The following is a 54,996-nucleotide window of genomic DNA, read 5'->3' as shown; positions in this document are numbered from 1 at the left end:
ACTCATCTCTGTGGCCTTGGCCATCAGCCACCCCAATCCCACCGGAGATTGGCCGCTGGGCCTGCTGTTCTTCGGCTTGTTCCTCGCGGCACACGCGGCAATCCTGCTGTTCGAGGTGCGCCGGCAGTCGTTCACCCTGAACATCGGCGAGATCCCGTTTCTGCTGGGTCTGTTCTTTCTGCCACCACTCACTCTGATCATCGGCCGGGTGCTGGCCGCCGTGGTCGGTCACCTGAGCCGGCGGCAGCCGCCCGTCAAGTTGTGGTTCAACGTCGCGAACGTGGCGGCCGGCACGTCCATCGCCACCGCGATCGTCGTCAACGCCGACGTGCTCGACGCGGCCGAGCCGCGTACCTGGTTGACACTGGTCGGGGCGATGATCGCCTGCCAGATCATCACCTTGGTCGCCGTGCTCGTGGTGATCACCCTGGCCCAGGGCCGGTTGTCCACCAAGGAGCTCACCACCACGACGGTCCCCGCCCTGGTCGTCGCCTCCATCAACATCACCTTCGGCCTGGTCGTGCTGATCCTGCTGGCGCAGAGCGACTGGGCACTGATCCTGCTGGTCGCGCTGGTCATCTTCTTCGTGCTGGCCTACCGGTCGTATGCGAAATCACTGCGGCAGAACCGCACGCTCTCCGAGATCTACGCGTTGACCCGGGCGATCGCCGACACGCCGCACGACGGGACGATCGTCGACGTACTGCTCAAGCGGGTTCGCGAGGTGCTGCAGTCCGAGTACGCCACACTCTGGCTGCCGAAACAGGGGCGCTATCCCGAGGTGCTGCTGTCCGCGACCGCCGACGGGCAAGGGCTGGTCGACACGGTCGGCGCCCCGGAATCGATCCGCGAACACGTCTTCGAGACCGGGAGTTCGCTGGCCGTCGGGGCGAAATTCGGCGACAGCCCGTTCGACACGGCACTTCGTGAATGGGGCACGAAAGACGCCGTCGTGGTGCCACTACGAGCCGGTTCCCTGGTGATCGGCTGCCTGGAGGTGTCCGGCCGGCTCGGGGACATCTCCCACTTCGGGCCCGGTGACCTGCGGCTACTGGAAGCGATCGCCGTGCACGCCGCGGTCGCCGTGGAGAACTCGCGCCTGGTCGACCGGCTGCGCTACGACGCGGCCCACGACGGGTTGACCCGGCTGGCCAACCGTCGCCGGCTGACCGCCGCGCTCGACGAGTCGGTGGCCATCCGGACCCCGGGTGAGGTAGTCGCGGTCCTGCTCTTCGACGTCGCCGGGCTGCGGCAGGTCAACGAGTCGCTCGGTCACGCGGCCGGGGACAAGGTCCTGGCCGAGGTCGCTCGGCGGCTGCGGGAAAGCGCCCCGTCTGCCGCGCTGGTCGGCCGCAGCGGCGGGGACGAGTTCGTGGTCACCCTGCGGATGGAGGCCGCGGAGTACGCCGTACAGCTTGCGGTCGAGCTCCGTGACCAGATCCGCGACCAGATGGTTTTCGGCGCGTTGACCCTGGACGTCGACACCGTGGCCGGTGTCGCGGTGCATCCCGACCACGGCAGCGACGCCGCGACGCTGCTGCAGCGGGCGGACCTGGCGGCTACGGCGGCGAAGTCGGTGTCCGGCGGCGTCCAGTTGTTCAACCCGGCGTTGGAGTCCCGTTCGGTACGTCGACTCGGTCTCGCCGGCGACCTGCGGGTCGCGCTGGACGAGACGCAGCTGGAGGTCTACTACCAGCCGAAGGTGACGCTGCACGGCCGCCGGCTGGTCGGGGTCGAGTGCCTGACCCGGTGGGAGCATCCGACCCACGGTTCGGTCTCGCCGGAGGACTTCGTCGCGGTCGCCGAACACACCGGGCAGCTCGGTCGGCTGACCGAGTTCGTGCTGCGCGAAGGGTTGCGCCGCAGCCGGGAGTGGAACGTCGGTCAACAGCCGTTGCCGGTGGCCGTCAACCTGTCCGCCCGTACCCTGACCGATCCGGAGTTTCCCGAGCTGGTCCGGACCCTGCTGGACGAGGCGCAGATCGCTCCGGAGCTGCTCACCCTGGAGATCGCCGAGGCCGGTGTGCTGGACGGCACGGACCGGCCGATGCCGACCTTGCGGCGGCTGCGCGACCTCGGGGTACGGCTGTCCGTCGACGACTTCGGCACCGGATACACCTCGCTGGCCCACCTGCGCCGGCTGCCGGTGCACGAGGTGAAGGTCGACCGGTCGTTCGTGCAGGGGATGGCGACCGACCCGGGGGACCTGGCGATCGTCAACGCGGTCGTGACGCTGTCCCAGCAGTTCGGCCTGACCGTGGTGGCCGAAGGGGTGGAGAGCGAGTTGACCCTGGAGCTGCTGCAGGACATCGGCTGTCAGATCGGGCAGGGCTTCCTATTCAGCCGTCCGTTGCCGTATGAGCGGCTGGCCGCCTGGTACGAGGCCCAGGCCGACCCGGAGAGCCTGCAGTCCAGCGAGGTGCGCCGGCTGCGGGCAGTGCCCTGAACCCGACAGGTAGGGCCTTTGACCTGCGGCGGCGTGGACGGGCCAAGCTGATTTCACCTCGCGGGCGGGGACGTGTACTCTTACCCGTGCGCATCCGCCCAGGCGGGTGGGTGTTCGGCCCCCTTAGCTCAGTCGGCAGAGCGTCTCCATGGTAAGGAGAAGGTCTACGGTTCGATTCCGTAAGGGGGCTCAGAGGGTTCCACTGGACCCGTCACGGCGGTGTAGCTCAGGTGGTAGAGCAAACGGCTCATAATCGTTGTGTCGCCGGTTCAAGTCCGGCCACCGCTACGGTCGGCTTCGCGGGTGAGGCCGGTGGTACGAAGTACGGGTGGGCGCCGCAGGCGCCCGCTTTGCATGTCCGCGCTGCCGCAGGCTACGCTGGCACGCTGTAGTTGTTCCGATAGCGAGGAAGGCACCCCGCCGTGGCCAAGGCGACCGACGTCCGTCCAAAGATCACTTTGGCGTGTGTGGAGTGCAAGGAGCGCAACTACATCACGCGGAAGAACCGCCGGAACGACCCGGACCGCATCGAGCTGAAGAAGTTCTGCCCCCGGGACGGCAAGCACACGCTGCACCGCGAGACCCGCTGACCATCGCCGTTCCGGGCGGCCCGCACGTCGTCCGGGTACCGGCCAGCGGGTAGGTTGCTGCGCATGCCCATGGATCCGTCCTTAGTCGGTCGCAGTTACCCGCCCGGCGCTACGTACCTGGTGGGGCGGGAGAAGATCCGCGAGTTCGCCGCCGCCATCGGGGCCAGCGATGCCGTCCACCACGACCCGGATGCCGCCCGCAAAGCGGGCTATTCGGACGTGGTCGCGCCACCGACCTTTCCGGTGGCGGTCACCATGTCCTCGTCCGAGCGGGTGATCTCCGACCCCGATCTCGCGATCGACTACAGCCGGGTCGTGCACGGTGACCAGCGGTTCCGGTACGTCCGCCCGGTGGTCGCCGGCGACGAACTGGTGTGCACCGACACCATCGAGGAAATCATGTCCCGTGGCGGGCATGACTTTCTGACCGTCCGTACCGAGGTCGCCACCGCGGCCAGCGGTGAACCTGTGGTCACCGTCTGGATGAAGCTGGTCGTCCGGGGGGAGGACTGAGATGGAGCTGACTCCGCAACGGTTCCGGGTCACCCGGGCCGACCTCGTCCGCTACGCCGGAGCCTCCGGCGACTTCAACCCCATCCACTGGAGCGACCGGTTCGCCACCGGGGTCGGCCTGCCCGGTGTCATCGCCCACGGCATGCTCACCATGGCGTTGGCCGGGCGCGCGGTGACGCAGTGGGTTGGATCGGCGGACGCGGTGGTCGAGTACTCGGTCCGGTTCACCCGCCCGGTGGTGGTCCCGGACGACGACGAGGGGACCGAGGTCGAGGTGACCGGCGTGGTCAAGGGCAGCACCGAGGACGGGTTGACCCGGATCGACGTCACGGCCGTCTGCGCCGGCGAGAAGGTGCTCAGCCAGGCCCGGGCACTGGTTCGTCCCCCGCGCTGACGGCCGGTGGTACCGGCCCGGGTACGCGCGGTGCCGGTACCGGTTGGGAAAGTGGTGGCTCTACCCGTACACTGGTCCGCCGTGGGGCCTGTGACCCCTGTTCAGTCCTGCGTGGCCCTGCGCCTCGCCGGGTTGGGTGGGGTTGCCGACCCGCACAGGGGTGTAGCTCAATTGGCAGAGCAGCGGTCTCCAAAACCGCAGGCTGCAGGTTCAAGTCCTGTCACCCCTGCGCCCAAGGCCTGACCGACCCGGTGGGTCGGCTGCCGTCCCCGTTGGCGGCCGTCCCGCAAGGGGAATGGCCGATGTGCACGACGCAGCGCGTCTGACCTGGCGCGCGAACCGATCACCCCGACGGAGGGCGAGATGGCCGAGAGGAACCGGCGTGGCGATGACGCCGCGGACGACCGCCCCGAGGACGAGTCGATCGACGAGACGTCGGTCGAGGACGAGGTCGACGACGACGAGCCGGCGGCACGGGGTGGCACGGCCACCCGGAGCAAGGCCAAGGCGGAGTCGTCGGAGGGACGACCGAAGGCGAAGTCCGAGGCCGGGGTGGGGTTTTTCGGGCGGATCATCCGGTTCGTCCGCGAAGTGGTCGCCGAGCTGCGTAAGGTCATCTGGCCGACTCGTAAGGAGTTGCTGACCTACACCGCCGTGGTGGTCGTGTTCATCGCGGTCATGCTGACCATCGTGGCCGGGCTGGACTTCGTGTTCGCCAAGGGTGTGCTGTGGGTATTCGGCAACCCCAGCTGATTTTGTGACGGAAGTGAGCAAGCGTGCCTGAGTACGACGAGACCGCCGGCGTCACCGACGACCAGTCGACGGTGGCCACGGCGGCGGCTGATGAGTCGGTTGAGGCCGCCAGCGCACCACCGGTCCCCGCTGCCGGGGCGGACGAGTCCCCGGCCGACGCCAACGGCTCTGCCGCTGGGCCGGACAGTCCGGACAGTTCAGCGACCGACGTCGCCGAACCCGCCGCCGCAGCTGACGACGAGGAGTTCGACCCGGTCGCCGAGCTACGGCAGAAGCTGCGCTACGCGCCAGGCGACTGGTACGTGGTGCACTCGTACGCCGGCTACGAGAACAAGGTCAAGACCAACCTCGAGACCCGGATCAGCAGCCTCGACATGGAGGAGTACATCTTCCAGGTCGAGGTGCCGACCCGGGAGGAGGTCGAGGTCAAGAACGGCAAGCGGCTCCAGGTGCAGAACAAGGTCTTCCCCGGCTACATCCTGGTCCGGATGGACCTCACCCCGGAGTCGTACTCCTGCGTGCGTAACACCCCGGGCGTCACCGGCTTCGTCGGGGCGACCGACCGGGCCGACCGGCCGGCGCCGTTGTCGCTCAACGAGGTGCTCAAGTGGCTCGTCCCGGCGGTGGTGGCCGAGCCCAAGAAGGCCAAGCCCGAGGTCAAGGTGCTGGACTTCGAGGTCGGCGACTCGGTCACCGTGACCGACGGTGCGTTCGCCTCGTTGCCGGCCACGATCAGCGAGATCAACGCCGACCAGCAGAAGCTGAAGGTGCTGGTGTCGATCTTCGGCCGGGAGACCCCGGTGGAGCTGAACTTCAACCAGGTCGCCAAGATCTGACTCCGGCGCGGCCGGGCCGGCGGTTCTCCGGTGCCTGCGTCACCACTGCTGCACACCGACGGAGGCAACCCCAGCTGGGGTTGCCTCCGTCAGCTGCGCTAACCTAGAACGTCGGCCCTGGGCCGCGCCTGACCGTGCGCGCGTGTCGAGGGCTCGCCAGCCCGTGCCGGACGACGGCCAGTCGCCGGTGACGTCCCGCAGATCCGGTGCGGAACACCAGATCAAGCCCCAGGAAGTGACATGCCTCCGAAGAAGAAGCTCGTCAAGACGTTCACGCTGCAGTTGCCGGCGGGTCAGGCCACCCCGGCGCCGCCGGTCGGTCCGGCGCTGGGTCAGCACGGCGTGAACATCATGGAGTTCTGCAAGTCGTACAACGCGCAGACCGAATCCCAGCGGGGCGACATCGTGCCCGCTGAGATCAGCGTGTACGAGGACCGGTCCTTCACCTTCGTGCTGAAGACCCCGCCCGCTGCCCGGCTGCTGCTCAAGGCCGCCGGGATCCAGAAGGGCTCGGGCGTGCCGCACACCACCAAGGTCGGCCAGGTGACCACCGCCCAGCTGCGGGAGATCGCCGAGAAGAAGATGGCCGACCTCAACGCGAACAGCATCGAGCAGGCGGAGAAGATCATTACCGGGACCGCCCGGTCGATGGGCATCACCGTCAAGGAGTGACCCGTCCCGACCCGCGACTGCGGGTCGGAGCCGACCGACGTGGGAGGGCGCGCGTACGGCGTCGCCCGCCAGTGACCACAGGAGCCAGAGACAATGCAGCGCAGCAAGAACTACCGCAAGGCCACCGAGCAGATCGACCGGACGAAGCTGTACGCCCCGGCCGAGGCGGTGAAGTTGGCCAAGGAGACCAGCTCGGCGAAGTTCGACGCCACGGTCGAGGTCGCGATGCGCCTCGGTATCGACCCGCGTAAGGCGGACCAGATGGTCCGGGGCACGGTCAACCTGCCGCACGGTACGGGCAAGACGGCCCGGGTGATCGTCTTCGCCGCTGGGGCGAAGGCGGAGGAGGCCGTCGCCGCCGGCGCGGACGAGGTCGGCACCGACGAGTTGGTCGCCCGGATCCAGGGCGGCTGGCTGGACTTCGACGCGGCGATCGCCACCCCGGACCAGATGGCGAAGATCGGCCGGATCGCGCGGATCCTGGGCCCGCGCGGTCTGATGCCGAACCCGAAGACCGGCACGGTCACCATGGACGTGACCAAGGCCGTCTCGGACATCAAGGGTGGCAAGATCGCTTTCCGGGTGGACAAGCACTCCAACTTGCACCTGATCATCGGGAAGGCCTCGTTCGGCGAGGCCCAGTTGATCGACAACTACGCGGCCGTACTCGACGAGGTGCTGCGGGCCAAACCGTCCGCGGCCAAGGGCAAGTACCTCAAGAAGGTCGTGCTGACCACCACCATGGGGCCGGGCGTGCCGGTGGACCCGAACGTGGTCAAGGACCTGCACGAGGCGACCAACGAAGGCTGAGCGGTCCAGATCGACAGACGGTGGGGGTGGGGTCCGGCGGACCCCACCCCCACCGCCGACGGACGGATTTGGCGCCCGCCCGTGCGGTGCCGTACGCTTGCCGTATCCACACCCAAAGACCGCTGGTCACCGTGCCTCGGCACGGTTGAAGGTCCCGTTCCCACGGGCGGCCCGCGCAGGGGCGGAACGGACGATGAGTCTTCGCCGTCGGTTGACGGCTGCCTCGCCCCGTGCGCCCTGCGCCCGGGGCGTTTTTCGTGGGCGCGGGATCTTCACGGCCGGCCGGCCACCCGCCGGTCGGCCCCCAGCCTGGAGCACCAGAGAGGAGGGACATGGCGGACAAGCCGGTTCGTACCGACAAGGCGACCGCGGTCGCCGACCTGACCGAACGGTTCCGTGAATCGGGTGCCACGGTGCTCACCGAGTACCGGGGTCTCACCGTCGCCCAGCTGACCCAGCTGCGCCGTTCGCTGGGGCAGAGCGCGACCTACTCGGTGGCGAAGAACACCCTGGCCAAGCGGGCCGCGTCGGACGCGGGCATCGACGGACTCGACGAGCTGTTCACCGGTCCTACCGCGCTCACCTTCGTCTCCGGCGACGTGGTCGAGGCCGCGAAGGGCCTGCGCGACTTCGCCAAGGCCAACCCGATGCTGGTCATCAAGGGCGGGGTCTTCGAGGGGCGCGCGATCACCGCGACCGAGGTCAACAAGTTGGCCGACCTCGAGTCCCGCGAGGTGCTGCTGGCCAAGCTGGCCGGTGGTATGAAGGCGAACCTGAGCAAGGCTGCGGCCGTGCTGCAGGCCCCGCTGTCGAAGACCGCCCGCCTGGCGGCAGCGCTGCAGGACAAGCGCGAATCCGAGGGTACGCAGGCCTGACCCGCCAGCGCCCCGTTAACGTCATCAATTGGAAAGGAAGCCGACCATGGCGAAGCTCAGCACCGACGAGCTGCTCGACGCGTTCAAGGAGATGACGCTGATCGAGCTCTCGGAGTTCGTGAAGCAGTTCGAGGAGACCTTCGACGTGACCGCCGCCGCGCCGGTGGCCGTCGCGGCCGCCGGTGGCCCGGCCGCCGCCCCGGCCGAGGCCGAGCCGGAGAAGGACGAGTTCGACGTCATCCTCGACGCGGACGGTGGCAAGAAGATCCAGGTCATCAAGGTGGTCCGGGAGCTGACCGGCCTCGGCCTCAAGGAGGCCAAGGACCTGGTCGAGGCCGCGCCGAAGGCGGTCCTGGAGAAGGCCAACAAGGAGACCGCCGACAAGGCCAAGGCCAAGCTGGAGGCGGAGGGCGCGAAGGTCACCCTCAAGTGACCTGACCCACACCGAGGTTGGTTGCGGGCGGCGATCCCCGACGGGGGTTGCCGCCCGTTTCCGTTCGCACACCCGGTGCGACTGCCCGATGATCAGGGCATTTCGCCCTTGGCCGGGGTTGACGGGCTGCCCGGCCGGCTGGCAACCGGCTGAATCAGTGGCGATCTCCCCGTACGACAGGCCTTGACGCGGCACGGACAGGCAGGCACGCTGACTACAGCAAGCTGTTTCACGGGCTTGCGACGGCCAAAGCTGGGTAATGGCACCAGCAGCGGGTCACCGGATCGGGAGACCGGTCAGGGGTCCCGTTGTTCGCCAGCCCCCACCAGGCTCCGTGGGAACGCCGCGTTCCGAGCGGTACGGAGGCACCGGTCCCGGTCGCCCCGACCAGCTCCGCGACGTCCTTCGGCGTCGGGCTGGACAGCGGTTAGCCGCTCGGCTACACTGCTAGTTTGCGCTGCCTTCCGACTTGCCTCGCGCCCGGAATGTCCGATCCTGGATATTTTGACCGAGGTTTTTTGGAGTGCGCGCGAAACAGCCGTCTGCAGCACCGGTCCTCGGAAGGACGCATCTTGGCAGCTTCCCGCCCTGCGAAGACCAGTCGTACGTCGAGCGCTTTCGCTCCTCGCCGAATCTCATTCGGCCGGATCACCGAACACCTCGAGGTCCCCAACCTACTCTCCATCCAGACCGAGTCGTTCGACTGGCTGGTGGGCAACGAGGCTTGGCAGGGCCGGTCGGCTGACGACCCGCACGCACGATCCGGCCTCGCGGAGATCCTCGACGAGATCAGTCCCATTGAGGACTTTTCCGGCACCATGTCGCTCTCCTTCTCCAGCCCGCGCTTCGACGAGGTCAAGGCCTCGATCGAGGAGTGCAAGGAGAAGGACCTGACCTACTGCGCACCGCTCTTCGTCACCGCGGAGTTCACCAACAACACCACCGGCGAGATCAAGAGCCAGACGGTGTTCATGGGTGACTTCCCGATGATGACGCCGAAGGGCACCTTCATCATCAACGGCACTGAGCGCGTGGTGGTCAGCCAGCTCGTCCGGTCCCCGGGCGTGTACTTCGACAAGCAGCCGGACAAGACCTCCGACCGCGACCTGTCCAGCGTCAAGGTGATCCCTAGCCGGGGTGCCTGGCTGGAGTTCGACATCGACAAGCGCGACACCGTCGGTGTCCGCATCGACCGTAAGCGGCGTCAGGCCGTCACCGTCCTGCTCAAGGCCATCGGTTGGTCCGCCGACCGGATCCGGGAGCGGTTCGGCTGGTCCGAGCTGATGATGACCACCCTGGAGAAGGACCACATCGCCGGGGTGGACGAGGCGCTGCTCGACATCTACCGCAAGCTCCGTCCCGGTGAGCCGCCGACCCGCGAGAACGCGCAGACGCTGCTCGACAACCTGTTCTTCAACCCCAAGCGGTACGACGTCGCCAAGGTCGGCCGGTACAAGTTCAACAAGAAGCTCAACCTCGACGTCCCGATCAACTCCGGGACGCTCACCGAGGACGACATCGTCGCCACCGTCGAGTACCTCTGCCGGCTGCACGCCGGTGAGGAGGGCTACGAGGCCGACGACATCGACCACTTCGGTAACCGGCGGCTGCGTACCGTCGGCGAGCTGATCCAGAACCAGGTGCGGGTCGGCCTGTCTCGGATGGAGCGGGTTGTCCGCGAGCGGATGACCACGCAGGACGTCGAGGCCATCACGCCGCAGACCCTGATCAACATCCGCCCGGTGGTGGCGGCGATCAAGGAGTTCTTCGGCACCTCGCAGCTGTCCCAGTTCATGGACCAGACCAACCCGCTGGCCGGGTTGACCCACCGCCGGCGACTCAGCGCGCTCGGCCCGGGTGGTCTGTCCCGGGAGCGGGCCGGCTTCGAGGTCCGTGACGTGCACCCGTCGCACTACGGCCGGATGTGCCCGATCGAGACCCCGGAAGGCCCGAACATCGGTCTGATCGGGGCGTTGTCCACCTTCGGGCGGGTCAACCCGTTCGGCTTCATCGAGACCCCGTACCGCAAGGTCATCGACGGCCGGGTCACCGACCAGATCGACTACCTGACCGCGGACGAGGAGGACCGGTTCGTCAAGGCGCAGGCCAACGCGCCGCTGATGGCCGACGGCACCTTCGCCGAGGACCGGGTCCTGGTCCGACGCAAGGGCGGTGAGGTCGACTTCGTCCCGCCGGCGGCCGTCGACTACATGGACGTCTCACCGCGGCAGATGGTCTCCGTCGCCACCGCGATGATCCCGTTCCTGGAACACGACGACGCCAACCGGGCGCTGATGGGCGCGAACATGCAGCGCCAGGCGGTGCCGCTGGTCAAGGCGGAGTCCCCGCTGGTCGGCACCGGCATGGAGTACCGCGCCGCGGTCGACGCCGGTGACGTGGTGATCGCCGAGTCCGGTGGTGTGGTCGAGGATCTGTGCGCCGACTACGTCACCGTGCACCAGGACGACGGCCACCGCCGGACCTACCTGCTGCACAAGTTCCGTCGCTCGAACGCCGGCTCCTGCGTCAACCAGAAGCCGACCGTCTTCGAGGGTGACCGGGTCGAGGCCGGCCAGGTCATCGCGGACGGCCCGTGCACCGACGACGGCGAGATGGCCCTCGGCCGCAACCTGCTCGTGGCGTTCATGCCGTGGGAGGGTTACAACTACGAGGACGCCATCATCCTGTCCCAGCGGCTGGTGCAGCAGGATGTGCTCACCTCGATCCACATCGAGGAGCACGAGGTCGACGCCCGGGACACCAAGCTCGGCCCCGAGGAGATCACCCGCGACATCCCGAACGTCAGCGAGGAAATGCTCGCCGACCTCGACGAGCGCGGCATCATCCGGATCGGTGCCGAGGTGGTCCCCGGTGACATCCTGGTCGGCAAGGTCACCCCGAAGGGCGAGACCGAGCTGACCCCGGAGGAGCGGCTGCTGCGGGCGATCTTCGGCGAGAAGGCCCGGGAGGTCCGGGACACCTCACTGAAGGTGCCGCACGGCGAGACCGGCACGGTGATCGGCGTACGGACCTTCTCCCGTGACGACGGCGACGAGTTGCCGCCCGGCGTCAACGAGCTGGTCCGGGTCTACGTCGCGCAGAAGCGGAAGATCCAGGACGGCGACAAGCTCGCCGGCCGGCACGGCAACAAGGGCGTCATCTCCAAGATCCTGCCGGTCGAGGACATGCCGTTCCTCTCCGACGGCACGCCGGTCGACATCGTGCTCAACCCGCTCGGTGTGCCGGGCCGGATGAACATCGGCCAGATCCTGGAGACCCACCTCGGGTGGGTAGCCAAGACCGGGTGGAAGGTCGAGGGCGACGACGCCGAGTGGAAGGCCGCGCTGCGCGCCATCGGCTCGGACGACGCCGAGCCGGACACCAACGTCGCGACCCCGGTCTTCGACGGTGTCCGCGAGGAGGAGATCACCGGCCTGCTGGGCAGCACCCTGCCCAATCGGGACGGCGTGCAGCTGATCGGCAGCTCGGGCAAGGCCCAGCTGTTCGACGGCCGGTCCGGTGAGCCGCTGCCGGACGCGATCGCGGTCGGCTACATCTACATCCTCAAGCTCAACCACCTGGTGGACGACAAGATCCACGCGCGGTCGACCGGCCCGTACTCCATGATCACCCAGCAGCCGCTCGGCGGTAAGGCTCAGTTCGGCGGCCAGCGCTTCGGTGAGATGGAGTGCTGGGCGATGCAGGCCTACGGCGCCGCCTACGCGCTGCAGGAGCTGCTCACCATCAAGTCGGACGACGTCCTGGGCCGGGTCAAGGTCTACGAGGCGATCGTCAAGGGCGAGAACATCCCCGAGCCGGGTATCCCGGAGTCGTTCAAGGTGCTGCTCAAGGAGCTGCAGTCGCTGTGCCTCAACGTCGAGGTGCTGTCCAGCGACGGCGTGGCCCTGGAGATGCGCGAGACCGACGACGAGGTGTTCCGGGCCGCGGAGGAACTCGGTATCGACCTGTCCCGGCGGGAGCCGAGCTCGGTCGAGGAAGTGTGAGGCGCGGTCGGCGGCCCTGACCCCAGGGCCGCCGACCGGGGCCCGTGAACCAGCAGTAGCGACGACGACATAGGGGACACGAAACGTGCTCGACGTCAACTTCTTCGACGAGTTGCGCATCGGTCTCGCCACCGCCGACGACATTCGTCAGTGGTCCCACGGCGAGGTCAAGAAGCCCGAGACGATCAACTACCGCACCCTCAAGCCGGAGAAGGACGGGCTCTTCTGCGAGAAGATCTTCGGCCCGCAGCGGGACTGGGAGTGCTACTGCGGCAAGTACAAGCGCGTCCGCTTCAAGGGCATCATCTGTGAGCGGTGCGGCGTCGAGGTGACCCGATCCAAGGTCCGTCGGGAGCGGATGGGGCACATCGAGCTCGCCGCTCCGGTTACTCACATCTGGTACTTCAAGGGCGTCCCGAGCCGGCTCGGCTACCTGCTCGACCTGGCGCCGAAGGACCTGGAAAAGATCATCTACTTCGCGTCGTACGTGGTGACCGGGGTGGACGCCGAGGCGCGCCACCGCGACATGTCGACGATCGAAAACGAGATCTTCGCGGAGAAGCGCCAGTCGGAGAACAGCCGCGACTCGGAGATCGAGAAGCGGGCCGCCAAGCTGGAGGCCGACCTGGCCGAACTGGAGGCCGAGGGCGCCAAGGCCGACGTACGCCGCAAGGTCAAGGAGTCCGGCGAGCGGGAGATGCGCCAGATCCGCGACCGGGCGCAGCGGGAGATCGACCGGCTCGACGAGGTGCTCGACACCTTCCGCAAGCTGGAGCCGAAGCAGCTGGTCACCGACGAGCTGCTGTACCGGGAGCTGCGCGACCGGTTCGGTGAGTACTTCACCGGCGGGATGGGCGCCGAGGCGATCAAGACCCTGCTGCAGCACATGGACCTGGACGCCGAGGCGGACAACCTGCGGGAGATCATCCGGAGCGGCAAGGGCCAGCGCAAGATCCGGGCCTTGAAGCGGCTCAAGGTGGTCGCCGCGTTCCTCAGCACCCGCAACTCGCCCGGGGGCATGGTCCTCGACTGCGTACCGGTGATCCCGCCGGACCTGCGCCCGATGGTGCAGCTCGACGGTGGCCGGTTCGCCACCAGCGACCTCAACGACCTGTACCGCCGGGTGATCAACCGGAACAACCGGCTCAAGCGGCTGATCGACCTCGGCGCACCCGAGATCATCGTCAACAACGAGAAGCGGATGCTGCAGGAGGCCGTCGACGCGCTGTTCGACAACGGCCGCCGCGGCCGGCCGGTCACCGGCCCGGGTAACCGCCCGCTGAAGTCGCTGTCCGACATGCTCAAGGGCAAGCAGGGTCGGTTCCGGCAGAACCTGCTCGGCAAGCGGGTCGACTACTCCGGCCGGTCGGTCATCGTCGTCGGCCCGAAGCTGAAGCTGCACCAGTGTGGTCTGCCCAAGCAGATGGCGCTGGAGCTGTTCAAGCCGTTCGTGATGAAGCGGCTGGTCGACCTGAACCACGCGCAGAACATCAAGTCCGCCAAGCGGATGGTCGAGCGGCAGCGGCCGGTGGTGTGGGACGTGCTCGAAGAGGTCATCTCCGAGCACCCGGTGCTGCTCAACCGGGCACCGACCCTGCACCGGCTGGGCATCCAGGCGTTCGAGCCGCAGCTGGTCGAGGGCAAGGCGATCCAGATCCACCCGCTGGTCTGCACCGCCTTCAACGCCGACTTCGACGGTGACCAGATGGCGGTGCACGTACCGCTGTCGGCCGAGGCACAGGCCGAGGCCCGGATCCTGATGCTGTCGTCGAACAACATCCTCAAGCCGTCCGACGGCAAGCCGGTGACCATGCCCACCCAGGACATGATCATCGGGCTGTACCACCTCACCCACCGGACCGAGGGTCTGACCGGTGAGGGCCGGGTGTTCAGCTCGGACGCCGAGGCCCGGATGGCGTTCGACAACGGCGAACTGCACCTGCAGTCGCCGGTGCGGATCCGGCTGCGGGGCGTGGTCGAGGTCGACAACGGCGCCGGCGCGTCCCGCTGGGCGGCACCCGAGGGCTGGCAGCCCGGCGAGCCGCTGATCGTCGACACCACCCTCGGCCGGGTGCTGTTCAACGAGGTCATGCCGGTCGGCTACCGGTTCGTCAACTACGAGGTCCGCAAGAGCCAGCTGTCGGCGATCGTCAACGACCTGGCCGAGCGGTTCCCGAAGGTGGCCCTCGCCGCCACCCTGGACGGGCTCAAGGAGGCCGGCTACCACTGGGCCACCTGGTCCGGCGTGACCATCGGCATGCAGGACGTCGTCGCGCCGCCACACAAGCAGGAGACCCTGGAGCGGTACGAGGCGGAGGCCGCCCGGATCGACAAGCAGTACCAGCGTGGTCTGATGACCGGCGAGGAACGGCGCGGTGAGCTGATCGAGATCTGGACCAAGGCGACCAACGAGATCGCCAAGGATCTGGAGACCTCGCTGCCCCACGAGAACCCGCTGTGGAAGATGATCCACTCGGGTGCCCGAGGCAACCTGCTGCAGCTGCGGCAGATCGCGGCGATCCGTGGTCTGGTGGCCAACCCGAAGGGCGAAATCATCCCGCGGCCGATCAAGTCGAGCTACCGGGAGGGTCTGTCGGTACTGGAGTACTTCATCTCCACCCACGGTGCCCGTAAGGGTCTGGCCGACACCGCGCTGCGGACCGCCGACTCCGGTTACCTGACCCGTCGACTGGTCGACGTGTCGCAGGACGTCATCATCCGCGAGGAGGACTGCGGCACCGACCGGGCGATCACCATGCAGGTCGGTGAGCGGCTCGACGGCAAGCTGGTGGTGCACGAGTTCGCCGAGACCGGCGTGCACGCCCGTACCCTCGCCGAGGACATCAAGGGCGCCGACGGCGAGGTCGTGGTCGAGCGCGGAGCGGACCTCAACTCGATCCTGGTGGACAAGCTGGTCGCCGCCGGGGTCGAGACGGTGCGGGTACGCAGCGTGCTCACCTGCGAGTCCAAGCTGGGCGTCTGCGGCGCCTGCTACGGGCGTTCGCTGCCCACCGGTAAGACGGTGGACATCGGCGAGGCGGTCGGCATCATCGCCGCCCAGTCGATCGGTGAGCCGGGCACCCAGCTGACGATGCGGACCTTCCACACCGGTGGTGTCGCCGGTGAGGACATCACCCAGGGTCTGCCCCGGGTGCAGGAGATCTTCGAGGCCCGGGTGCCGAAGGGCAAGGCGCCGATCGCCGACACCCCGGGCCGGGTGCGGATCGAGGACGGCGAGCGGTCCCGGAAGATCGTCGTCATCCCGGATGACGGCAGCGACGAGATCGTCCACGACAAGGTCTCAAAGCGGGTCCGGCTGCGGGTGCACGACGGTGACCACGTCACCGTCGGCGAGAAGCTCACCGAGGGCACCATCGATCCGCACGAACTGCTGCGGATCCTCGGCCCGCGGGCGGTCCAGGTCCACCTGACCCAGGAGGTCCAGGAGGTCTACCGCTCGCAGGGTGTGCTGATCCACGACAAGCACATCGAGATCATCATCCGGCAGATGCTCAAGCGGGTGACGGTCATCGACTCCGGCGGCACCGAACTGCTACCCGGGGTGCTCGTCGACCGCGCGGTCTTCGAGTCGGAGAACCGCCGGCTCGTCTCCGAAGGCGGCGAGCCCGCCGCCGGTCGGCCGATGCTCATGGGTATCACCAAGGCGTCGCTGGCCACCGACTCCTGGCTCTCGGCGGCCTCCTTCCAGGAGACCACCCGGGTGCTGACCGACGCGGCGATCAACGCCCGCAGCGACTCGCTGATCGGCCTCAAGGAGAACGTGATCATCGGTAAGCTCATCCCGGCCGGTACCGGCATCAGCAAGTACCGCAACATCCGGGTCGAGCCGACCGAGGAAGCGAAGGCGAAGGTCTACTCGATGACCGGCTACCCGGAGACCGACTACGGGTTCGGGCCGGCCAGCGGGCAGGCCGTACCGCTGGACGACTTCGATTTCGGTTCCTACCGCTGATCAACGGCAGGTACGACTGTTCGGGCGCCTGTCCCGCCGCGACCGCGGCGGGACAGGCGCCTTCAGCTTGTAGGCTGGCACCGTGCAGGTGACCCCGGTGCCCCAGGCCGCGCACCCGACGCCACGGCATCCGGCGGACCCCGACCCGGTGCGGTCCACCAAGGCCGGAGCCGTCTTCGCGCTCGGGCTGGTCGCGGCGATCACCGGGCTGCTGGTCGGCGGCGTCGTACCGGCCGTGGTGGCGCTGCTGCTGGCCAACCAGGCGCGCCGGGAGGCGTATTCGTCGCGGGGTTACCTGACCGGGGCGGGCTGGCTGCGCCGCGGCGAACGCCTGGCCTGGACGGGCCTGCTTCTCGCCGCCGTGACGCTGACCCTGGCGCTGGTGCTCGGCATCTTCGACTGGGCCACCGGTCCGGTCGGGCAGGACTTCGGCCCCGGCATCGACTGACCGCAGCGGCACCCGACCGGTCGCAGGACGAGGAGGAACGCAGGTGACCCAGTTCCCGGGGTACGGGACCGCAATGTCGCCGGCCGGGCCGCCGGCCGGCGCCCGTCCGGTGGCGCCGCCACCGCCGGAGGGACGGCTGTCCCCCCGGCGGGTGGAGCAGGTTCCCGGCACGAGTTTCGGGCTGGTGCACCTGGAGGTGCGGCCGGTGGTGTCCGGGCTGGCGGTGACGTCGTTGATCGCCGGGGTCATCTCGGCGCTGGTGTCGCTCGCCGTCGGCTGCCTGGGCTTGGCCGGCGCGGACGGCGGCTGGGGCGGTTGGGCCGCCGGGGCGTTCACCCTGCTCGGCGTCGCCTTCGGGGCGGGGGCCGTCGGTCTGGGCCTGCTCGGGTTGCGTCAGGTCCGGCAGACCGCGCCACCGCCGGCGGTGCGGTTCACCGGCCGCGGTCTGGCACTCGCCGGGATCAGTAGCGGCGGGGCGGGCCTGGCGGTGACCCTGTTCGGTTTCGCCCTCGCGCTCCTGCTGGCCGCCGCCTGACATCGGCAGGAGCACCCGGCAAGTGCCAGTACGCCGCCCGCCCGGCCGGCACCCGGGCGAACCGGTACACTTGGTGACCGGAGCGGTCCGCTGCGGGCGGAGCAGACAGACGGCCGATCCGAGGTCCGGGGTTCGGGTTCCGAGATTGCGGAGCCGGGGTCAGGAGTTCGGTGCCGCCGTTTTGACCTGCGCGCGCGTGGTGGGTACTCTACCCTCTTGTGCCCGGCCTGCCCGGGTGAGTCGTGCGTGCGCCCGATCCAGACCGGCGGCCCGATCCAGGTCGATGGTCGTCGAGCAGCGCAGCGGCGAAGTGCAGATCCCGGTGGTTGACAGCTGACGGCCGGGTCCGCGCGCGGGCGACACGCCCGACCGCGGGTGCCGGTGCCCTGGCGGGTGGCCGGTCGGAGTGTAGGAGAGTCGGCCTGCGGGGCGGCTGAGGAAAAGTGCGGCCGCCCGTGCGGCCGGAGGGAGCAAAGGAACCCGGTGCCAACGATCCAGCAGCTGGTCCGTAAGGGCCGCCAGGACAAGACGAGCAAGACCAAGACGCCGGCGCTCAAGGGCAGCCCGCAGCGTCGTGGCGTGTGCACCCGTGTGTACACCACCACCCCCAAGAAGCCGAACTCCGCGCTGCGCAAGGTCGCTCGGGTGAAGCTGAGCAGCCAGATCGAGGTGACCGCCTACATTCCCGGCGTCGGCCACAACCTGCAGGAGCACTCCATCGTGCTGGTGCGCGGCGGCCGGGTGAAGGACCTCCCGGGCGTCCGCTACAAGATCGTCCGCGGTTCGCTGGACACCCAGGGTGTCCGTAACCGCAAGCAGGCTCGCAGCCGCTACGGCGCGAAGAAGGAGAAGAGCTGAGATGCCGCGTAAGGGCCCTGCTCCGCGTCGCCCCTTGGTCGCGGACCCGGTGTACAACTCCCCGCTGGTGACCCAGCTGGTCAACAAGATCCTGCTGCGGGGCAAGCGCCAGCTCGCCGAGCGGATCGTCTACGGCGCCCTGGAGGGCTGCCGGGAGAAGTCCGGCACCGACCCGGTCGTCACCCTCAAGCGCGCCATGGACAACGTGAAGCCGACCCTGGAGGTCCGCAGCCGCCGGGTCGGTGGCGCGACGTACCAGGTCCCGGTCGAGGTCCGCCCGTCCCGGGCGACCACCCTCGGGCTGCGCTGGCTCGTCCAGTACTCCAAGGCCCGCCGGGAGAAGACGATGATCGAGCGGCTGATGAACGAGCTGCTGGACGCGAGCAACGGTCTCGGCGCGGCGGTCAAGCGCCGCGAGGACACCCACAAGATGGCGGAGTCCAACAAGGCCTTCGCCCACTACCGCTGGTAGGCCGCTGTCATGCCCGCCGGCATAGCCGCGCAGACACAGTCGACGACGAGACGAAGTAGGGATTGAAGTGGCCGCCGTAGACGCGCTCGCCAAGGTACGCAACATCGGCATCATGGCGCACATCGATGCCGGTAAGACCACCACCACTGAGCGGATCCTGTTCTACACCGGTATCACCTACAAGATCGGTGAGGTCCACGAGGGCGCTGCCGTCATGGACTGGATGGAACAGGAGCAGGAGCGGGGCATCACCATCACCTCCGCCGCCACCAAGTGCGAGTGGAAGGGCCACACGATCCAGATCATCGACACGCCGGGCCACGTCGACTTCACGGTCGAGGTCGAGCGGTCGTTGCGGGTGCTCGATGGTGCGGTCGCGGTCTACGACGGCGTGGCCGGCGTGGAGCCGCAGACCGAGAACGTGTGGCGGCAGGCGGACAAGTACAAGGTCCCCCGGATGTGCTTCGTCAACAAGCTCGACCGGACCGGGGCCGACTTCTTCCGCTGCGTGCAGATGATGGTGGACCGGCTCAACGCCACCCCGCTGGTGCTGCAGATTCCGATCGGCCTCGAGAGCGGCCACATCGGCGTCGTCGACCTGGTCGAGATGCGGGCGCTCACCTGGCGTGGTGAGACGATGAAGGGCGAGGACTACGCGGTCGAGGAGATCCCGGCCGACCTCGCCGACTCGGCCGCCGAGTGGCGGGAGAAGCTGCTGGAGACCCTCGCCGACGTGGACGACTCCATCATGGAGAAGTACCTCGAGGGTGAGGAGTTGTCGGTCGAGGAGGTCAAGGCGGCGGTCCGCCGGGCCACCCTCGCCGACAAGGGCAACCCGGTGCTGTGCGGCTCGGCGTTCAAGAACAAGGGCGTCCAGCCGATGCTGGACGCGGTGGTCGACTACCTGCCGTCGCCGCTGGACGTGCCAGCGATCGAGGGCACCGCGACGGACGGCGAGACGCCGATGCTGCGCAAGCCGTCGACCACCGAGCCGTTCTCCGGCCTCGCGTTCAAGATCCAGACCGACCGGCACCTCGGCAAACTGACCTACGTACGGGTCTACTCCGGCACGCTGGACTCCGGGTCCCAGGTGATCAACTCCACCAAGGACCGCAAGGAGCGGATCGGCAAGATCTACCAGATGCACGCGAACAAGCGTGAGGAGCGGGCGACCGCGATCGCCGGCGACATCATCGCCGTCCAGGGCCTGAAGCAGACCACCACCGGCGACACCCTGTCCGATCCGGCGAACCCGGTCATCCTGGAGTCGATGACGTTCCCGGAGCCGGTCATCGAGGTGGCGATCGAGCCCAAGACAAAGGCCGACCAGGAGAAGCTCTCCACCGCGATCCAGCGGCTGGCCGAGGAGGACCCGACCTTCCGCGTCAAGAACGACGAGGAGACCGGGCAGACGGTCATCGCCGGCATGGGCGAGCTGCACCTGGACATCCTGGTCGACCGGATGCGCCGCGAGTTCAACGTCGAGGCCAACATCGGCAAGCCGCAGGTGGCGTACCGGGAGACCATCCGCCGGAAGGTGGAGAAGGTCGAGTACACCCACAAGAAGCAGACCGGTGGTTCCGGCCAGTACGCTCGGGTGATCATCAGTCTGGAGCCGCTGCCGCTGGACAACGAGGCGCCGACCTACGAGTTCGCCAACGCGGTGACCGGTGGCCGGGTGCCGCGGGAGTTCATCCCGTCGGTTGACGCCGGTGCCCAGGACGCCATGCAGTACGGCATCCTCGCCGGCTTCCCGCTGGTCGGGGTCAAGCTGACCCTGGTCGACGGGCAGTACCACGAGGTCGACTCGTCCGAGATGGCGTTCAAGATCGCCGGCTCGATGGCGCTCAAGGAAGCCGCCCGTCGGGCGGATCCGGCGCTGCTCGAGCCGATGATGGCCGTTGAGGTCACCTCTCCCGAGGAGAACATGGGTGACGTCATCGGCGACCTCAACTCCCGGCGTGGCATCATCCAGGCGATGGAGGAGCGCGGCGGAGCCCGCGTCGTCCGTGCCCTGGTGCCACTGTCGGAGATGTTCGGCTACGTCGGCGACCTGCGGTCGAAGACCCAGGGCCGGGCGAGCTACAGCATGCAGTTCGACTCCTACGCCGAAGTGCCGCAGAGCGTGGCGAAGGAGATCATCGCGAAGGCGACGGGCGAGTAACGGGTCGGGGAGATGACCCTCCCCGGCCCGTCTCGGGCGAACTGCATACCGGGCCTGAAGGCGTGACCGCCGCAAGACCCGAGCACTTCCCGGTCGCCGACACCGGACCGGAAAGGCTGTCGACAGAGTCCTAAGCGCCGAACGGCGCGCCGGGCGTACGAACCAAGAAGTCCACAGGAGGACACCAGTGGCGAAGGCGAAGTTCGAGCGGACTAAGCCGCACGTCAACATCGGCACCATTGGTCACATCGACCACGGTAAGACGACGCTGACGGCGGCCATCACCAAGGTCCTGCACGACAGGATGCCGGACCTCAACCCGTACACGCCGTTCGACGAGATCGACAAGGCGCCGGAGGAGAAGGCCCGCGGCATCACGATCTCGATCGCGCACGTCGAGTACCAGACCGAGGCGCGGCACTACGCGCACGTCGACTGCCCCGGGCACGCCGACTACATCAAGAACATGATCACCGGTGCCGCGCAGATGGACGGCGCGATCCTGGTGGTCGCGGCGACCGACGGCCCGATGCCGCAGACCCGCGAGCACGTGCTGCTGGCCCGTCAGGTCGGCGTCCCGTACATCGTCGTGGCGCTCAACAAGAGCGACATGGTCGACGACGAGGAGCTGCTCGAGCTGGTCGAGCTCGAGGTCCGTGAGCTGCTGTCGGCCCAGGAGTACCCGGGCGACGACCTGCCGGTGGTTCGGGTCTCCGCGCTGAAGGCGCTGGAGGGCGACGAAGAGTGGTCCGACAAGCTCATGGAGCTGATGAACGCGGTCGACACCGCGATCCCGCAGCCCGAGCGGGAGACCGAGAAGCCGTTCCTGATGCCGATCGAGGACGTCTTCACGATCACCGGTCGGGGCACCGTGGTGACCGGTCGCGCCGAGCGTGGCGTGCTCAAGCCGAACGAGGAGGTGGAGATCGTCGGCATCCGTGAGAAGTCGATGAAGACCACCTGCACCGGTATCGAGATGTTCCGCAAGCTGCTCGACGAGGCGCGGGCCGGTGAGAACGTCGGTCTGCTGCTGCGTGGTATCAAGCGCGAGGACGTCGAGCGCGGCATGGTGGTCATCAAGCCGGGTACCACCACCCCGCACACGGAGTTCGAGGCGACGGTCTACATCCTCTCCAAGGAGGAGGGCGGCCGGCACACCCCGTTCTTCCAGAACTACCGTCCGCAGTTCTACTTCCGGACCACCGACGTGACCGGCGTGGTCACGTTGCCGGAAGGCACCGAGATGGTCATGCCCGGTGACAACACCTCGATGAGCGTGAAGCTGATCCAGCCGATCGCCATGGAGGAGAACCTGAAGTTCGCGATCCGGGAGGGTGGCCGCACCGTCGGCGCCGGCCGGGTCACCAAGATCATCAAGTGAACTGGTAACCCGATTGGCCTTGCCGTACCTCGGTACGGCATACTAGTCAGGTTGCGTCCGCGTAGGGTGGCTGGCTGCCCGGCAGCCAGCCACCCTCGCACGGCGTCCGGGGCAGACTCGCCGCGGCATCCGCACTCTTCGGCAGCGTACGGCTTCGCCGTTTCGTCGACCGGGGTGGTGATGCCGCTGGCCTGGCCCGGTGCCCAAGACCTCAGCGGTGGGGATCGTCTCCGCGTGGGGCCAGATCGCTCCGGAGTCCCGGGGCGGAGCCTGGTCAGCGGGTGCGACACGCCCGACCGCGGGGGTCGGACACCGAAATGAAACGGCAGCGCCGGGGTCCGACCGGCGGCATCCGCTCCGGCGAGCGGGCTCCATTGCGGGCGGAGAGAGAAGGAACAGAAGCCACCATGGCGGGACAAAAGATCCGCATCCGGCTCAAGGCCTATGACCACGAGGTCGTGGACTCCTCGGCGCGGAAGATCGTCGAGACGGTGACGCGCACCGGCGCTCAGGTCGCAGGCCCGGTGCCGCTGCCCACTGAGATCAACCGTTTCTGCGTCATCCGTTCGCCGCACAAGTACAAGGACTCGCGCGAGCACTTCGAGATGCGCACGCACAAGCGTCTGATCGACATCATCGACCCGACTCCGAAGACGGTCGATTCGCTGATGCGCCTCGACCTGCCGGCTGGCGTCGACATCGAGATCAAGCTGTAGGGACCGGACAATGGACAGGCAAGTGAAGGGCATCCTGGGCGCCAAGCTCGGCATGACCCAGGTCTGGGACAACAACCGGGTCGTCCCGGTGACGGTGGTGCAGGCCGGCCCGTGTGTGGTGACCCAGGTGCGGACCGCCGACAAGGACGGTTACTCCGCGGTTCAGCTCGCGTTCGGCGCGGTTGACCCGCGCAAGGTGAACAAGCCGGAATCCGGTCACTTCGCCAAGTCCGGCGTGGCACCGCGGCGGCACCTGGTCGAGCTGCGCACCACGGACGCCAGCGAGTACGAGCTGGGCCAGGAGATCACCGTCGAGACCTTCGAGCCGGGTGCCCGGGTCGACGTCACCGGCCGGACCAAGGGCAAGGGCTTCGCCGGTGTCATGAAGCGGCACGGCTTCCACGGCCTGCGGGCCAGCCACGGTGTCGAGCGCAAGCACCGCTCGCCCGGCTCGATCGGCGCCTGCGCGACCCCTGGCCGCGTCTTCAAGGGCGTCAAGATGGCCGGCCGCATGGGCAGCGTGCGCTACACCGTGCAGAACCTCACCGTGCAGGCGGTCGACCCGGAGAGCAACCTGCTGCTCGTCAAGGGCGCGATCCCGGGTCCGGCCGGCGCGCTGATCCTGGTCCGCAGCGCGGCGAAGGCGCAGGCGAAGAAGGGCGGTGCCGCCAAATGACCACCGTTGACGTGATCAACCCCGAGGGTGCCAAGAGCGGCACCGTCGACCTGCCGGGCGAGGTCTTCGACGTACAGGCCAACATCGCCCTGATGCACCAGGTCGTGGTCGCCCAGCTCGCCGCCGCGCGGCAGGGCACCCACAAGACCAAGACCCGCGGCGAGGTCGCCGGCGGCGGCAAGAAGCCGTACAAGCAGAAGGGCACCGGGCGGGCCCGGCAGGGCTCGATCCGCGCGCCGCAGTTCGCCGGCGGTGGCGTGGTGCACGGCCCGGTGCCGCGCGACTACAGCCAGCGGACCCCCAAGAAGATGAAGGCCGCCGCGCTGCGCGGTGCCCTCTCCGACCGGGCGCGGTCCGGGCAGCTGCACGTCGTGGAGGCGTTCGTCACCGGTGAAAAGCCGTCGACCAAGAGCGCCCTGGCCACGCTGCGCAAGGTCAGCTCCGCCAAGCGGGTGCTGGTCGTGCTGAGCGCGACCGACGAGCTCAACTGGCTGTCGCTGCGCAACCTGCGCAACAGCACGCCGCTGGTGCACCTCATCGAGGTGGGTCAGCTCAACACGTACGACGTGCTGGTCGCCGACGACGTGGTCTTCACCAAGGGAGCTCTCGACGAGTTCCTCGGTGGTCCGGCGCAGACCGAGGAGGGCGACAAGTGAGCACGATTGCCGACCCGCGCGACATCATCGTGGCGCCGGTGGTCTCGGAGAAGAGCTACGCCGAGCTCAACCGGAACTGGTACACGTTCCTGGTCCACCCGGACGCCAACAAGACCCAGATCAAGATCGCGATCCAGCAGATCTTCGACGTCCGCGTGCTGACCGTGAACACGCTCAACCGCGAGGGCAAGCGCAAGCGCACCCGTACCGGCTTCGGTCAGCGCAAGGCGACCAAGCGGGCGATGGTGAAGCTGGCCGACGGTGACCGTATCGAGGCCTTCGGCGGCCCGGTCAGCTGAGGGGTGTAGACAATGCCAATCCGTAAGTACAAGCCGACGACGCCGGGCCGCCGTGGTTCGTCCGTCGCCGACTTCGCCGAGATCACCCGGTCCACGCCGGAGAAGTCGCTGCTGGTGCCGCTGCCCAAGAAGGGCGGTCGGAACACGCACGGCCGGATCACCGCCCGGCACCACGGCGGCGGCCACAAGCGCCAGTACCGGCTGATCGACTTCAAGCGGGTCGACAAGGACGGCGTACCGGCGAAGGTCGCGCACATCGAGTACGACCCGAACCGGACCGCCCGGATCGCGCTGCTGCACTACGCCGACGGTGAGAAGCGCTACATCATCGCGCCGAAGGACCTGAAGCAGGGCGACACCGTCGAGTCCGGTCCCGGGGCCGACATCAAGCCCGGCAACAACCTGCCGCTGCGCAACATCCCGGTCGGTTCCACCATCCACGGTGTGGAGCTGCGGCCGGGTGGCGGCGCCAAGCTGGCCCGCTCGGCCGGTACCGGCATCCAGCTGCTCGGCCGGGAGGGTGCCTACGCGACGCTGCGGATGCCCTCCGGCGAGATCCGCCGGGTCGACGTGCGCTGCCGGGCCACCATCGGTGAGATCGGCAACGCCGACCAGTCAAACATCAACTGGGGCAAGGCGGGCCGCATGCGGTGGAAGGGCAAGCGCCCGACCGTCCGTGGCGTCGCGATGAACCCGGTCGACCACCCGCACGGTGGTGGTGAGGGCAAGACCTCCGGTGGTCGCCACCCGGTGAACCCGAAGGGCAAGCCGGAGGGCCGGACCCGTCGTAAGGGCCAGCCGAGTGACCGGCTGATCGTCCGCCGCCGCTACGCCACCCGCAAGCGCGGCTAGAAGGAGTCTGGTAGCACATGCCTCGCAGCCTGAAGAAGGGCCCGTTCGTCGACGACCACCTGATGAAGAAGGTGGAGACGCAGAACGACAAGGGCTCGAAGAACGTCATCAAGACCTGGTCGCGGCGCTCGACGATCACCCCGGAGATGCTCGGGCACACGATCGCCGTGCACGACGGGCGCAAGCACGTCCCGGTGTTCATCACCGAGTCGATGGTCGGGCACAAGCTCGGCGAGTTTGCCCTGACCCGCACCTTCAAGGGTCACGAGAAGGACGACCGCAAGAGCCGTCGGCGCTGAGTCGCGGGCACGGATAGAGGATCAAGGGGTTACAGCGATGCCAGTGAAGGGCGACGCTCCGGTGCTTCCGGGCGCGCGGGCGGTTGCGCGGTACGTGCGCATCTCGCCGATGAAGGCGCGTCGGGTGGTCGACCTCGTCCGCGGTCTGCCCGCGAAGGAGGCACTCACCGTCCTGCAGTTCGCGCCGCAGGCCGCCAGTGAGCAGGTGTACAAGGTCCTGGCCAGCGCGATCGCCAACGCCGAGAACAACGAGCAGCTGGACCCCGACGCGCTGCTGGTCAGCGAGGCGTTCGTGGACGAGGGTCCGACGCTGAAGCGGTTCCGGCCACGGGCGCAGGGCCGGGCGTACCGGATCCGTAAGCGGACCTGCCACATCACCATCGCGGTGGAGGCCGTCGCCGCGGCGAAGCCGACGCGGCGGGCGGCCAAGGCCCAGCCGGCGAAGGCCGCGAAGAAGGCTCAGCCGGCCGAGGCGGCGGCGGCGACCGACGCGCAGCCGGCGGCCGTGGAGCAGACCGAGAGCACGGCGCAGGGCGGCGCGACCGCGAACGAGCCGGCCGGCGGCAAGCAGAGCAGCACGGAGGGTGCCGAGTAATGGGTCAGAAAGTTCACCCGCACGGGTTCCGGCTCGGCATCTCGACCGACTGGAAGTCGCGCTGGTACGCGGACAAGCTGTACAAGGACTACATCGCCGAGGACGTCAAGATCCGCCGGATGATGTCCAGCGGTCTCGAGCGGGCCGGTATCTCCAAGGTGGACATCGAGCGGACCCGTGACCGGGTCCGGGTCGACATCCACACCGCCCGCCCGGGCATCGTCATCGGCCGCAAAGGCGCCGAGGCGGACCGGATCCGGGGCAAGCTGGAGAAGCTCACCGGCAAGCAGGTGCAGCTGAACATCCTCGAGGTGAAGAGCCCCGAGTCGGACGCACAGCTGGTCGCGCAGGGCGTCGCCGAGCAGCTGGCCAGCCGGGTCAGCTTCCGGCGGGCGATGCGCAAGGCCATGCAGTCGGCGATGAAGAACCCGATCGTCAAGGGTATCCGGGTGCAGGTCTCCGGCCGGCTCGGCGGTGCGGAGATGAGCCGTACCGAGTTCTACCGCGAGGGTCGGGTGCCGCTGCACACGCTGCGGGCCAACATCGAGTACGGCTTCTTCGAGGCCCGGACCACCTTTGGTCGCATCGGCGTCAAGGTGTGGATCTACAAGGGCGACGCGGTCCCGGGGCGGGAGGCTCCGGCCGAGGCGCCCAGCCGTCCCCGCCGGGAGCGGCCGGACCGGCCCCGTCGCGGGCGTTCCGGCTCCAGCGGGACGACCGCCGGTGGCACCGAGGCCGGCCGGGCGGCCGCCGCGGAGATCTCCGGTGGCCCGTCGACCACGACCAGCAGTGCCGCGCCGGCTGATGCCGCGCCGGCCACTCCGGCCGCTTCGGCCGGAGCGGACAGCTCAGCGCAGGAGGGCTGACAGATGCTGATCCCGCGCAAGCCCCCGAAGGGCTTCCGCAAGCCGCATCACCCGAGCCGTACCGGCGCCGCCAAGGGCGGCACCCGGGTGGTGTTCGGCGAGTTCGGTATCCAGGCGCTCGAGCCGGCGTATGTGACCAACCGTCAGATCGAGTCGGCCCGTATCGCCATGACCCGCCACATCAAGCGTGGTGGCAAGGTCTGGATCACGGTCTTCCCCGACCATGCGCTGACCAAGAAGCCGGCCGAGACCCGGATGGGGTCCGGTAAGGGCTCGCCCGAGTGGTGGGTCGCCAACATCAAGCCGGGACGGGTGCTCTTCGAGATGTCCTTCCCGAACGAGCAGATCGCGCGTGAGGCGATGCGTCGTGCGATCCACAAGCTCCCGATGAAGTGCCGCATCGTGACGCGCGAAGTGGGTGAAAGCTGATGGCAGCGGGCGTTTCGGCCGCCGAGCTGCGTGAACTCTCCGAGGAGGAGCTGGTCACGAAGCTGCGGGAGGCCAAGGCGGAGCTGTTCAACCTCCGCGTGCAGGCCGCGACCGGTCAGCTGGACAACAACCGCCGGCTGCAGGTCATCCGTCGGGAGATCGCCCGGATCTACACGATCATGCGTGAGCGTGAGTTGGGACTCTCCGCCGCGCCGACTGAGGTGGCTGCATCATGAGTGAGAACACCGCCCCCGAGCAGGGCGCAACGGTCGTCCGGGCCCGCCGCAAGGTTCGCGAAGGGCTCGTGGTCAGCGACAAGATGGAAAAGACCGTCGTCGTCGAGGTCGAGGACCGGGTCAAGCACCGGCTGTACGGCAAGGTCATGCGCCGTACCAGCAAGCTGAAGGCACACGACGAGCAGAACGCGTGCGGGGTCGGTGACCGGGTGCTGCTGATGGAGACCCGGCCGCTGTCCGCCACCAAGCGGTGGCGGGTCGTCGAGATCCTCGAGAAGGCGAAGTAGCCGGGCGACCCGTCCGCCGCCGTCGCGCGGCGTTCGGGTCGGTCGGGTCCGGATGGCAGCCCGCGCGTAGCGCGGACCAGGTTCTTCCAAGCTCCGGGTGACCGGAGGACTGGCAGACATAGGAGATAGACGTGATCCAGCAGGAGTCGCGACTGCGTGTCGCCGACAACACGGGTGCCCGGGAGATCCTGTGCATCCGGGTGCTCGGTGGCTCCGGTCGGCGCTACGCAGGCATCGGCGACGTGATCGTCGGGACGGTCAAGGACGCGATTCCCGGCGCCGGCGTGAAGAAGGGCGACGTGGTGAAGGCCGTCGTGGTCCGGACCGCGAAGGAGAAGCGGCGGCCGGACGGGTCGTACATCCGCTTCGACGAGAACGCTGCCGTCATCATCAAGGACGGTGGGGACCCGCGCGGTACCCGCATCTTCGGCCCGGTCGGGCGTGAGCTGCGGGACAAGCGGTTCATGAAGATCATTTCTTTGGCGCCGGAGGTGCTGTGACCGTGAAGGTGAAGAAGGGCGACACGGTCGTCGTCATCGCCGGTAAGGACAAGGGTGCCAAGGGCAAGGTCATCGCGGCCTACCCACGGCAGGACAAGGTCCTCGTCGAAGGCGTGAACCGGATCAAGAAGCACACCCGCATCCAGACCACCCAGCGCGGCGGACAGACCGGTGGCATCGTCACCCAGGAAGCTCCGATCCACGTCTCGAACGTGCAGGTGCTCGACTCCGACGGCAAGCCGACCCGGGTCGGTTACCGGTTCGACGACAGCGGCCAGAAGGTGCGAATCGCGCGTAGCAACGGTAAGGACCTGTGATGACCACCGCTACCCAGACCAGGCCGGCGCCGCGCCTCAAGCAGCGGTACCGCGAGGAGACCATCGCGCAGCTGCGTGAGCAGTTCCAGTACGCGAACCCGATGCAGGTTCCGGGGCTCGTCAAGATCGTCGTGAACATGGGTGTCGGCGAGGCCGCCCGGGACGCCAAGCTGATCGACGGTGCCATGCGTGACCTGGCCACCATCACCGGTCAGAAGCCGCAGGTGCGTCGGGCGACCAAGTCGATCGCGCAGTTCAAGCTCCGCGAGGGGATGCCGATCGGCGCGAAGGTCACCCTGCGCGGTGACCGGATGTGGGAGTTCCTGGACCGGCTGCTGTCCATCGCGCTGCCCCGAATCCGGGACTTCCGCGGGCTGGACGGTCGCAAGCTCGACGGCAACGGCAACTACACCTTCGGGCTCACCGAGCAGTCGGTGTTCCACGAGATCGACCAGGACCGGATCGACCGCACCCGGGGCATGGACATCACGGTGGTGACCACCGCCAAGACCGACGACGAGGGCCGGGCGCTGCTCAAGCTCCTGGGCTTCCCGTTCAAGGAGAACTGAGCTATGGCCAAGAAGGCGCTGATCATCAAGGCCGCCGCGAAGCCGAAGTTCTCGGTGCGCGCGTACACCCGTTGCCAGCGGTGCGGGCGGCCCAAGGCGGTCTACCGCAAGTTCGGCCTCTGCCGGGTCTGCATCCGGGAGATGGCGCACCGCGGTGAGCTGCCCGGCGTGTCCAAGGCTTCCTGGTAACCCCACCTTGACAGGTCTTCGCCGTAGGCCCGGCGGCACGGCCACCGGGAACCCCGGCGAGAAAGGTTGACGAGACCCATGACGATGACCGACCCGATCGCAGACATGCTGACCCGTCTGCGCAACGCCAACCAGGCGTACCACGACCGGGTGACGATGCCGTACTCGAAGGTCAAGGCGAACATCGCCGAGGTCCTCAAGGCCGAGGGTTACATCTCGACCTGGCAGGTCGAGGACCCCGCGGAGGGTGCCGTCGGCCGGCGGCTGGTGGTCGATTTGAAGTACGGCCAGAACCGGGAGCGCAGCCTCGCCGGGATCAAGCGCGTGTCCAAGCCGGGTCTGCGGGTGTACGCCAAGTCGGATGAGCTGCCCCGAGTGCTCGGCGGCCTGGGCGTGGCGATCATTTCGACGTCCCAGGGGCTGCTCACCGACCGGCAGGCCCGTAAGCGGAGCGTGGGCGGGGAAGTCCTCGCCTTCGTCTGGTAATCGGGAGACTGGTAACAATGTCGCGTATTGGACGTAAGTCGATCCCGGTGCCGGCCGGCGTCGATGTCAAGATCGATGGCCAGACCATCACGGTCAAGGGCCCCAAGGGCGAGCTGTCGCACGTCCTGCCCGAGTCGATCACCGTTGAGCGGGCCGAGGACGGTCAGCTTCAGATCAACCGGGCCAACGACGAGCGTCAGGCCAAGGAACTGCACGGGCTGAGCCGTACCCTGGTGTCGAACATGGTCATCGGGGTGACCGACGGTTACCGCAAGACCCTGGAGATCGCGGGTACGGGTTACCGGGTCACCGCCAAGGGCAAGGACCTGGAGTTCGCGCTCGGGTTCTCGCACCCGGTGCTGGTGCCGGCCCCGGAGGGGATCACCTTCACCGTGGAGCGGCCGACGCTGTTCCACGTGGCCGGGATCAACAAGTGGCAGGTCGGTGAGGTCGCCGCCAACATCCGGAAGATCCGCCCGCCGGAGCCGTACAAGGGCAAGGGCGTGAAGTACCAGGGCGAGGTCATCCGCCGCAAGGCCGGAAAGGCAGGTAAGAAGTGAGCGCGAGGAGCGAGCTTGCGAGCCCCGCAGTCGCGAACGGAGGCGGGTTCCGATGAGCGCCACACTGTTGAAGCGTCGGGCGGGCGGCAGCGTCTCCGCGCGGCGTGCCATCGGGCGGGCGCGCCGGCACTTCCGGGTGCGCAAGAACCTCAGCGGGACCGCGCAGCGGCCGCGCCTGGTGGTCACCCGTTCCCTGAAGCACATGGTCGCCCAGATCGTCGACGACACCAAGGGTCACACCCTGGTGTCCGCGTCGACCATGGACGCGTCGCTGCGGGGTACCGCGGGTGCCAAGAGCGAACTGGCCGGCAAGGTGGGCGCGCTGCTCGCCGAGCGGGCCAAGGCGGCAGGTATCTCCAAGGTCGTGTTCGACCGTGGGGGCAACCGGTACGCGGGGCGGATCGCCGCGCTGGCCGACGCCGCCCGCGAAGCCGGACTCGAGTTCTAGCGGTCGTCTGATGCCTGTTCAGACGCAAATCGAAGCAAACCCCGTCACGAGTAGGAAGGAAGGCTGCTGATGCCAGGTCAACAGCGTCGTGGCGGCGGGTCCGGTGGCAACGAAGGTGGTCGCCGCGACAACCGCCGTGAGGGCGGTCGCGGCAACGCGCCCGTCGAGAAGACCCCACACCTGGAACGCGTCGTCGCGATCAACCGGGTCGCCAAGGTCGTGAAGGGCGGTCGGCGGTTCAGCTTCACCGCTCTGGTGATCGTCGGCGACGGTGACGGCACGGTCGGCGTGGGTTACGGCAAGGCCAAGGAGGTGCCGGCGGCGATCGCCAAGGGTGTCGAGGAGGCCAAGAAGCACTTCTTCAAGGTGCCCCGGATCGCCGCGTCGATCCCGCACCCGGTGCAGGGCGAGGACGCCGCCGGCGTGGTCCTGCTGAAGCCGGCGAGCGCCGGTACGGGTGTGATCGCCGGTGGCCCGGTGCGTGCGGTGCTGGAGTGCGCGGGCATCCACGACGTGCTCTCCAAGAGCCTCGGCTCGTCGAACCCGATCAACATCGTGCACGCCACGGTCGCCGCGCTGAAGAGCCTGGAGTCGCCGGAGGCGGTCGCCACCCGGCGTGGCCTGCCGGTCGAGGACGTGGCCCCAGCCGCGATGCTCGCGTCCCGCGCGGGCGCAGGGGCGTGACAGCGAAGATGAACGGAGGGCGGCTGTGATGGCACGTCTGAAGGTGACCCAGGTCCGGTCCGGGATCGGGACCAAGCGCAACCAGCGGGAGTCGCTGCGGTCGCTCGGTCTGAAGCGGATCAACGACGTGGTGGTCAAGGAGGACCGGCCCGAGATCCGGGGCATGATCTTCACCGTGAACCACCTCGTGAAGGTCGAGGAGGTCGAGTAATGGCGATCAAGGTCCACCACCTCCGGCCGGCGCCGGGGGCCAAGACCGCGAAGACCCGGGTGGGCCGCGGTGAGGGCTCCAAGGGCAAGACCGCCGGTCGGGGCACCAAGGGCTCCAAGGCCCGCAAGAACATCCCGGCGGCGTTCGAGGGTGGGCAGATGCCCATCCACATGCGTCTGCCGAAGCTGAAGGGCTTCAAGAACCGGTTCAAGGTCGTCTACCAGGTGGTCAACCTGGACCGGTTGGCGGAACTCTTCCCGAACGGTGGTGAGGTCGGTCCCCAGCAGTTGACCGAGTCCGGTGCGGTCCGCAAGGGCCAGCCGGTCAAGGTGCTGGGCAGCGGCGACCTCGGTGGTGTGTCTCTCCAGGTGTCGGCGCACGCGTTCAGCGGGTCGGCCAAGGAGAAGATCACCGCAGCTGGCGGCTCGGTCACCGAGCTCTGAACACCCCAGCTTGGACGTGGCGCTCGCTCAGTTGTCCGCGACTGACGGGCGCCACGGCCTACTGGTGAAGCCTCTGTCCCGTTAATATCGGGACCGGTGTATGTTCTAGGGCACGCCTGCCCAGACCGACGCCGGACTGTTAGAGTCCGATGCCAGCCATGGATATCGGGCGCTCCGCACCCACCCCGACCCGCCAGAACATCCGGCGGCCGCCTCGCGCAGGAGGAAGAAGTTGCTCTCCGCCTTTCTCAGTGCGTTCCGCACGCCTGACCTGCGCAAGAAGCTGCTGTTCACGGTCTTCATCGTCGCGATCTACCGGCTCGGCGCCACGCTGCCGAGCCCAGGCGTGTCGTACGGCAACGTGCAGCAGTGCATCACCGCCATGGAGTCCGGGGACTCCAGCGGGGTCTTCACCCTGCTGAACCTCTTCTCCGGCGGTGCGTTGCTGTCCCTGTCCGTCTTCGCGCTGGGCATCATGCCCTACATCACCGCGTCGATCATCCTGCAGCTGCTCACCGTGGTCATCCCACGGTTGGAGCAGCTCCGCAAGGAGGGGCAGTCCGGCCAGGCCAAGATCACCCAGTACACCCGTTACCTGACCCTGGGCCTGGGCATCCTGCAGGCCTCGGCGTTCGTCGCGCTGGCCCGCTCCGGCCAGCTGTTCAACAACCAGTGCGACCAGTGGCCGATCATCCCGGACGGGACCGGCCTGCCGACCTGGCTGACGCTCAGCGTGCTGGTCATCACGATGACCGCCGGCACCGGCATGGTGATGTGGCTCGGCGAGCTGATCACCGACCGGGGCGTCGGCAACGGCATGTCGGTGCTGATTTTCACCTCGATCGCGGCGCGGCTGCCCAGCGAGGGTTGGGCGATCAAGAACACCCACGGCTGGGGCATGTTCGGCCTGGTGATCGTGCTGGTCCTGCTGGTCATCACCGCAGTGGTCTTCATCGAGCAGGCGCAGCGCCGGATCCCGGTGCAGTACGCCAAGCGGATGATCGGCCGGCGGATGTACGGCGGCACCTCGACCTACATCCCGTTGAAGGTCAACCAGGCCGGGGTCATCCCGGTGATCTTCGCCTCGTCGGTGCTCTACCTGCCGCAGCTCGGGCTGCAGTTCTTCGATCCGAACGACCCTGGTCAGGTCCAGGCGTGGATCCAGAACAACCTGGCGAACCCGACCAGCCCGATCTACATCATCACGTACTTCTTTATGATCATCTTCTTCACGTACTTCTACGTGTCGATCACGTTCAACCCGACCGAGGTCGCGGAGAACATGAAGAAGTACGGTGGCTTCGTGCCCGGCATCCGGCCGGGCCGGCCCACGGCCGAGTACCTCGACTTCATCCTCAGCCGGATCACCCTCCCCGGTGCGCTCTACCTCGGCATCATCTCTGTGCTGCCGAACTTCTTCTTCATCTGGCTGGACAGCGACCAGTACGTGAACTTCCCGTTCGGCGGCACCGCCGTGCTCATCATGGTCGGTGTCGGTCTGGAAACCGTGAAGCAGATCGAGAGCCAACTCATGCAGCGCAACTACGAAGGGTTCCTCCGGTAGATGAGGCTGGTACTGGTCGGTCCCCCCGGGGCGGGGAAGGGGACCCAGGCCGAGTTCATCGCCGCTCACCTGGTCGTGCCCAAGATCTCGACCGGGGACATCTTCCGGGCCAACGTCTCCCAAGGCACGCCGCTGGGTGTCGAGGCCAAGCGATACATGGACGCCGGCAAGCTGGTTCCGGACGAGGTGACCATCAACATGGTCCGGGACCGGCTGGCCGAGCCGGACGCCGCCGAAGGCTTCCTGCTCGACGGCTTCCCGCGGACCACTCCGCAGGCCGCCGCGCTGGACAAGCTGCTGGCCGACCTCGGCACCGCGCTGGATCTGGTGCTGGAGCTCGTCGTCGACGACGACGAGGTGATCCGGCGGCTGTCCGGTCGGCGTACCTGTCGCGGCTGCGGCAAGATCTGGCACGTCGAGTTCGACGCGCCGGCGACCGAGGGCCGCTGCGACCGGTGCGGTGCCGAGCTGTTCCAGCGTGACGACGACAAGCCGGAGACCATCGCCCAGCGCCTGGTGGAGTACGCCGAGAAGACCGCGCCCCTGGTCGATTTCTACGGCGCCCAGGGCAAGCTGGTCGGGATCGACGCGACCGGGCCGGTCGAGGACGTCACGGTACGCGCGATCGACGCCCTGCGTTCGTACGGCGGGTAGCGGCCGATGCGCCGCCAGCAGCTGGACATCCAGCTGAAGACCCCGGAGCAGATCGACCGGATGCGGGCCGCCGGCCTGGTGGTCGCTGACGCCTTGGCCCGGATGCGGGCGGCGATCGCCCCCGGCGTCTCCACCGCGGACCTGGACGCCATCGCCGCGGAGACGATCCGCGACGCCGGCGCGGTCCCGTCGTTCAAGGGCTACCACGGCTACCCGGCGACCATCTGTTCCTCGGTCAACGAGCAGGTGGTGCACGCGATCCCGGCCGCTGGGCAGGTGCTGCGCGACGGCGACGTCATCTCGGTCGACTGCGGTGCCGTGCTGGACGGCTGGCACGGCGACGCGGCCTTTACCGCGCCGGTCGGGGAGGTGCGTCCGGAACTGCTGCGGATGATCACCGTCGCCGAGGACGCGCTGTGGGCCGGGATCGCCGCCGCTGCGCGCGGTGCGGTCAGCGGCCGCGGCCGGCTCACCGACATCTCGTACGCGGTGGAACGGGCGATCCGGGCGGGCGGCCGGTACGGCATCGTCGAGGGCTACGGGGGTCACGGGATCGGCACCGAGATGCACCAGGACCCGCATGTGCTCAACTACGGCCGGCCGGGCAAGGGCCCGCGCCTGGTCCCGGGGATGGCGCTGGCCATCGAGCCGATGATCACCGAAGGGTCGGCCCGCACCGACGAGCTCGCCGACGGCTGGACGGTGGTGACCCGGGACGGGTCGATGGCGGTGCACGTCGAGCATTCGATGGCGCTGCTGCCGGACGGTGTCTGGGTGCTGACCGAGCCGGACGGCGGCCGTTCCCGGCTCGGCGATCTGGTGACCGCCCGTCAGCCGGCCAATTCTCGACGCTGACCGCTGTGGCCGGGCTGGCGCCAGGATGTCAAGCTGGTAGCCATGGACCGGCGGGAAGGGATGCGGGCGGCCGACGCCGACCGGGAGGCGGTAGCCGAGCGGTTGCGTAACGCGCTGAGCGAGGGGCGACTGGACCTTGCCGAGTTCGACGAGCGGTTGCGGCGGGCCTACGCGGCGAAGACGTACGGTGATCTGGACGGCCTGCTCGACGACCTGCCGCCGGTGACCGCTGCCGGACGCTCGCAGCTGGCGCCGGTCGTCACGGGCGGGCTGCCCGCCGAGTTGACTCCCGGCCCGGACGGCCGCTATCCCGGTGCGACCCGCCGGTGGCTGGTCAAGGAGTGGGAGGGGTACGGGACGGCGGTCGGGATCACCATCGCGATCTGGGTGGTGACCTGCGTCATGACTCAGGATCTGCTGTACTTCTGGCCGGGCTGGGTGGCCGGCCCGTGGGGTGCGGTGCTGCTGGTGACCAGCGTGCTGGGCCTGGTCAAGGGCGAGCCGCAGCAGTGGGCGGCCAAGCAGGCCCGGCGGCAGCTGGCCAAGCAGGAGAAAGCGGAGCGTAACCGGATCGTGCATGAGTCCGGCGGGGCCGGCGGGCCGGCCCCGGGCCACGGGTAGCCCCCGGCCATTCAGCCCCCCGGCCGTGCAGCGCAGGGCCGTTCAGCAGCCGTTCAGCGCCCGGCGGGTCGCCGGTAAACTCCCGGCTCCTGCTGCTTTGTCGGGTATGCTGACCTACGGCAGCGCGTGGTTTGCTGTCCGCGTGACAACCCGCGTACACTGATAGGTCGGCGCACAGCGTCCACTCCAGCGTGCCTGCTCTGCGCTTCGGCAGGCCGTGTCTGATCGGGTGTCGCCTGGGTTTCCGTGACCCGGGCCGAGCTCGTCGTCAGACGTCTGGAGCCGCGGCTGGCGCGGTCGAATCGGTACGGTCGGCAGGCCGGACGGGTCCGTCCGCGAATGGTGTTGTGAGCCGATCCCGAGCAACCGACGTCAGGACAGCGGAGGACATGCCGAAAAAAGACGGGGCCATCGAGATCGAAGGTCGAGTGATCGAGCCACTACCGAACGCCATGTTCCGGGTGGAGCTCGCCAACGGCCACAAGGTGCTGGCTCACATCAGCGGCAAGATGCGGCAGCACTACATCCGCATCCTGCCCGAGGACCGGGTCGTCGTCGAGCTTTCGCCGTACGACCTCACCCGCGGGCGCATCGTCTATCGCTACAAGTAACCGCCTGACGGCGGCCGGGGCGTCCCGTGTCCGTCCTCAAGCCCGCACCGCGTACGCGGCCGGGCGTCAACGGAAGTAAGGCACACCGTGAAGGTCAAGCCGAGCGTCAAGAGGATCTGCAACAAGTGCCGGGTGATCCGCCGGCACGGCCGGGTGATGGTGATCTGCACCGACCCCCGGCACAAGCAGCGCCAGGGCTGACCCCGAGCCGACCGGCAGGAGCCGGGCCGGCGACGGGGCGGTTCAGGTAGCCGATCGCACAACAGCACATGCTCGTCCCAGCCGCGAGCACCCGGCGACCACGTCGTCGTGTCCGCGGCGCAACCCCCGGTCGGAGGCCGGGGCCCGGCATGCCGGCCTACCCAGCTGGGTGGTCGGCGAGGGCAGCCGGGGTGGGGCGGGCTCAGACCTCCGTGCACACCACTTGAGGAGTACGCCCGCACATGGCACGTCTAGTCGGCGTGGATCTGCCCCGCGAGAAGCGGATGGAGATCGCGCTCACCTACATCTTCGGGATCGGCCGGACCCGTTCGATCGCCACGCTTGCCGCGACTGGCATCGACCCGAACAAGCGGGTCCGGGACCTCACCGACGAGGAGCTGGTCCAGCTCCGGGATCACATCGAGGCCAGCTTCAAGGTCGAGGGTGATCTGCGTCGGGAGGTTGCCGCAGACATCCGCCGCAAGGTGGAGATCGGCTGCTACGAGGGCATCCGGCACCGCCGCGGGTTGCCCGTGCACGGCCAGCGCACCCGGACCAACGCCCGGACCCGCAAGGGCCCGAAGCGGACCGTCGCCGGCAAGAAGAAGCCGGGCAAGAAGTAGTCCTGGCCGCCGCCGGGCTCGCCCGGATACCTCGATCGTTCAATAGGAGCGCAGAAAACTTATGCCACCGAAGGCTCGCGCTGGAGCCGCTGTCAAGAAGGTCCGGCGCAAGGAACGCAAGAACGTCGCCCACGGGCAGGCGCACATCAAGAGCACCTTCAACAACACCATCGTCTCGATCACCGACCCGACCGGTGCGGTGATCTCCTGGGCCTCCGCCGGCCAGGTCGGGTTCAAGGGCTCCCGCAAGTCGACGCCGTTCGCCGCGCAGCTGGCCGCCGAGGCCGCCGCCCGGCGGGCGATGGAGCACGGCATGCGCAAGGTCGACGTCTTCGTCAAGGGCCCTGGCTCCGGCCGGGAGACCGCCATCCGTTCGTTGCAGGCCGTCGGCCTGGAGGTCGGGCAGATCTCCGATGTCACGCCGCAGCCGCACAACGGGTGCCGTCCGCCGAAGCGTCGCCGGGTCTGAGAGGGTAGGAAGAGATGGCTCGTTACACGGGTGCTGACTGCCGCCGTTGCCGGCGGGAGAAGATGAAGCTGTTCCTCAAGGGCAGCAAGTGCGATGGGCCGAAGTGCCCGTTCGAATCCCGGCCCTTCCCGCCCGGCCAGCACGGCCGTGGTCGGACCAAGGAGACCGAGTACCTCCTCCAGCTGCGGGAGAAGCAGAAGGCCCGCCGGGTGTACGGCGTGCTGGAGAAGCAGTTCCGCGGCTACTACGAGGAAGCAGTGGCCAAGCAGGCGAAGACCGGTGAGGTGCTGCTGCAGATCCTGGAGTCCCGGCTCGACAACGTCGTGTACCGGGCTGGCTACGCCAAGTCCCGGGACATGGCGCGCCAGCTGGTCAAGCACGGGCACTTCATGGTCAACGGCAAGAAGGTCGACATCCCCTCGTTCCGCGTCAAGGAGCACGACATCGTCGAGGTGCGGACGAAGTCGAAGGAGCTGACCCCGTTCCTGGTCGCCCAGGGCGAGGCCGGTTCCAAGACCGTCCCGGCCTGGCTGGAGGCGATCCCCAGCCAGATGAAGATCCTCGTGCACTCCATGCCGGCGCGTCAGACGATCGACACGCAGGTTCAGGAGCAGCTGATCGTCGAGCTCTACTCGAAGTGAGCCACCCCCGTCGACGGGGGTCGCGGTCGACCGGCGTCACCGACGTACGGTGCCGGCCCGGCCCCCGTCGACGGGCGCAGGACCGACGGGCGTCATATAGCGGTCGCCCCGACCCAAGGAGAAGTACGTGCTCATCAGCCAGCGGCCGACTCTGTCCGAGGAGTCGATCAGCGACACGAGGTCCCTGTTCACCATCGAGCCGTTGGAGCCGGGTTTCGGCTACACGCTCGGCAACTCGCTGCGGCGTACCCTGCTCAGCTCCATTCCGGGCGCGGCGGTCACCAGCATCAAGATCGATGGCGTGCTGCACGAGTTCACCACGATCCCCGGCGTCAAGGAGGACGTGGTCGAGCTGGTGATGAACGTCAAGGAGCTGTGCGTCAGCTCCGAGCACGACGAGCCGGTCAGCATGTACCTGCGCAAGCAGGGCCCCGGTGACGTGACCGCCGGTGACATCCAGCCGCCGGCCGGGGTCTCGGTGCACAACCCGGACCTCAAGCTGGCCACGCTCAACGGCAAGGGCCGCCTCGACATGGAGCTCACCGTCGAGCGGGGCCGCGGGTACGTCACCGCCGCGCAGAACAAGCAGGCCGGTGCCGAGATCGGGCGGATCCCGGTCGACTCGATCTACTCGCCGGTGCTCAAGGTCACCTACCGGGTGGAGGCGACCCGGGTCGAGCAGCGGACCGACTTCGACCGGCTGATCATCGACGTCGAGACCAAGGCGTCGATCGGGCCGCGTACCGCGCTGGCCTCGGCCGGCTCCACCCTGGTCGAGCTGTTCGGCCTGGCCCGCGAGCTGGACGAGACCGCTGAGGGCATCGACATCGGGCCGTCGCCGCAGGACGCCCAGCTGGCCGCCGACCTGGCGCTGCCGATCGAGGAGCTGGACCTGACCGTACGGTCGTACAACTGCCTCAAGCGCGAGGGCATCAACAGCGTCGGCGAGCTGATCGGGCGAACCGAGGCGGACCTCCTCGATATAAGGAATTTCGGTCAGAAGTCGATCGACGAGGTCAAGATGAAGCTCGCCGGGATGGGGCTGGGCCTGAAGGATTCGGCGCCCAACTTCGATCCGGCAAACGTCGTGGACTCCTTCAGCGAAGCCGACTACGACACCGACGACTACCGCGAGACCGAGCAGCTGTAACGCCGGCTGCCGCCACCACTGAGGAGCACCAACCATGCCCACGCCCACCAAGGGCCCCCGCCTCGGCGGCAGCCCCGCGCACGAGCGGATGATGCTGGCCAACCTGGCCACCTCGCTGTTCCGGTACGGCAAGATCAAGACCACCGAGACCAAGGCGAAGCGGCTGCGTCCCCTCGCGGAGCAGCTGATCACCAAGGCCAAGCGGGGCGACCTGCACTCGCGCCGTCGGGTGCTGACCGTCGTGCGGGACAAGGACGTGGTCTTCGAGCTGTTCGACCAGATCGCGCCCCGGTTCGCCAACCGTCCGGGTGGCTACACCCGGATCGTGAAAACCGGCCCGCGTAAGGGGGACAACGCCCCCATGGCGATCATCGAGCTGGTCGAGGAGCTGGTGGTGACCACCCCGGCACCGGCCAAGGCCGACCGTCGGGCGGCTGCCCAGCAGGACAAGGTCGAGGCGCTCGCCGGTGCCGACGAGGCACCGGCCGCGCGTACCGACGCGGACACCGCGGCCGACCAGGACGCCGAGCCTCCGGTGTCGGCCTCCGGTGACACCGACACCGCTGCCACCCAGGCCGCCCCGGCCGGCGACGGCGAGAACAAGGCCTGAGTCGGAGACGACCCACAGCCTGAGCCGTCGACCAGGGCGACACGGCCCTGAGTCGGCGACGGCCACATCCGGTGGGACCCGGCGCTGCGAAGCGGCGCCGGGTCCCACCGTCTTTCCGGCAACCACGCGACCTTCCCGGCAACCACGCGACACAGGAGGATCAGGTGCGGCAGGGGTACGTCCGGCTGCGGCTCGATGTCGCGTACGACGGCACCGACTTCTCCGGCTGGGCGGTGCAGCCGCAGCGGCGGACCGTGGCCGGGGTGCTGACCGAGGCCCTGGACCGGGCGTTCGGGCCAGGCGTCGCACTCGGGCTGACCGTGGCCGGGCGGACCGACGCGGGAGTGCACGCCACCGGCCAGGTGTGCCACCTCGACGTGCCGGCCGAGGTGTGGAGCGAACGGTCCGCGACGCTGCTGCGCCGGTTCGCCGGTACGCTGCCCCGCGACGTCCGGGTGCGGGCGGTCACCGAGGTGCCGGCCGACTTCGAGGCCCGGTTCGCGGCCACCTACCGGCGGTACGCGTACCGGGTCACCGACGCCCCGTACGGTGCGGAGCCGCTGCGCCGGCACGACACCCTCGCCTGGCCGCGTCCGCTCGACCTGGTCGCGCTGAACGCCGCCGCCGCCGAGCTGGTCGGCGAGCACGACTTCGCCGCGTACTGCCGGCGCAAGGAGCACGCCACCACGATCCGCCGGATCACCCGGCTGGACTGGCACCGGGACGCGGACGGGACGCTGGTCGGCACCGTACAGGCGGACGCGTTCTGCCAGGCTATGGTGCGCAGCCTGGTCGGGGCGATGCTGTTCGTCGGCGACGGCCGCCGGCCGGTCGACTGGCCGGGCAGCCTGCTGACCCGGCGGGAACGGTCCAGCGAGGTCACCGTCGCCCCGCCGCACGGGCTGACCCTGGTCGAGGTCGGCTACCCCACCGACCCGGCCGGGTACGCGGCCCGCGCCAGCGTCACCCGCCGGCTGCGGCTACCGGCAGCCGACTGACCGCCGGTCACCGCAACGCTGCGGCGTCGACCCCGGCAGCGGCTGCGTCAGGTGCGGCGTCGGTGTCGTCGGACCCGGCCGGCTCGTCCGTTGCTGCCGGTTGTACCGCCCGCTTCTCCAGTACGTTCGCCTGCAGGTGCAGTTGCAGCATGTCGAAGAGGATCTGCCGGGCGTACGGGTCGTCGGCGGGCACCGGTTCGCTGTCGGCGCGGGCGATCACGCAGTACATCAGGAAGTGGCCGAGCGAGTGCCAGCCGACCTGGGCGGAGGAGAGCGCGATCGCCTCGGTCCCCTCGTCGGCGATCATGCCCTGGAAGCGGCCCTTTTCCTCGTCGACCATCGGTTTGATCCGGGTGTGTGCCCATTCCGCGCCGGAGGCGTCGGCCAGGTTGAACACCCCGGTGGTGATCAGGTACTCGCCGGTCGGTGACCGTAGCGTGCCGCGGACCACCTGGTTGCAGCCGAGCTCGTCGAGCAGGGTGCCGATGTCACCGGCGACCGCCGCCCGGCAGCGCTCCTCGATCTGGGTCTTCAGCAGCCGGTACGGCGGCTCAGCCGGGTCGATCACGATGTCACCGGTCGGGAAGACCTCCTCGACGGTGAGCGGCTGCGGATCGGCCTCCCGGGAGCTGATGTCCCGGGGGACCACGGTCGGTGCCGCCGCCGGGGCGCCCGCCGCCGCCCGTCCGTTGCGCTCGTCCACGACGATGAAGTACGAGCTCAGTCCGCAGACGCCGAGCATCAGCAGGACGGCGACGCCGCTGATCACGACCTGCCACAGTTTCGTCGACGACCACACCGCCGTGGTCGGCCCGGCCGGCGGCCGCCGGCCGGGTTCGGCGGGACCGTCGGTCGGGCGTCGACGCGGTCGGGGGGTCCGGCCGGGCGGCGGGGCGGTACCCGGTCGGCGGCGTCCGGTCTGACGACGTGCCCTGGGGCTGCGGGACGATCCGGGCGCGGTAGGTTCGCTGCCCGGCGGTTCGCCGCCCGCCGGTCTCGGTACGGCCTGCGGCGGGGATACCTGCGGCGGAGGGAAAGCACGCGGCGGTGGCACAGCGTAGTGGGCCGGACCGGCGCCGCGCTGCGGCGGCGCAACGCCTGGCGGCGGTACGGCGTAGTGCACCGGCCCGGAGCCGCGTGGCGGGTCGTAGTACGCGGGCCGGGCCCCAGGCGGCGGTGCGGCAGGCGGTGGCCAACGCGGCAGCCCCGGATGCGGCCGGGGTGTCGGCTGAGCCCCGGGGTGCGGCCGTGGCGACGGCGGTCCACCGGAACGCGCTCGCGGTGTCGGCTGGGCACCGGGATGTGGTCGGGGTGTCGGCTGGGGCCGGGGGCGCGGTGGCGTCGGTGGCGGGACGCCGGCCGACCCCGTAGGCCGGACCGGCTGATCGGGTCGAATCGGCCGGCGGTCCGCGCCGGATTCGTACCCGTACGTCATATCGCACAGAGTAACGGACGGATTGGGGGGAGAGCTGCCGGTCAAGACTTGCATCAATTGAAGATCGGGCATAAACCTCATCGATCATGGTGACCGCCGTCAACGCCGTACCCAGGTTGGGCGACAATGCCCCGGTGACCGGCGACCACTACTTCAGCCCGCAGCCCGGCACCGCAGACGTACGGTCGGAGATCGAGTTCACGGTGGCCGGGCGCGACTACCAGCTGACCGCCGCCGCCGGGGTGTTCTCCGCCGGCCGGCTCGACCCGGGCACCGCCGTACTGCTGCGCAAGGCCGACCTGCCCGCGTCGACCGACCCCGGTCCCTTTCTCGACCTCGGCTGCGGGTACGGCCCGATCACCTGCGTGCTGGCCGACCAGGCACCGGCCGCAACGGTCTACGCGGTGGACGTCAACGCCCGCGCCCGCGAGCTCACCCTGCTCAACGCCGACCGGCTCGGCGTCGCCGACCGGGTCCGGGTTGCCGACCCGGACCGCGTGCCGCCGGAGCTCACCTTCACCCAGCTGTGGTCCAACCCGCCGATCCGGGTCGGCAAGGCAGAGCTGCACGCCCTGCTCGCCCGCTGGCTGCCCCGGCTCGCCCCGGGCGGCGTCGGCTGGCTGGTCATCGCCCGCTACCTGGGTGGCGATTCGGTGCAGCAGTGGCTGCGGGAGCAGGGCTGGCAGGTGGACCGGCACGCCAGCCAGAAGGGTTACCGGGTGCTGCGGGTCACCCACCGCGCCGACTGACCGCTACGCCAGTCAACCCAGGGATGGTCTCGGGCGCCCAGCCGGCGGCGGCGAATCTCAGCTGCCGACGGCCGGCCCGATCAGGCACCATGCCGGGGTGGGATACGTGGACGTGGCCGCGGTGGGGCACACCCTGCCGGATGGTCGGGAGCTCTTCGCCGACGTGTCGTTCCGGGTCGGTGAGGGTGCCAAGGTGGCAATGGTCGGCCCGAACGGCGCCGGCAAGACGACGCTGCTGCGGATGGTCGCCGGTGACCTGCCGGTGGCCACCGGAGCAGTCGCCCGCGCTGGCGGGCTCGGCGTGATGCGGCAGTTCATCGGCATGATCGGCGACGACCGTACCCTCGCCGACCTGGCACTGTCGCTCGCCCCGCCGCCGCTGCGGGCCGCAGGAGAACGGCTCGCCGCCGCCGAACGGGCCGTGCATGCCGCGGAGGCCGCCGGCACCACCCCGGCCGCCGCCGAGAAAACCCAGATCGGGTACGCCAACGCCCTCGCCGCCTGGGGCGAAGCCGGTGGCTATGAGGCCGAAGTCGTCTTCGACACGGTGGCCACCGCAGTGCTGGACCTGCCGTGGGACCGGGTCCGGGACCGTCCGGTCCGGACCCTCTCGGGTGGACAACAGAAACGGTTCGCCTTGGAGCTGCTGCTGCGCGGCACCGACGAGGTGCTGCTGCTCGACGAGCCGGACAACTTCCTCGACGTACCCGGGAAACGGTGGCTGGAGCAGCGGCTGCGCGAGTCGACCAAGTCGGTGCTCTACGTCTCGCACGACCGGGAGTTGCTGGCCCAGACCGCCGACCGGGTGGTCGCCGTCGAAGGCGGCTCCGCCTGGACCCACCCGGGCGGCTTCGCCAGCTGGCACGAGGCGCGTACCGCCCGGCACGCCCGGCTGGAGGAGCAGCGTCGCCGCTGGGACGAGGAGCACGAGAAGCTGCGCGAACTGATGCTGATGTACAAGCAGAAGGCGGCGTACAACGACGGGCTGGCCTCGCGCTACCAGGCCGCGCAGACCCGGCTGCGCAAGTTCGAGGAGGCCGGCCCGCCACCGCTGCCACCGAAGGACCAGTCGCTGCGGATGCGGCTGTCCGGCGGCCGCACCGGCAAGCGGGCGGTGATCTGCGAGCAGCTGGAGCTGGACGGGCTGACCTACCCGTTCGACCTGGAGATCTGGTACGGCGACCGGGTCGCGGTGCTCGGCGCCAACGGCACCGGCAAGTCGCACTTCTTGCGGCTGCTGGCCCGGGGCGGCACCGATCCGGACCCGGCGGCCGGTCCGATCGCCGGTGCGACGCTCGCCCCGGTGGCCCACGACGGGACGGTCCGGCTCGGTGCCCGGGTGCGTCCCGGCCATTTCTCGCAGACCCACGACCGGCCGGAACTGCTCGACCGGACCCTCGCCGACGTACTGTGGCGCGGCGACGACCACCGCGACGGGATGGACCGGCACGCGGCGATGGCCGTGCTGTCCCGCTACGACCTGGCCGGCCAGGGCGACCAGCGGTTCGGCACCCTCTCCGGCGGGCAGCAGGCCCGCTTCCTGGTGCTGCTGCTGGAGCTGTCCGGCGCCACCCTGCTGCTGCTCGACGAGCCGACCGACAACCTGGACCTGGCGTCGGCGGAGGCGCTGGAGGAAGGGCTGAAGGCCTTCGAGGGTACGGTGATCGCGGTCACCCACGACCGTTGGTTCAGCCGGTCGTTCGACCGGTTCGTGCTGTTTCAGGGCGACGGCGAGGTGGTCGAGGTCCCCGAGCCGGTCTGGGACGTACGCTGACCGTCGTACGCTGGCCGGTGTGACTGAGATGATCTACCGCCCGTTGGGCGACTCCGGGTTGATGGTGTCGGCGGTCGGGCTCGGTTGCAACAACTTCGGCCGCAAGCTCGACGCCGCCGGCACCCGGGCGGTCGTCGACGCCGCACTCGACGCCGGGATCACCCTGTTCGACACCGCCGACATCTACGGCACCCCGCACGGCGGTTCCGAGGAGCAGCTCGGGGCGGCGCTGCGCGGCCGCCGCGACGACGTGGTGCTGGCCACCAAGTTCGGCATGGACATGTCCGGGCTCAACGGCGTCGACCACGGGGTACGCGGCTCCCGGCGGTACATCATGCGGGCCGTCGAGGCGTCGCTGCGTCGACTCGGCACCGACCACATCGACCTCTACCAGTTCCACGAGCCGGACCCGGTCACTCCGGTCGAGGAGACCCTGCGGGCCCTCGACGACCTGGTGCACGCCGGCAAGGTCCGCTATGTGGGCTGCTCCAACTTTGCCGGCTGGCAGATCGCCGAGGCCGCGTGGGTCGCGCGTACCGCCGGGCTGTCGCCGTTCGTCAGCGCGCAGAACGAGTACAACCTGCTGGACCGGCGGGTGGAGCGGGAAGTGGTGCCGGCCTGCCGGCGCTTCGGCCTGGGGCTGCTGCCGTACTTTCCGCTCGCCGACGGGCTGCTGACCGGCAAGTACCGCCGAAGCGAGGCGCCGCCGCCGGGCAGCCGGCTGGCCGGCGAGAGCAGCCGGTACGCCGCCCGACTCGCCGGAGCACCGTGGGACGTCATCGAGGCCCTCGACGCGTACGCCGCGCAGCGAAATCTGCCGTTGCTCACCGTCGCGATCGGCGGCCTGGCCGCGCAGCCGGCGGTGGCGTCGGTGATCGCCGGGGCGACCACCCCCGAGCAGGTACGGGCGAACGCCGCCGCCGGGTCGTGGCAGCCGGACGCCGCCGACCTCGCCGAGCTGCGGTCGATCCTGCCGGAGCCCGCCGGCCCCGGCGGCTCGCTGAGCTGACCGGAACTGCATCCACAAGATCATGTGAGGCTCAGATACCCTACGTCGCGCTCGTAAGGTATCTGAGCCTCACATGATCTTGTCCCCTCGGCTGGACTTCCGCCGATGATCGGGTACCCGCATTGCGTGGCGTGGAGGCTGGCTGCGGATCGCGGTGCTTCGTGTCGATTTCGGGCCAGCCGTCAGCCGTTGATCAACTAGCGGTTCAGCAATGGCGTCGTGGCGTTGTGGTAGAGATATGTCCACTCGATAGCGAATGTCGTCTGTCGATCATTCTGTCGTCGGTGAGTGGCATATCAGGAGGTGGCAACGTGCCCGCAGCATTGTTGAACTCGTCGGTGCCGCGGCGGCAGCTCGGTCGGGAGCTGCGTCGGTTGCGGGAGCGGCTAACCGGGGTTCCGCAGACCACGGCGGCCCGGGAGCTGGAGTGGTCGGCGACCAAGCTGCTGCGGATGGAGCGCGGTGAGGTGCCGATCCGCGCCGAGGATGTGGTGTTGCTCTGCGAGTTGTACGGCGCGGACCTGCAGACCATCGAGGCGCTGGCGGCGCTGGCCCGAAGACCAAGGAGAAGGGCTGGTGGCACGACTACGCCAGCATCCCGTCCTGGTTCGAGCTGTTCATCGGTCTGGAGGAGGCCGCCGCCCACCTCCGCGAATTCCATACGGAGCTCGTCTCCGGCGTGCTGCAGACCCGCGAGTACGCAACTGCCGTGTTCAGCGTGAACCAGTACGAAGTGCCGGCGGAGGAGATCGAGCGCAGGGTCGAGATGCGGATGCGTCGCGCGCGGTTGCTGACCCGAATGGAGCCCTACCTGCCCAGGTTCGACATCGTGCTCGACGAAGCGATCCTGCGTCGACCGATTGGCAGCGGTCAGACCATGGCCGGACAGTTGCGTCGGCTGGCTCAGGCCGGGGAGCAGCCGAATGTCTCGATCCGGGTGCTGCCCTTCAGCGCCGGGCTGCACGCCGGCCTGATGGCGCACGGTTCGTTCACTCTTCTTGATTTTCCAGAAGGGAACGAGCCGACGACTGTCTACGTGGAGGAGCTGACAGGAGCTCTGTTCCTCGATCGGCCGGATGAGGCTGAGCGGTACGCTTGGACCTTCACCGACATCGCTGGCCGGGCGCTGAGCGAGCAGGCCAGTCGTGACCTCTTCTGGCGGACCGCGAAGGAGTACGAGTCATGATCGAGCTTTCCGGAGCTAGCTGGCGCAAGAGCAGCCGATCAAACAACCAGGGTCAGTGCGTCGAGGTGGCGGACGGACTGGGTGGGGTCGTCGGGGTGCGGGACTCGAAGGATCCGGCTGGTCCGGTGCTGGTGATCGCCCCGGCAAGCTGGTCACGCTTCGTCGCCGCTACGAAGAACAGCACCCTCACGAGTTGATTGGCGGTCGGTGGAGTTGCGCCGCGACGCCGCCTCGTGACTTCGACCGCCGAGGCGTGATCCGATCCGTAAGGGAGTACGGCGATGATCGACTTTGGTTCCACCAACTGGCGGAAGAGCAGCCGGTCGAACAACCAGGGCGAGTGTGTCGAGGTGGCGGACGGGCTGGGTGGCGTGATCGGGGTGCGGGACTCGAAGGATCTGGCTGGTCCGGTGCTGGTGATCGCCCCGGCAAGCTGGTCGAGTTTCGTCGCCGCCGCGAGGGCTGGCACCTTCACCAGCTGACGCTTCTGGGTCCGGCCGACCAGAGGATCGCGTAGGGCGGCCGTCGCCAACGAGCGCATGTGGTCCTGGGTGCAACCACGGGTCTAACACACGTGGTGTTGGAATCCGGCACGCCAGACGCACAAAGGGCCCGCGTGAGCGGGCCCCAAGGCGGCTGCGGGAACCCCGAAGGGCCTCCTGCGCTACCGAAAATAGCATGACTACCGGTAGTCACCTGCGCCAATGACGCATCCGGGCTGCGCGTGATCTTCGTCTGCCCAGCTGATGGTGAGCCTGGTCACGGCCGACAGCGGCGGGGTGGGCAGCGACCGAAGGTTGCCTCGGATCGGCCCTTGGCGGATCGACGAGACCGTCGTACGGTAACAGGCAAGTAACCCACGGGAGCCCGGTGCACCGGGCTGAGAGGGAGGCTGACGCGGCCTCCGACCGTCGAACCTGATCCGGGTAATGCCGGCGCAGGGAGGAGCGTTGCCGTGCCGTCCCTTGGGCGACTGCATCTGATCACCGACACCCGACCCGGGCGTGACCCGCTCGGCGTACTGCGGGCGGCCCTTGCCGCTGCCCGCGCTGCCGACGCCGTCGCCGACCTGGTCGTGCAGGTGCGCGTCGAGGACGACATGTCCGACCGGGACGCGTACGAGCTGACCGGCCGGGCGGTCGCCGAATGTGCCGCGTACCAGGTGACCTGCCTGGTCAACGACCGGTTGCACGTCGCGCTCGCCACCGGTGCGGCCGGCGCGCACGTCGGTGCCCTGGACCTGCCGGTCGACGCCGCGCGCCGGGTGCTCGGCCCGGCCGCGATCCTCGGTGCCACCGCCCGTGACCCGGCCACCGGGCGGGCGGCGGTCGCCGCCGGGGCGACGTACCTGGGGGTCGGGCCGTGCTACGCCACCGGCACCAAGTCCGGGCTGCCGGACCCGATCGGGCCGGCCGGGCTGGCCGCCGTCGCCGCTGCGGTCGACGTGCCGGTGATGGCGATCGCCGGGATCACTGTGGACCGGGTGCCGGACCTGCTGGCCGCCGGGGCGCATGGAGTCGCGGTGGTCGGCGCGATCGCGGGTGCCGCCGACCCGGGGCGGGCCACGGCTGAGCTGCTGGCGGCGGTATGGCAGCGGCCGGCCGCCGCCGACGGAGCGCCGGCATGACGGTGACAGGCAGCGGAAACGCCAACGGCCGGGCCGATGTCGCGGTGGTCGGCGGCGGGCCGATCGGGATGAGTATCGCCTGGCGGTGCGCCCAGCGTGGGCTGCGTACAGTGCTCTACGACCCGGCACCCGGGTCCGGGGCGTCGTCGGTGGCCGCCGGGATGCTCGCCCCGGTCGCCGAGTCGCACTTCGGCGAGGCTGAGCTGACTCTGCTGCTGGTCGACTCGGCTGCCCGCTGGCCGGCGTTCGCCGCCGAGTTGACCGCCGTCACCGGCCAGGACATCGGCTACCGCACCGACGGCACGCTGGTCGTCACGCTGACCGGCGACGACCGGCGCGAGGCGGAGCGGCTCTGGGCGTACCAGCAGAGTCTGGACCTGCCGATCACGCTGCTGCGCGCCACGGCGCTGCGCGAGCGCGAGCCGGCGCTGGCTCCGAGGGTGCGCGGCGGTGCGCTGATGCCCGACGACCACCAGGTCGACCCGCGTCGGCTGGTCGCGGCGTTGGACACCGCACTGGACCGGGCCGGGGTGACCGTCGTCCCGCAACCGGTCACCGACGTTTCCACGCTGGATTCGGGGGTCGTCGTGGTCGCCGCCGGCTGCGGATCGGCGGCGCTGACCGGGCTGCCGGTCCGCCCGGTCAAAGGCCAGATCCTGCGGCTCCGGGCATCCGCCGGTGCCGTCGGGTTCCGGCACGTGATCCGGGGGTACGCCGACAGCCGGCACGTCTACCTGGTGCCCCGCGCCGACGGTGAGGTGGTCGTCGGCGCCACCGTCGAGGAACGCGGCGACACCACCGTCACCGCCGGTGCGGTGCTGGAACTGCTGCGCGCCGCCGCCGACCTGCTGCCGGAGATCGCCGAGTACGAGCTGATTGAGGCGCAGGCGGCGGCCCGGCCCGGAACCCCGGACAACGCGCCGCTGCTCGGCTGGCACCAGCAGTCCGACGTCGGCCCGGCCGGCGGCACCGCAGACCGGGAAGTGCTGGTGGCGACCGGGCATCACCGACACGGCATCGTGCTGACCCCGGTGACCGCAGACCTGATCGCCGACCTTGCCGCCGGGGGCGACCCGGATCCCACGCTGGTGCCGTTCCAACCGGCCCGGTTCACCGCCGCGACCAGGGAAATCGCCAGGGAGGAGCAGCCGTGGAGTTGATCGTCAACGGGACACCGATGACCGCGCCGACCGGGACCGTGCTGGCCGACATCGTCCGGGTGGTCACCGACCGGGCACGTGGCGTAGCCGTCGCCGTCAACGGTGAGGTGGTGCCGCGCAGCGGCTGGTCGGCCGAGCAGCTGTGCGACGGCGACCGGGTCGAAGTGCTGATCGCGGCGCAGGGCGGGTGAGCCGGATGCCGTTCACCGTCGCCGGGCACAGTTTCGACTCCCGGCTGATCCTCGGCACCGGCGGTGCCGCCAACCTGCACATCCTGGAGCAGGCGATCGCGGCCAGCGGCACCGGGCTGGTCACCGTCGCACTACGCCGGGTGGACAGCGCCGCCACCATGCACGGCGGCCTGCTCGACCTGCTGGAGCGCTGCGGCGTACGGCTGCTGCCGAACACCGCCGGCTGCTACACCGCGACCGAGGCGGTGAAGGTGGCCCACCTGGCCCGTGAGGCGTTCGACACCGACTGGGTGAAGCTGGAGGTCATCGGCGACGAACGCACCTTGCTGCCGGACGGCGCCGAGCTGCTGCGCGCCGCCGAGCAGCTGGTCGACGACGGTTTCACCGTGCTGCCGTACACCACCGACGACCCGGTGCTGGCCCGCCGGCTGGCCGACGCCGGCTGCGCGGCGGTGATGCCGGCCGGCGCGCCGATCGGCTCCGGCCTGGGCATCCTCAACCCGCACCACATCCGACTGATCCGACAGTCGGTGGACATCCCGGTGGTGCTGGACGCGGGGGTCGGCACCGCCTCCGACGCCGCGCTCGCCATGGAGCTGGGCTGCGACGCGGTGCTGCTGGCCAGCGCGGTGACCCGGGCCGCCGACCCGGTCGCGATGGCCACCGCCATGCGGTACGCCATCGAGGCAGGTCGGCTGGCGGCCCGCGCCGGGCGGATCCCGAAGCGTTTCCACGCCCTGGCATCCACTCCGGACGAAGGGCGGCCCGAACTGTGAACGGGATCCTGCTGCTCACCGATCGCCGGCAGACGGCCCGGCCGCTGTCGGAGGTGGTCGCGGCGGCGGTGGCCGGCGGGCTCCGGCAGGTGGTGCTGCGGGAACGGGACCTGCCCCGGGCCGAACGCGCCGCGCTGGCCGAGCGGTTGCGCGGCATCCTCGCCCCGGTCGGTGGGACGTTGATCGTGGCTGGCCCCGACCCGCTGGGCGGCGACGCGGTGCACCTGAGTGCCGCTGGACCGTACCCGCCACCGGCGTACGGCCTGGTCGGGCGCTCCTGCCACGACGAGGCCGAGCTCGGCCGACTGACCACAGAGGACTACGTGACGGTGTCGCCGGTCTTCGTGACCGCGTCCAAGCCCGGGTACGGGCCACCGCTGGGTCCGGCCGGGCTGGCCCGCCTGGTCCGGGTGGCCGCCGGCCGGCCGGTGGTCGCCCTCGCCGGGGTGACCACGGCGGAGCAGGTCGCCACCTGTCGGGCGGCCGGTGCCGCCGGGGTGGCGGTGATGGGCGCGGTGATGCGCGCCGCCGACCCGGCGGCTGTCGCGGCGGAGTTGGTCGCGGCGGCGGCACCGGCCGAGGTGAGCTGCTGATGGCCGGTGACCGAACCACTCCGGTGGTGGCGATGACGATCGCCGGCTCCGATTCCGGCGGCGGTGCCGGCATCCAGGCGGACCTGAAGGTCTTCGCCGCGCTCGGCGTCTACGGCACCAGCGCGATCACCGCGGTGACCGCGCAGAACACCACCGGCGTCACCAGCGTCCACCAACTGCCGGCGGCGCAGGTGCTCGCCCAGATCGAGGCGGTCCGCGCCGACCTGCCGGTGCGTGCGGTGAAGACCGGCATGCTCGGTACGGCCCGGATCGCCGGGGCGGTCGCCGCGCTGGCCCGGGCCGGGGAGTTGCCGAATCTGGTGGTCGATCCGGTGCTGGTCTCGACCAGCGGGCACCGGCTCGGCGTGGTCGGCGCGGTCGAGCGGCTGCTGCCGTACGCGCTGGTCGCGACGCCGAACCGGGCGGAGGCCTCGGCGTTGGTCGGCTGGCCGGTACGGACCGTCGACGAGATGGCCCGGGCCGCCGCCGAGCTGGCCGCCGGCGGGCCGAGGTTCGTGGTGGTCACCGGTGGCGACCCGGACGGTACGTCGACCGACCCGGCGGCGGTCGACGTCGTCGCTACTGCGGACCCGCCGGTCGACGTCGTCGGCACCGCCGACGGCGGCTGGCGGCTGGCCGGCGAGCGGCTGGATACCGGCAACACACACGGCACCGGGTGCAGTTTCGCGGCGGCGGTGGCCGCCCGGCTGGCGCTTGGCGACGACGTACCGGCGGCGTTGGCCTTCGCCAAGGAGTACGTCGCGCGGGCGCTGGCCGGCGCCCGGCACTGGCGGTTGGGCTCCGGTCACGGACCTATAGACCATTTCGGCAACTACCTGAAGGAGGCCCGCTGATGCAGGCTCGGCGCAAGGTGTACGTGCAGGGACCACGACCGGACATCCAGGTGCCGTTCGCGGAGGTGACCCTTACCGGCGACAACCCGCCGGTCCGGCTCTACGACACGTCGGGTCCGGGGTCGGACCCGCAGGTCGGGCTGGCCGCGCTGCGCGGGCGGTGGATCGCCGAGCGCGGCGACGTCGCCCCGGTACGCGGTGCCGGCACCCCGCTGGCCGGGGCGGACGGTCGTCGGCCCACCCAGTTGGCGTACGCCCGGGCCGGGGTGGCCACCCCGGAGATGGAGTTCGTCGCGCTGCGGGAGAACCTGCCGGTCGAGGTGGTACGCGAGGAGATCGCCGCCGGACGCGCGGTGCTGCCGGCCAACGTCAACCACCCCGAGTCCGAGCCGATGATCATCGGTGGTCGGTTCCTGGTGAAGGTGAACGCCAACATCGGCACCTCGGCGGTCTCGTCGTCGGTGGCCGAGGAGGTGGAGAAGCTGACCTGGGCCACCCGGTGGGGCGCGGACACGGTGATGGACCTGTCCACCGGCAAGCGGATCCACGAGACCCGCGAGGCGATCGTGCGCAACTCGGCGGTGCCGATCGGCACGGTGCCGATCTACCAGGCGTTGGAGAAGGTCGGTGGGGATCCGGTCAAGCTGAGCTGGGACGTGTTCCGGGAAACCGTGATCGAGCAGGCTGAGCAGGGCGTCGACTACATGACGGTGCATGCCGGGGTGCTGCTGCCGTACGTGCCGTTGGCGGTCGACCGGGTCACCGGGATCGTCTCCCGGGGCGGGTCGATCATGGCCGCCTGGTGCCTGGCGCACCACGAGGAGAACTTTCTCTACACGAACTTCGCCGAGCTGTGCGAGATCCTGGCCCGCTACGACGTGACCTTCTCGCTGGGTGACGGGCTGCGGCCGGGGTCGATCGCCGACGCCAACGACGCCGCCCAGTTCGCCGAGCTGCGGACGTTGGGCGAGCTGACCTCCGTGGCGTGGGAGCACGACGTGCAGGTGATGATCGAAGGCCCCGGCCACGTGCCGATGCACAAGATCAAGGAGAACGTGGACCTGCAGCAGGAACTGTGCCACCAGGCGCCGTTCTACACGCTCGGCCCGCTGACCACCGACATCGCGCCGGCGTACGACCACATCACGTCGGCGATCGGGGCGGCGATGATCGGCATGTTCGGCACCGCGATGCTCTGCTACGTCACGCCGAAGGAGCATCTGGGGCTGCCGGACCGCGACGACGTCAAGGCCGGGGTGATCGCGTACAAGATCGCCGCGCACGCGGCCGACCTGGCCAAGGGACATCCGGGAGCGCAGGCCTGGGACGATGCGTTGTCCAAGGCGCGGTTCGAGTTCCGCTGGGAGGACCAGTTCAACCTGTCGCTGGACCCGGAGACCGCCCGGTCCTACCACGACGCGACGCTGCCGGCCGAGCCGGCGAAGTCGGCCCACTTCTGCTCGATGTGCGGCCCGAAGTTCTGTTCGATGAAAATCACGCAGGATCTGAAGGAGTACGCCCAGCAGGGCATGAAGGACAAGTCGGATGAATTCGTCGCATCCGGTGGCCGGGTCTACCTGCCGTTGGCCTGATCGTCGGCACCGCTACGGCTCCGACTGTCGGCGCCGTCGCGGCTCCGGCCCTCGGCACCGTTACGGTTCCGACTGTCGGCGCGGCGAGGTTGCCGGCGCAACTCGCTGACCCAGTCCACGTGTTCGGCGTCCTCGTCGGTCAACGCCGGTGGAGGCGCCGGCCGCCGCTGGCGCATGAACCGGGGTCGGGGGATCCGGTCGGCCGCAGGTGCGGTGGGCGGTGCGGCGACCGGTTGCGGTGCGACCGGTGGTGGGGCGACCGGCTGTGGCGTCGGCCGGTCGACGCCACCGGCCACCGGTGTCGGTGTCGGTGTCGGCGGCCCGTCCGTCGCGATCGGCGTCGGGTCGACACGGGGGGTGACCGCCGCAGGTGTCGGTGGCGGACGGTCACCCGGATGCGACCGCGCGGCGACCGGCACCGGTGACGCTGCGGTCGGACCTGGCCGGACCGGTTCCGGCGCGGGCGGTTTCGGTGCGGGCGGGCGCGACGTCAGCGGGTCTGGCGCGGGGCGGCCCAGCGTCGGCGGGTCCGGTGTGGGCGGCGCTGCCGGACCGGTCGACACCCGCCCGACGGGTGC

General features: G+C 69.3%; 66 protein-coding genes, 3 tRNA genes, 1 pseudogene and 1 riboswitch (2 of these 71 cut by a window edge). Of the genes and pseudogenes, 68 read left to right on the top strand and 2 right to left on the bottom strand.

What is annotated here, in order from left to right:
• The 54 genes and pseudogenes from ACFHWT_RS02695 to truA form a co-directional block, all read left to right on the top strand.
• Positions 1-2,446 carry the 3' portion of a putative bifunctional diguanylate cyclase/phosphodiesterase gene (locus ACFHWT_RS02695; RefSeq protein ID WP_416592968.1) on the top strand. 80 nt of this gene lie to the left of the window's left edge, so only the last 2,446 of its 2,526 coding nucleotides appear in the window; the start codon falls outside the window, past its left edge; the stop codon is at positions 2,444-2,446.
• Positions 2,447-2,563: 117 nt separating this feature from the next.
• A tRNA-Thr gene (locus tag ACFHWT_RS02690) sits at positions 2,564-2,636 on the top strand.
• A gap of 25 nt (positions 2,637-2,661) precedes the next feature.
• Positions 2,662-2,734, top strand: a tRNA-Met gene (locus ACFHWT_RS02685).
• 134 nt (positions 2,735-2,868) lie between these two features.
• Entirely contained in the window at positions 2,869-3,036 is a 168-nt protein-coding gene (gene rpmG, locus ACFHWT_RS02680) for a 50S ribosomal protein L33 (protein ID WP_046567246.1), read from the top strand.
• A 63-nt stretch (positions 3,037-3,099) separates the two neighbouring features.
• A complete protein-coding gene (locus ACFHWT_RS02675; RefSeq protein WP_416592967.1) occupies positions 3,100-3,549 on the top strand; it encodes an FAS1-like dehydratase domain-containing protein in 450 nt (149 codons plus the stop codon).
• A gap of 1 nt (position 3,550) precedes the next feature.
• Complete coding sequence (locus tag ACFHWT_RS02670) at positions 3,551-3,943, top strand: MaoC family dehydratase (RefSeq protein ID WP_416592966.1); 393 nt, start codon at positions 3,551-3,553, stop codon at positions 3,941-3,943.
• A gap of 156 nt (positions 3,944-4,099) precedes the next feature.
• Positions 4,100-4,172 (top strand) — tRNA-Trp (locus ACFHWT_RS02665).
• A gap of 134 nt (positions 4,173-4,306) precedes the next feature.
• Positions 4,307-4,696 carry a preprotein translocase subunit SecE gene (gene secE / locus ACFHWT_RS02660; RefSeq protein WP_123606162.1) on the top strand — a complete coding sequence of 130 codons (390 nt, stop codon included), beginning with the start codon at positions 4,307-4,309 and terminating at the stop codon, positions 4,694-4,696.
• 23 nt (positions 4,697-4,719) lie between these two features.
• On the top strand, positions 4,720-5,532 hold the full coding sequence (nusG, locus tag ACFHWT_RS02655) for a transcription termination/antitermination protein NusG (RefSeq protein ID WP_416592965.1): 813 nt from the start codon (positions 4,720-4,722) through the stop codon (positions 5,530-5,532).
• 240 nt (positions 5,533-5,772) lie between these two features.
• Entirely contained in the window at positions 5,773-6,204 is a 432-nt protein-coding gene (gene rplK / locus ACFHWT_RS02650; RefSeq protein ID WP_278173660.1) for a 50S ribosomal protein L11, read from the top strand.
• A 93-nt stretch (positions 6,205-6,297) separates the two neighbouring features.
• Positions 6,298-7,014: a 50S ribosomal protein L1 gene (gene rplA, locus ACFHWT_RS02645; RefSeq protein ID WP_416592964.1), complete on the top strand. Its 717-nt coding sequence runs from the start codon at positions 6,298-6,300 to the stop codon at positions 7,012-7,014.
• A gap of 332 nt (positions 7,015-7,346) precedes the next feature.
• Entirely contained in the window at positions 7,347-7,889 is a 543-nt protein-coding gene (gene rplJ, locus ACFHWT_RS02640) for a 50S ribosomal protein L10 (RefSeq protein WP_416592963.1), read from the top strand.
• A 46-nt stretch (positions 7,890-7,935) separates the two neighbouring features.
• Entirely contained in the window at positions 7,936-8,322 is a 387-nt protein-coding gene (gene rplL, locus ACFHWT_RS02635) for a 50S ribosomal protein L7/L12 (RefSeq protein WP_123606157.1), read from the top strand.
• 572 nt (positions 8,323-8,894) lie between these two features.
• Positions 8,895-12,326 (top strand): DNA-directed RNA polymerase subunit beta, encoded by a 3,432-nt coding sequence (locus ACFHWT_RS02630; RefSeq protein WP_278173667.1) that lies wholly within the window; start codon positions 8,895-8,897, stop codon positions 12,324-12,326.
• Positions 12,327-12,411: 85 nt separating this feature from the next.
• Entirely contained in the window at positions 12,412-16,299 is a 3,888-nt protein-coding gene (locus ACFHWT_RS02625) for a DNA-directed RNA polymerase subunit beta' (RefSeq protein ID WP_416592962.1), read from the top strand.
• A gap of 82 nt (positions 16,300-16,381) precedes the next feature.
• On the top strand, positions 16,382-16,747 hold the full coding sequence (locus tag ACFHWT_RS02620; RefSeq protein WP_416592961.1) for a hypothetical protein: 366 nt from the start codon (positions 16,382-16,384) through the stop codon (positions 16,745-16,747).
• A gap of 151 nt (positions 16,748-16,898) precedes the next feature.
• Positions 16,899-17,282, top strand: a complete 384-nt coding sequence (locus ACFHWT_RS02615) for a hypothetical protein (protein WP_416593148.1) — start codon at positions 16,899-16,901, stop codon at positions 17,280-17,282.
• Between the two features lie 483 nt (positions 17,283-17,765).
• Positions 17,766-18,140: a 30S ribosomal protein S12 gene (rpsL, locus tag ACFHWT_RS02610; RefSeq protein WP_123606153.1), complete on the top strand. Its 375-nt coding sequence runs from the start codon at positions 17,766-17,768 to the stop codon at positions 18,138-18,140.
• Position 18,141: 1 nt separating this feature from the next.
• A complete protein-coding gene (gene rpsG / locus ACFHWT_RS02605) occupies positions 18,142-18,612 on the top strand; it encodes a 30S ribosomal protein S7 (protein WP_278112081.1) in 471 nt (156 codons plus the stop codon).
• Positions 18,613-18,679: 67 nt separating this feature from the next.
• Positions 18,680-20,776 (top strand): elongation factor G, encoded by a 2,097-nt coding sequence (gene fusA / locus ACFHWT_RS02600; protein ID WP_416592960.1) that lies wholly within the window; start codon positions 18,680-18,682, stop codon positions 20,774-20,776.
• 187 nt (positions 20,777-20,963) lie between these two features.
• Positions 20,964-22,157 (top strand): elongation factor Tu, encoded by a 1,194-nt coding sequence (tuf, locus tag ACFHWT_RS02595; protein WP_281551894.1) that lies wholly within the window; start codon positions 20,964-20,966, stop codon positions 22,155-22,157.
• Between the two features lie 407 nt (positions 22,158-22,564).
• Entirely contained in the window at positions 22,565-22,873 is a 309-nt protein-coding gene (gene rpsJ / locus ACFHWT_RS02590; RefSeq protein WP_007073037.1) for a 30S ribosomal protein S10, read from the top strand.
• Positions 22,874-22,883: 10 nt separating this feature from the next.
• Positions 22,884-23,549 (top strand): 50S ribosomal protein L3, encoded by a 666-nt coding sequence (gene rplC, locus ACFHWT_RS02585; protein WP_278173677.1) that lies wholly within the window; start codon positions 22,884-22,886, stop codon positions 23,547-23,549.
• Positions 23,546-24,205 (top strand): 50S ribosomal protein L4, encoded by a 660-nt coding sequence (gene rplD, locus ACFHWT_RS02580; RefSeq protein ID WP_416592959.1) that lies wholly within the window; start codon positions 23,546-23,548, stop codon positions 24,203-24,205. Before rplC ends, rplD begins: the two co-directional genes overlap by 4 nt.
• Entirely contained in the window at positions 24,202-24,504 is a 303-nt protein-coding gene (gene rplW / locus ACFHWT_RS02575; RefSeq protein WP_278173680.1) for a 50S ribosomal protein L23, read from the top strand. The genes rplD and rplW overlap by 4 nt, the downstream gene beginning before the upstream one ends.
• Before the next feature lie 12 nt (positions 24,505-24,516).
• Complete coding sequence (gene rplB, locus ACFHWT_RS02570; protein ID WP_278173683.1) at positions 24,517-25,356, top strand: 50S ribosomal protein L2; 840 nt, start codon at positions 24,517-24,519, stop codon at positions 25,354-25,356.
• A 17-nt stretch (positions 25,357-25,373) separates the two neighbouring features.
• Positions 25,374-25,655 carry a 30S ribosomal protein S19 gene (gene rpsS / locus ACFHWT_RS02565; RefSeq protein WP_123606145.1) on the top strand — a complete coding sequence of 94 codons (282 nt, stop codon included), beginning with the start codon at positions 25,374-25,376 and terminating at the stop codon, positions 25,653-25,655.
• A gap of 37 nt (positions 25,656-25,692) precedes the next feature.
• Positions 25,693-26,151: pseudogene (gene rplV, locus ACFHWT_RS02560) on the top strand (50S ribosomal protein L22); the annotation flags it as partial.
• Positions 26,152-26,249: 98 nt separating this feature from the next.
• Complete coding sequence (gene rpsC, locus ACFHWT_RS02555; protein WP_278173687.1) at positions 26,250-27,116, top strand: 30S ribosomal protein S3; 867 nt, start codon at positions 26,250-26,252, stop codon at positions 27,114-27,116.
• A gap of 3 nt (positions 27,117-27,119) precedes the next feature.
• Positions 27,120-27,545, top strand: a complete 426-nt coding sequence (gene rplP, locus ACFHWT_RS02550; RefSeq protein WP_416592958.1) for a 50S ribosomal protein L16 — start codon at positions 27,120-27,122, stop codon at positions 27,543-27,545.
• Complete coding sequence (gene rpmC / locus ACFHWT_RS02545) at positions 27,545-27,781, top strand: 50S ribosomal protein L29 (protein ID WP_278173689.1); 237 nt, start codon at positions 27,545-27,547, stop codon at positions 27,779-27,781. The genes rplP and rpmC overlap by 1 nt, the downstream gene beginning before the upstream one ends.
• Entirely contained in the window at positions 27,778-28,068 is a 291-nt protein-coding gene (gene rpsQ, locus ACFHWT_RS02540) for a 30S ribosomal protein S17 (RefSeq protein ID WP_123606140.1), read from the top strand. Before rpmC ends, rpsQ begins: the two co-directional genes overlap by 4 nt.
• 131 nt (positions 28,069-28,199) lie before the next feature.
• Positions 28,200-28,568 carry a 50S ribosomal protein L14 gene (rplN, locus tag ACFHWT_RS02535; protein WP_123606139.1) on the top strand — a complete coding sequence of 123 codons (369 nt, stop codon included), beginning with the start codon at positions 28,200-28,202 and terminating at the stop codon, positions 28,566-28,568.
• The gene (gene rplX / locus ACFHWT_RS02530) at positions 28,565-28,885 is read left to right on the top strand and encodes a 50S ribosomal protein L24 (RefSeq protein ID WP_123606138.1); all 321 of its coding nucleotides are present in this window, start codon (positions 28,565-28,567) and stop codon (positions 28,883-28,885) included. Before rplN ends, rplX begins: the two co-directional genes overlap by 4 nt.
• The gene (gene rplE, locus ACFHWT_RS02525) at positions 28,885-29,454 is read left to right on the top strand and encodes a 50S ribosomal protein L5 (RefSeq protein ID WP_278173693.1); all 570 of its coding nucleotides are present in this window, start codon (positions 28,885-28,887) and stop codon (positions 29,452-29,454) included. Before rplX ends, rplE begins: the two co-directional genes overlap by 1 nt.
• 3 nt (positions 29,455-29,457) lie before the next feature.
• Entirely contained in the window at positions 29,458-29,643 is a 186-nt protein-coding gene (locus tag ACFHWT_RS02520; protein WP_007465272.1) for a type Z 30S ribosomal protein S14, read from the top strand.
• A 78-nt stretch (positions 29,644-29,721) separates the two neighbouring features.
• The gene (gene rpsH / locus ACFHWT_RS02515; RefSeq protein ID WP_123606136.1) at positions 29,722-30,129 is read left to right on the top strand and encodes a 30S ribosomal protein S8; all 408 of its coding nucleotides are present in this window, start codon (positions 29,722-29,724) and stop codon (positions 30,127-30,129) included.
• 17 nt (positions 30,130-30,146) lie between these two features.
• Positions 30,147-30,689, top strand: coding sequence for a 50S ribosomal protein L6 (rplF, locus tag ACFHWT_RS02510; RefSeq protein WP_282233529.1), 543 nt, complete (start codon positions 30,147-30,149; stop codon positions 30,687-30,689).
• Between the two features lie 52 nt (positions 30,690-30,741).
• Positions 30,742-31,137 carry a 50S ribosomal protein L18 gene (gene rplR, locus ACFHWT_RS02505; RefSeq protein ID WP_123606134.1) on the top strand — a complete coding sequence of 132 codons (396 nt, stop codon included), beginning with the start codon at positions 30,742-30,744 and terminating at the stop codon, positions 31,135-31,137.
• A 69-nt stretch (positions 31,138-31,206) separates the two neighbouring features.
• A complete protein-coding gene (gene rpsE, locus ACFHWT_RS02500) occupies positions 31,207-31,821 on the top strand; it encodes a 30S ribosomal protein S5 (protein WP_123606133.1) in 615 nt (204 codons plus the stop codon).
• Positions 31,822-31,849: 28 nt separating this feature from the next.
• Positions 31,850-32,032, top strand: a complete 183-nt coding sequence (gene rpmD / locus ACFHWT_RS02495) for a 50S ribosomal protein L30 (RefSeq protein ID WP_199757998.1) — start codon at positions 31,850-31,852, stop codon at positions 32,030-32,032.
• Positions 32,032-32,475 (top strand): 50S ribosomal protein L15, encoded by a 444-nt coding sequence (gene rplO, locus ACFHWT_RS02490; RefSeq protein WP_416592957.1) that lies wholly within the window; start codon positions 32,032-32,034, stop codon positions 32,473-32,475. The genes rpmD and rplO overlap by 1 nt, the downstream gene beginning before the upstream one ends.
• 232 nt (positions 32,476-32,707) lie before the next feature.
• On the top strand, positions 32,708-34,039 hold the full coding sequence (gene secY / locus ACFHWT_RS02485) for a preprotein translocase subunit SecY (protein WP_416592956.1): 1,332 nt from the start codon (positions 32,708-32,710) through the stop codon (positions 34,037-34,039).
• A complete protein-coding gene (locus ACFHWT_RS02480) occupies positions 34,040-34,693 on the top strand; it encodes an adenylate kinase (RefSeq protein ID WP_278173701.1) in 654 nt (217 codons plus the stop codon).
• Positions 34,694-34,699: 6 nt separating this feature from the next.
• Entirely contained in the window at positions 34,700-35,548 is an 849-nt protein-coding gene (gene map / locus ACFHWT_RS02475) for a type I methionyl aminopeptidase (protein ID WP_416592955.1), read from the top strand.
• 42 nt (positions 35,549-35,590) lie between these two features.
• Entirely contained in the window at positions 35,591-36,169 is a 579-nt protein-coding gene (locus ACFHWT_RS02470; RefSeq protein ID WP_416592954.1) for a DUF1707 SHOCT-like domain-containing protein, read from the top strand.
• 389 nt (positions 36,170-36,558) lie between these two features.
• Positions 36,559-36,780: a translation initiation factor IF-1 gene (gene infA / locus ACFHWT_RS02465; RefSeq protein WP_007073013.1), complete on the top strand. Its 222-nt coding sequence runs from the start codon at positions 36,559-36,561 to the stop codon at positions 36,778-36,780.
• Positions 36,781-36,867: 87 nt separating this feature from the next.
• A complete protein-coding gene (gene rpmJ, locus ACFHWT_RS02460) occupies positions 36,868-36,981 on the top strand; it encodes a 50S ribosomal protein L36 (protein ID WP_012184307.1) in 114 nt (37 codons plus the stop codon).
• Between the two features lie 242 nt (positions 36,982-37,223).
• Positions 37,224-37,604, top strand: a complete 381-nt coding sequence (gene rpsM / locus ACFHWT_RS02455) for a 30S ribosomal protein S13 (protein ID WP_123606127.1) — start codon at positions 37,224-37,226, stop codon at positions 37,602-37,604.
• 61 nt (positions 37,605-37,665) lie between these two features.
• The gene (gene rpsK / locus ACFHWT_RS02450) at positions 37,666-38,073 is read left to right on the top strand and encodes a 30S ribosomal protein S11 (protein WP_007073011.1); all 408 of its coding nucleotides are present in this window, start codon (positions 37,666-37,668) and stop codon (positions 38,071-38,073) included.
• Positions 38,074-38,087: 14 nt separating this feature from the next.
• Entirely contained in the window at positions 38,088-38,714 is a 627-nt protein-coding gene (rpsD, locus tag ACFHWT_RS02445) for a 30S ribosomal protein S4 (protein WP_123606126.1), read from the top strand.
• A gap of 127 nt (positions 38,715-38,841) precedes the next feature.
• Entirely contained in the window at positions 38,842-39,864 is a 1,023-nt protein-coding gene (locus ACFHWT_RS02440) for a DNA-directed RNA polymerase subunit alpha (protein WP_123606125.1), read from the top strand.
• 34 nt (positions 39,865-39,898) lie between these two features.
• On the top strand, positions 39,899-40,474 hold the full coding sequence (rplQ, locus tag ACFHWT_RS02435) for a 50S ribosomal protein L17 (protein WP_416592953.1): 576 nt from the start codon (positions 39,899-39,901) through the stop codon (positions 40,472-40,474).
• 164 nt (positions 40,475-40,638) lie between these two features.
• Entirely contained in the window at positions 40,639-41,472 is an 834-nt protein-coding gene (gene truA / locus ACFHWT_RS02430) for a tRNA pseudouridine(38-40) synthase TruA (RefSeq protein ID WP_416592952.1), read from the top strand.
• A gap of 7 nt (positions 41,473-41,479) precedes the next feature.
• On the opposite strand, the gene ACFHWT_RS02425 is transcribed toward truA, so the two are convergent.
• Positions 41,480-42,241: a hypothetical protein gene (locus tag ACFHWT_RS02425; protein WP_416592951.1), complete on the bottom strand. Its 762-nt coding sequence runs from the start codon at positions 42,239-42,241 to the stop codon at positions 41,480-41,482.
• Positions 42,242-43,041: 800 nt separating this feature from the next.
• On the opposite strand from ACFHWT_RS02425, the gene ACFHWT_RS02420 reads away from it, so the two are divergent.
• The 14 genes from ACFHWT_RS02420 (at position 43,042) to thiC (ending at position 54,418) form a co-directional block, all read left to right on the top strand.
• A complete protein-coding gene (locus tag ACFHWT_RS02420; protein WP_416592950.1) occupies positions 43,042-43,656 on the top strand; it encodes a class I SAM-dependent methyltransferase in 615 nt (204 codons plus the stop codon).
• Positions 43,657-43,753: 97 nt separating this feature from the next.
• Positions 43,754-45,430: an ABC-F family ATP-binding cassette domain-containing protein gene (locus tag ACFHWT_RS02415; protein WP_416592949.1), complete on the top strand. Its 1,677-nt coding sequence runs from the start codon at positions 43,754-43,756 to the stop codon at positions 45,428-45,430.
• A 28-nt stretch (positions 45,431-45,458) separates the two neighbouring features.
• On the top strand, positions 45,459-46,439 hold the full coding sequence (locus ACFHWT_RS02410; RefSeq protein WP_416593147.1) for an aldo/keto reductase: 981 nt from the start codon (positions 45,459-45,461) through the stop codon (positions 46,437-46,439).
• A gap of 131 nt (positions 46,440-46,570) precedes the next feature.
• The gene (locus tag ACFHWT_RS02405; RefSeq protein ID WP_416593146.1) at positions 46,571-47,161 is read left to right on the top strand and encodes a helix-turn-helix domain-containing protein; all 591 of its coding nucleotides are present in this window, start codon (positions 46,571-46,573) and stop codon (positions 47,159-47,161) included.
• On the top strand, positions 47,053-47,625 hold the full coding sequence (locus ACFHWT_RS02400) for a DUF5753 domain-containing protein (protein ID WP_416593145.1): 573 nt from the start codon (positions 47,053-47,055) through the stop codon (positions 47,623-47,625). The genes ACFHWT_RS02405 and ACFHWT_RS02400 overlap by 109 nt, the downstream gene beginning before the upstream one ends.
• Positions 47,622-47,822: a DUF397 domain-containing protein gene (locus ACFHWT_RS02395; RefSeq protein WP_416592948.1), complete on the top strand. Its 201-nt coding sequence runs from the start codon at positions 47,622-47,624 to the stop codon at positions 47,820-47,822. The genes ACFHWT_RS02400 and ACFHWT_RS02395 overlap by 4 nt, the downstream gene beginning before the upstream one ends.
• 84 nt (positions 47,823-47,906) lie before the next feature.
• Entirely contained in the window at positions 47,907-48,107 is a 201-nt protein-coding gene (locus ACFHWT_RS02390) for a DUF397 domain-containing protein (RefSeq protein ID WP_416592947.1), read from the top strand.
• Positions 48,108-48,474: 367 nt separating this feature from the next.
• A riboswitch (TPP riboswitch) is annotated at positions 48,475-48,586 on the top strand.
• Positions 48,581-49,252, top strand: a complete 672-nt coding sequence (locus ACFHWT_RS02385) for a thiamine phosphate synthase (protein WP_416592946.1) — start codon at positions 48,581-48,583, stop codon at positions 49,250-49,252. (Overlaps the previous riboswitch by 6 nt.)
• Positions 49,249-50,412: a glycine oxidase ThiO gene (thiO, locus tag ACFHWT_RS02380; protein ID WP_416592945.1), complete on the top strand. Its 1,164-nt coding sequence runs from the start codon at positions 49,249-49,251 to the stop codon at positions 50,410-50,412. The genes ACFHWT_RS02385 and thiO overlap by 4 nt, the downstream gene beginning before the upstream one ends.
• Positions 50,403-50,603, top strand: a complete 201-nt coding sequence (gene thiS, locus ACFHWT_RS02375; protein WP_416592944.1) for a sulfur carrier protein ThiS — start codon at positions 50,403-50,405, stop codon at positions 50,601-50,603. Before thiO ends, thiS begins: the two co-directional genes overlap by 10 nt.
• A gap of 5 nt (positions 50,604-50,608) precedes the next feature.
• Positions 50,609-51,379: a thiazole synthase gene (locus tag ACFHWT_RS02370; protein ID WP_416592943.1), complete on the top strand. Its 771-nt coding sequence runs from the start codon at positions 50,609-50,611 to the stop codon at positions 51,377-51,379.
• The gene (locus ACFHWT_RS02365) at positions 51,376-51,972 is read left to right on the top strand and encodes a thiamine phosphate synthase (RefSeq protein ID WP_416592942.1); all 597 of its coding nucleotides are present in this window, start codon (positions 51,376-51,378) and stop codon (positions 51,970-51,972) included. Before ACFHWT_RS02370 ends, ACFHWT_RS02365 begins: the two co-directional genes overlap by 4 nt.
• Positions 51,972-52,826 (top strand): bifunctional hydroxymethylpyrimidine kinase/phosphomethylpyrimidine kinase, encoded by an 855-nt coding sequence (thiD, locus tag ACFHWT_RS02360; RefSeq protein WP_416592941.1) that lies wholly within the window; start codon positions 51,972-51,974, stop codon positions 52,824-52,826. Before ACFHWT_RS02365 ends, thiD begins: the two co-directional genes overlap by 1 nt.
• The gene (gene thiC / locus ACFHWT_RS02355) at positions 52,826-54,418 is read left to right on the top strand and encodes a phosphomethylpyrimidine synthase ThiC (RefSeq protein ID WP_416592940.1); all 1,593 of its coding nucleotides are present in this window, start codon (positions 52,826-52,828) and stop codon (positions 54,416-54,418) included. The genes thiD and thiC overlap by 1 nt, the downstream gene beginning before the upstream one ends.
• Here the strand turns inward: thiC and ACFHWT_RS02350 are convergent.
• Positions 54,400-54,996, bottom strand: partial view of a hypothetical protein gene (locus ACFHWT_RS02350; RefSeq protein ID WP_416592939.1) — the 3' portion only. 1,017 nt of this gene lie beyond the right edge of the window; only the last 597 of its 1,614 coding nucleotides appear in the window; its start codon lies off the right edge, out of view; it ends in the stop codon at positions 54,400-54,402. The genes thiC and ACFHWT_RS02350 overlap by 19 nt on opposite strands.

It is taken from the genome of Micromonospora sp. LOL_021, assembly GCF_048060215.1.
GTDB lineage: Bacteria > Actinomycetota > Actinomycetes > Mycobacteriales > Micromonosporaceae > Micromonospora_E.
Note: the sequence above shows the minus strand (reverse complement) of the source record. Positions and strands in the feature narration are given on the sequence as shown.

Coding starts and splice junctions, on each gene's coding strand:
- ACFHWT_RS02675 (WP_416592967.1), top strand. CDS start 3,100: ATGCCCATGGATCCGTCCTTAGTCGGTCGCAGTTACCCGCCCGGCGCT.
- ACFHWT_RS02670 (WP_416592966.1), top strand. CDS start 3,551: ATGGAGCTGACTCCGCAACGGTTCCGGGTCACCCGGGCCGACCTCGTC.
- secE (WP_123606162.1), top strand. CDS start 4,307: ATGGCCGAGAGGAACCGGCGTGGCGATGACGCCGCGGACGACCGCCCC.
- rplK (WP_278173660.1), top strand. CDS start 5,773: ATGCCTCCGAAGAAGAAGCTCGTCAAGACGTTCACGCTGCAGTTGCCG.
- rplA (WP_416592964.1), top strand. CDS start 6,298: ATGCAGCGCAGCAAGAACTACCGCAAGGCCACCGAGCAGATCGACCGG.
- rplJ (WP_416592963.1), top strand. CDS start 7,347: ATGGCGGACAAGCCGGTTCGTACCGACAAGGCGACCGCGGTCGCCGAC.
- rplL (WP_123606157.1), top strand. CDS start 7,936: ATGGCGAAGCTCAGCACCGACGAGCTGCTCGACGCGTTCAAGGAGATG.
- rpsG (WP_278112081.1), top strand. CDS start 18,142: ATGCCGCGTAAGGGCCCTGCTCCGCGTCGCCCCTTGGTCGCGGACCCG.
- rpsJ (WP_007073037.1), top strand. CDS start 22,565: ATGGCGGGACAAAAGATCCGCATCCGGCTCAAGGCCTATGACCACGAG.
- rplC (WP_278173677.1), top strand. CDS start 22,884: ATGGACAGGCAAGTGAAGGGCATCCTGGGCGCCAAGCTCGGCATGACC.
- rplD (WP_416592959.1), top strand. CDS start 23,546: ATGACCACCGTTGACGTGATCAACCCCGAGGGTGCCAAGAGCGGCACC.
- rplB (WP_278173683.1), top strand. CDS start 24,517: ATGCCAATCCGTAAGTACAAGCCGACGACGCCGGGCCGCCGTGGTTCG.
- rpsS (WP_123606145.1), top strand. CDS start 25,374: ATGCCTCGCAGCCTGAAGAAGGGCCCGTTCGTCGACGACCACCTGATG.
- rpsC (WP_278173687.1), top strand. CDS start 26,250: ATGGGTCAGAAAGTTCACCCGCACGGGTTCCGGCTCGGCATCTCGACC.
- rplP (WP_416592958.1), top strand. CDS start 27,120: ATGCTGATCCCGCGCAAGCCCCCGAAGGGCTTCCGCAAGCCGCATCAC.
- rpmC (WP_278173689.1), top strand. CDS start 27,545: ATGGCAGCGGGCGTTTCGGCCGCCGAGCTGCGTGAACTCTCCGAGGAG.
- rpsQ (WP_123606140.1), top strand. CDS start 27,778: ATGAGTGAGAACACCGCCCCCGAGCAGGGCGCAACGGTCGTCCGGGCC.
- rplE (WP_278173693.1), top strand. CDS start 28,885: ATGACCACCGCTACCCAGACCAGGCCGGCGCCGCGCCTCAAGCAGCGG.
- ACFHWT_RS02520 (WP_007465272.1), top strand. CDS start 29,458: ATGGCCAAGAAGGCGCTGATCATCAAGGCCGCCGCGAAGCCGAAGTTC.
- rpsH (WP_123606136.1), top strand. CDS start 29,722: ATGACGATGACCGACCCGATCGCAGACATGCTGACCCGTCTGCGCAAC.
- rplF (WP_282233529.1), top strand. CDS start 30,147: ATGTCGCGTATTGGACGTAAGTCGATCCCGGTGCCGGCCGGCGTCGAT.
- rplR (WP_123606134.1), top strand. CDS start 30,742: ATGAGCGCCACACTGTTGAAGCGTCGGGCGGGCGGCAGCGTCTCCGCG.
- rpsE (WP_123606133.1), top strand. CDS start 31,207: ATGCCAGGTCAACAGCGTCGTGGCGGCGGGTCCGGTGGCAACGAAGGT.
- rpmD (WP_199757998.1), top strand. CDS start 31,850: ATGGCACGTCTGAAGGTGACCCAGGTCCGGTCCGGGATCGGGACCAAG.
- rplO (WP_416592957.1), top strand. CDS start 32,032: ATGGCGATCAAGGTCCACCACCTCCGGCCGGCGCCGGGGGCCAAGACC.
- ACFHWT_RS02480 (WP_278173701.1), top strand. CDS start 34,040: ATGAGGCTGGTACTGGTCGGTCCCCCCGGGGCGGGGAAGGGGACCCAG.
- map (WP_416592955.1), top strand. CDS start 34,700: ATGCGCCGCCAGCAGCTGGACATCCAGCTGAAGACCCCGGAGCAGATC.
- ACFHWT_RS02470 (WP_416592954.1), top strand. CDS start 35,591: ATGGACCGGCGGGAAGGGATGCGGGCGGCCGACGCCGACCGGGAGGCG.
- infA (WP_007073013.1), top strand. CDS start 36,559: ATGCCGAAAAAAGACGGGGCCATCGAGATCGAAGGTCGAGTGATCGAG.
- rpsM (WP_123606127.1), top strand. CDS start 37,224: ATGGCACGTCTAGTCGGCGTGGATCTGCCCCGCGAGAAGCGGATGGAG.
- rpsK (WP_007073011.1), top strand. CDS start 37,666: ATGCCACCGAAGGCTCGCGCTGGAGCCGCTGTCAAGAAGGTCCGGCGC.
- rpsD (WP_123606126.1), top strand. CDS start 38,088: ATGGCTCGTTACACGGGTGCTGACTGCCGCCGTTGCCGGCGGGAGAAG.
- rplQ (WP_416592953.1), top strand. CDS start 39,899: ATGCCCACGCCCACCAAGGGCCCCCGCCTCGGCGGCAGCCCCGCGCAC.
- ACFHWT_RS02410 (WP_416593147.1), top strand. CDS start 45,459: ATGATCTACCGCCCGTTGGGCGACTCCGGGTTGATGGTGTCGGCGGTC.
- ACFHWT_RS02395 (WP_416592948.1), top strand. CDS start 47,622: ATGATCGAGCTTTCCGGAGCTAGCTGGCGCAAGAGCAGCCGATCAAAC.
- ACFHWT_RS02390 (WP_416592947.1), top strand. CDS start 47,907: ATGATCGACTTTGGTTCCACCAACTGGCGGAAGAGCAGCCGGTCGAAC.
- thiO (WP_416592945.1), top strand. CDS start 49,249: ATGACGGTGACAGGCAGCGGAAACGCCAACGGCCGGGCCGATGTCGCG.
- ACFHWT_RS02370 (WP_416592943.1), top strand. CDS start 50,609: ATGCCGTTCACCGTCGCCGGGCACAGTTTCGACTCCCGGCTGATCCTC.
- thiD (WP_416592941.1), top strand. CDS start 51,972: ATGGCCGGTGACCGAACCACTCCGGTGGTGGCGATGACGATCGCCGGC.
- thiC (WP_416592940.1), top strand. CDS start 52,826: ATGCAGGCTCGGCGCAAGGTGTACGTGCAGGGACCACGACCGGACATC.